55 protein-coding genes (1 of these 55 running past the window's edge) are annotated in these 57,671 nt (G+C 37.6%); 5 read left to right on the top strand and 50 right to left on the bottom strand.

Features of this window, described 5'->3' with window-relative positions:
• Positions 1-6 precede the first annotated feature (6 nt).
• On the top strand, positions 7-165 hold the full coding sequence (locus tag TEPIDINF_RS10715) for an IS3 family transposase (RefSeq protein WP_421692166.1): 159 nt from the start codon (positions 7-9) through the stop codon (positions 163-165).
• A gap of 449 nt (positions 166-614) precedes the next feature.
• Here the strand turns inward: TEPIDINF_RS10715 and TEPIDINF_RS10720 are convergent, their stop codons facing one another.
• The 30 genes from TEPIDINF_RS10720 to TEPIDINF_RS10865 form a co-directional block, all read right to left on the bottom strand.
• Positions 615-1,256: an L-fuculose-phosphate aldolase gene (locus tag TEPIDINF_RS10720; protein ID WP_068726502.1), complete on the bottom strand. Its 642-nt coding sequence runs from the start codon at positions 1,254-1,256 to the stop codon at positions 615-617.
• A gap of 15 nt (positions 1,257-1,271) precedes the next feature.
• The gene (locus TEPIDINF_RS10725) at positions 1,272-2,060 is read right to left on the bottom strand and encodes a DeoR/GlpR family DNA-binding transcription regulator (protein ID WP_068726504.1); all 789 of its coding nucleotides are present in this window, start codon (positions 2,058-2,060) and stop codon (positions 1,272-1,274) included.
• Between the two features lie 39 nt (positions 2,061-2,099).
• Positions 2,100-3,146 carry an S-methyl-5-thioribose-1-phosphate isomerase gene (gene mtnA / locus TEPIDINF_RS10730; protein ID WP_068726506.1) on the bottom strand — a complete coding sequence of 349 codons (1,047 nt, stop codon included), beginning with the start codon at positions 3,144-3,146 and terminating at the stop codon, positions 2,100-2,102.
• A gap of 17 nt (positions 3,147-3,163) precedes the next feature.
• Positions 3,164-3,952 carry an extracellular solute-binding protein gene (locus TEPIDINF_RS10735; protein WP_082732520.1) on the bottom strand — a complete coding sequence of 263 codons (789 nt, stop codon included), beginning with the start codon at positions 3,950-3,952 and terminating at the stop codon, positions 3,164-3,166.
• The gene (locus tag TEPIDINF_RS10740) at positions 3,880-4,290 is read right to left on the bottom strand and encodes an extracellular solute-binding protein (protein ID WP_068726510.1); all 411 of its coding nucleotides are present in this window, start codon (positions 4,288-4,290) and stop codon (positions 3,880-3,882) included. Before TEPIDINF_RS10740 ends, TEPIDINF_RS10735 begins: the two co-directional genes overlap by 73 nt.
• Before the next feature lie 67 nt (positions 4,291-4,357).
• Complete coding sequence (mtnK, locus tag TEPIDINF_RS10745) at positions 4,358-5,587, bottom strand: S-methyl-5-thioribose kinase (RefSeq protein ID WP_068726512.1); 1,230 nt, start codon at positions 5,585-5,587, stop codon at positions 4,358-4,360.
• A 28-nt stretch (positions 5,588-5,615) separates the two neighbouring features.
• Positions 5,616-6,620, bottom strand: coding sequence for an ABC transporter permease (locus tag TEPIDINF_RS10750; RefSeq protein ID WP_068726515.1), 1,005 nt, complete (start codon positions 6,618-6,620; stop codon positions 5,616-5,618).
• Between the two features lie 3 nt (positions 6,621-6,623).
• Positions 6,624-8,144 carry a sugar ABC transporter ATP-binding protein gene (locus tag TEPIDINF_RS10755; RefSeq protein WP_421691977.1) on the bottom strand — a complete coding sequence of 507 codons (1,521 nt, stop codon included), beginning with the start codon at positions 8,142-8,144 and terminating at the stop codon, positions 6,624-6,626.
• Positions 8,145-8,234: 90 nt separating this feature from the next.
• On the bottom strand, positions 8,235-9,329 hold the full coding sequence (locus TEPIDINF_RS10760) for a sugar ABC transporter substrate-binding protein (RefSeq protein WP_068726519.1): 1,095 nt from the start codon (positions 9,327-9,329) through the stop codon (positions 8,235-8,237).
• A 704-nt stretch (positions 9,330-10,033) separates the two neighbouring features.
• On the bottom strand, positions 10,034-11,404 hold the full coding sequence (locus TEPIDINF_RS10765; protein WP_068726521.1) for an APC family permease: 1,371 nt from the start codon (positions 11,402-11,404) through the stop codon (positions 10,034-10,036).
• Between the two features lie 16 nt (positions 11,405-11,420).
• Positions 11,421-12,326: an acetamidase/formamidase family protein gene (locus TEPIDINF_RS10770; RefSeq protein WP_068726523.1), complete on the bottom strand. Its 906-nt coding sequence runs from the start codon at positions 12,324-12,326 to the stop codon at positions 11,421-11,423.
• Positions 12,327-12,368: 42 nt separating this feature from the next.
• On the bottom strand, positions 12,369-13,622 hold the full coding sequence (locus tag TEPIDINF_RS10775; protein ID WP_068726525.1) for an SLC5/6 family protein: 1,254 nt from the start codon (positions 13,620-13,622) through the stop codon (positions 12,369-12,371).
• Between the two features lie 20 nt (positions 13,623-13,642).
• Positions 13,643-13,957 (bottom strand): helix-turn-helix domain-containing protein, encoded by a 315-nt coding sequence (locus TEPIDINF_RS10780; protein WP_476471655.1) that lies wholly within the window; start codon positions 13,955-13,957, stop codon positions 13,643-13,645.
• On the bottom strand, positions 13,951-14,343 hold the full coding sequence (locus TEPIDINF_RS10785; protein ID WP_235589115.1) for a response regulator: 393 nt from the start codon (positions 14,341-14,343) through the stop codon (positions 13,951-13,953). The genes TEPIDINF_RS10780 and TEPIDINF_RS10785 overlap by 7 nt, the downstream gene beginning before the upstream one ends.
• Position 14,344: 1 nt before the next feature.
• Positions 14,345-15,097: a sensor histidine kinase gene (locus TEPIDINF_RS10790; RefSeq protein ID WP_068726527.1), complete on the bottom strand. Its 753-nt coding sequence runs from the start codon at positions 15,095-15,097 to the stop codon at positions 14,345-14,347.
• Positions 15,098-15,261: 164 nt separating this feature from the next.
• Positions 15,262-15,879, bottom strand: a complete 618-nt coding sequence (gene pcp, locus TEPIDINF_RS10795; protein ID WP_421691978.1) for a pyroglutamyl-peptidase I — start codon at positions 15,877-15,879, stop codon at positions 15,262-15,264.
• 14 nt (positions 15,880-15,893) lie between these two features.
• The gene (locus TEPIDINF_RS10800) at positions 15,894-19,160 is read right to left on the bottom strand and encodes a M14 family metallopeptidase (RefSeq protein ID WP_082732522.1); all 3,267 of its coding nucleotides are present in this window, start codon (positions 19,158-19,160) and stop codon (positions 15,894-15,896) included.
• Positions 19,161-19,257: 97 nt separating this feature from the next.
• Positions 19,258-20,184, bottom strand: a complete 927-nt coding sequence (locus TEPIDINF_RS10805) for an ABC transporter permease (RefSeq protein WP_082732523.1) — start codon at positions 20,182-20,184, stop codon at positions 19,258-19,260.
• Positions 20,181-21,116, bottom strand: coding sequence for a nickel ABC transporter permease (gene nikB / locus TEPIDINF_RS10810; protein ID WP_068726532.1), 936 nt, complete (start codon positions 21,114-21,116; stop codon positions 20,181-20,183). The genes TEPIDINF_RS10805 and nikB overlap by 4 nt, the downstream gene beginning before the upstream one ends.
• A gap of 118 nt (positions 21,117-21,234) precedes the next feature.
• On the bottom strand, positions 21,235-22,809 hold the full coding sequence (locus TEPIDINF_RS10815) for an ABC transporter substrate-binding protein (RefSeq protein WP_068726534.1): 1,575 nt from the start codon (positions 22,807-22,809) through the stop codon (positions 21,235-21,237).
• A gap of 22 nt (positions 22,810-22,831) precedes the next feature.
• Positions 22,832-23,824, bottom strand: coding sequence for an ABC transporter ATP-binding protein (locus tag TEPIDINF_RS10820; protein ID WP_068726536.1), 993 nt, complete (start codon positions 23,822-23,824; stop codon positions 22,832-22,834).
• Entirely contained in the window at positions 23,824-24,804 is a 981-nt protein-coding gene (locus TEPIDINF_RS10825; RefSeq protein ID WP_421691979.1) for an ABC transporter ATP-binding protein, read from the bottom strand. The genes TEPIDINF_RS10820 and TEPIDINF_RS10825 overlap by 1 nt, the downstream gene beginning before the upstream one ends.
• 9 nt (positions 24,805-24,813) lie before the next feature.
• Positions 24,814-25,575, bottom strand: a complete 762-nt coding sequence (locus tag TEPIDINF_RS10830) for an IclR family transcriptional regulator (protein ID WP_421691980.1) — start codon at positions 25,573-25,575, stop codon at positions 24,814-24,816.
• A 412-nt stretch (positions 25,576-25,987) separates the two neighbouring features.
• Positions 25,988-27,457 (bottom strand): sucrose phosphorylase, encoded by a 1,470-nt coding sequence (gene gtfA / locus TEPIDINF_RS10835; RefSeq protein WP_421691981.1) that lies wholly within the window; start codon positions 27,455-27,457, stop codon positions 25,988-25,990.
• An 11-nt stretch (positions 27,458-27,468) separates the two neighbouring features.
• Positions 27,469-28,425, bottom strand: a complete 957-nt coding sequence (locus TEPIDINF_RS10840) for a carbohydrate kinase family protein (protein ID WP_421691982.1) — start codon at positions 28,423-28,425, stop codon at positions 27,469-27,471.
• 31 nt (positions 28,426-28,456) lie between these two features.
• Complete coding sequence (locus TEPIDINF_RS10845) at positions 28,457-30,127, bottom strand: glycoside hydrolase family 13 protein (protein WP_421691983.1); 1,671 nt, start codon at positions 30,125-30,127, stop codon at positions 28,457-28,459.
• A 33-nt stretch (positions 30,128-30,160) separates the two neighbouring features.
• Positions 30,161-30,997 carry a carbohydrate ABC transporter permease gene (locus tag TEPIDINF_RS10850; protein WP_421691984.1) on the bottom strand — a complete coding sequence of 279 codons (837 nt, stop codon included), beginning with the start codon at positions 30,995-30,997 and terminating at the stop codon, positions 30,161-30,163.
• Positions 30,997-31,881 carry a carbohydrate ABC transporter permease gene (locus TEPIDINF_RS10855; RefSeq protein ID WP_421691985.1) on the bottom strand — a complete coding sequence of 295 codons (885 nt, stop codon included), beginning with the start codon at positions 31,879-31,881 and terminating at the stop codon, positions 30,997-30,999. The genes TEPIDINF_RS10850 and TEPIDINF_RS10855 overlap by 1 nt, the downstream gene beginning before the upstream one ends.
• Positions 31,882-31,974: 93 nt before the next feature.
• On the bottom strand, positions 31,975-33,291 hold the full coding sequence (locus tag TEPIDINF_RS10860) for an ABC transporter substrate-binding protein (RefSeq protein ID WP_421691986.1): 1,317 nt from the start codon (positions 33,289-33,291) through the stop codon (positions 31,975-31,977).
• A 193-nt stretch (positions 33,292-33,484) separates the two neighbouring features.
• Positions 33,485-34,498 carry a LacI family DNA-binding transcriptional regulator gene (locus TEPIDINF_RS10865; RefSeq protein WP_421691987.1) on the bottom strand — a complete coding sequence of 338 codons (1,014 nt, stop codon included), beginning with the start codon at positions 34,496-34,498 and terminating at the stop codon, positions 33,485-33,487.
• 462 nt (positions 34,499-34,960) lie between these two features.
• Here TEPIDINF_RS10865 and TEPIDINF_RS10870 point away from each other — a divergent pair, with 462 nt between their 5' ends.
• Positions 34,961-35,524 (top strand): chromate transporter, encoded by a 564-nt coding sequence (locus TEPIDINF_RS10870; RefSeq protein WP_069798393.1) that lies wholly within the window; start codon positions 34,961-34,963, stop codon positions 35,522-35,524.
• Positions 35,521-36,051: a chromate transporter gene (locus TEPIDINF_RS10875; RefSeq protein ID WP_069798391.1), complete on the top strand. Its 531-nt coding sequence runs from the start codon at positions 35,521-35,523 to the stop codon at positions 36,049-36,051. Before TEPIDINF_RS10870 ends, TEPIDINF_RS10875 begins: the two co-directional genes overlap by 4 nt.
• A 98-nt stretch (positions 36,052-36,149) precedes the next feature.
• Here TEPIDINF_RS10875 and fabZ read toward each other — a convergent pair whose 3' ends face one another.
• The 7 genes from fabZ to spoIIID all read right to left on the bottom strand — a co-directional run bounded on the left by fabZ (position 36,150) and on the right by spoIIID (position 40,869).
• A complete protein-coding gene (gene fabZ / locus TEPIDINF_RS10880) occupies positions 36,150-36,572 on the bottom strand; it encodes a 3-hydroxyacyl-ACP dehydratase FabZ (RefSeq protein ID WP_069798389.1) in 423 nt (140 codons plus the stop codon).
• A 141-nt stretch (positions 36,573-36,713) separates the two neighbouring features.
• A complete protein-coding gene (locus tag TEPIDINF_RS10885; RefSeq protein WP_068726554.1) occupies positions 36,714-37,217 on the bottom strand; it encodes a CDP-alcohol phosphatidyltransferase family protein in 504 nt (167 codons plus the stop codon).
• A 220-nt stretch (positions 37,218-37,437) separates the two neighbouring features.
• Positions 37,438-37,680, bottom strand: coding sequence for a DNA-directed RNA polymerase subunit beta (locus TEPIDINF_RS10890; protein ID WP_421691988.1), 243 nt, complete (start codon positions 37,678-37,680; stop codon positions 37,438-37,440).
• A 14-nt stretch (positions 37,681-37,694) separates the two neighbouring features.
• Complete coding sequence (locus TEPIDINF_RS10895) at positions 37,695-38,537, bottom strand: flagellar hook-basal body protein (protein WP_421691989.1); 843 nt, start codon at positions 38,535-38,537, stop codon at positions 37,695-37,697.
• Positions 38,538-38,566: 29 nt separating this feature from the next.
• Complete coding sequence (locus TEPIDINF_RS10900; protein ID WP_068726561.1) at positions 38,567-39,370, bottom strand: flagellar hook-basal body protein; 804 nt, start codon at positions 39,368-39,370, stop codon at positions 38,567-38,569.
• 41 nt (positions 39,371-39,411) lie between these two features.
• A complete protein-coding gene (gene mreB / locus TEPIDINF_RS10905) occupies positions 39,412-40,410 on the bottom strand; it encodes a rod shape-determining protein (RefSeq protein WP_069798385.1) in 999 nt (332 codons plus the stop codon).
• A 207-nt stretch (positions 40,411-40,617) separates the two neighbouring features.
• Positions 40,618-40,869: a sporulation transcriptional regulator SpoIIID gene (gene spoIIID / locus TEPIDINF_RS10910; RefSeq protein ID WP_069798383.1), complete on the bottom strand. Its 252-nt coding sequence runs from the start codon at positions 40,867-40,869 to the stop codon at positions 40,618-40,620.
• A gap of 322 nt (positions 40,870-41,191) precedes the next feature.
• Between spoIIID and TEPIDINF_RS10915 the strand changes: the two genes are divergently transcribed.
• Together TEPIDINF_RS10915 and TEPIDINF_RS10920 are read left to right on the top strand one after the other, a co-directional pair.
• Positions 41,192-41,791 (top strand): restriction endonuclease subunit S, encoded by a 600-nt coding sequence (locus TEPIDINF_RS10915; protein ID WP_421691990.1) that lies wholly within the window; start codon positions 41,192-41,194, stop codon positions 41,789-41,791.
• A 448-nt stretch (positions 41,792-42,239) separates the two neighbouring features.
• Positions 42,240-42,782 carry a hypothetical protein gene (locus TEPIDINF_RS10920; RefSeq protein WP_421691991.1) on the top strand — a complete coding sequence of 181 codons (543 nt, stop codon included), beginning with the start codon at positions 42,240-42,242 and terminating at the stop codon, positions 42,780-42,782.
• A gap of 126 nt (positions 42,783-42,908) precedes the next feature.
• On the opposite strand, the gene TEPIDINF_RS10925 is transcribed toward TEPIDINF_RS10920, so the two are convergent.
• From TEPIDINF_RS10925 to TEPIDINF_RS10985, 13 genes are all read right to left on the bottom strand, one after another.
• Positions 42,909-43,400, bottom strand: a complete 492-nt coding sequence (locus tag TEPIDINF_RS10925; RefSeq protein WP_421691992.1) for a rolling circle replication-associated protein — start codon at positions 43,398-43,400, stop codon at positions 42,909-42,911.
• A 192-nt stretch (positions 43,401-43,592) separates the two neighbouring features.
• Complete coding sequence (locus tag TEPIDINF_RS10930) at positions 43,593-44,240, bottom strand: RloB domain-containing protein (RefSeq protein ID WP_069798375.1); 648 nt, start codon at positions 44,238-44,240, stop codon at positions 43,593-43,595.
• A 3-nt stretch (positions 44,241-44,243) separates the two neighbouring features.
• Positions 44,244-45,545, bottom strand: coding sequence for an AAA family ATPase (locus TEPIDINF_RS10935; RefSeq protein ID WP_421691993.1), 1,302 nt, complete (start codon positions 45,543-45,545; stop codon positions 44,244-44,246).
• 169 nt (positions 45,546-45,714) lie between these two features.
• Entirely contained in the window at positions 45,715-47,055 is a 1,341-nt protein-coding gene (locus TEPIDINF_RS10940; protein WP_421691994.1) for an ATP-binding protein, read from the bottom strand.
• A gap of 319 nt (positions 47,056-47,374) precedes the next feature.
• Positions 47,375-48,226 (bottom strand): peptidoglycan DD-metalloendopeptidase family protein, encoded by an 852-nt coding sequence (locus TEPIDINF_RS10945; RefSeq protein ID WP_421691995.1) that lies wholly within the window; start codon positions 48,224-48,226, stop codon positions 47,375-47,377.
• A gap of 78 nt (positions 48,227-48,304) precedes the next feature.
• Positions 48,305-49,309: a stage II sporulation protein D gene (gene spoIID / locus TEPIDINF_RS10950; RefSeq protein ID WP_069798365.1), complete on the bottom strand. Its 1,005-nt coding sequence runs from the start codon at positions 49,307-49,309 to the stop codon at positions 48,305-48,307.
• 104 nt (positions 49,310-49,413) lie between these two features.
• Positions 49,414-49,986 (bottom strand): TetR/AcrR family transcriptional regulator, encoded by a 573-nt coding sequence (locus TEPIDINF_RS10955; protein ID WP_421691996.1) that lies wholly within the window; start codon positions 49,984-49,986, stop codon positions 49,414-49,416.
• Entirely contained in the window at positions 49,970-53,098 is a 3,129-nt protein-coding gene (locus TEPIDINF_RS10960) for an efflux RND transporter permease subunit (RefSeq protein WP_421691997.1), read from the bottom strand. The genes TEPIDINF_RS10955 and TEPIDINF_RS10960 overlap by 17 nt, the downstream gene beginning before the upstream one ends.
• The gene (locus TEPIDINF_RS10965) at positions 53,095-54,333 is read right to left on the bottom strand and encodes an efflux RND transporter periplasmic adaptor subunit (RefSeq protein WP_421691998.1); all 1,239 of its coding nucleotides are present in this window, start codon (positions 54,331-54,333) and stop codon (positions 53,095-53,097) included. Before TEPIDINF_RS10965 ends, TEPIDINF_RS10960 begins: the two co-directional genes overlap by 4 nt.
• 153 nt (positions 54,334-54,486) lie before the next feature.
• Entirely contained in the window at positions 54,487-55,788 is a 1,302-nt protein-coding gene (murA, locus tag TEPIDINF_RS10970) for a UDP-N-acetylglucosamine 1-carboxyvinyltransferase (RefSeq protein ID WP_068726585.1), read from the bottom strand.
• A gap of 47 nt (positions 55,789-55,835) precedes the next feature.
• On the bottom strand, positions 55,836-56,570 hold the full coding sequence (locus tag TEPIDINF_RS10975) for a YwmB family TATA-box binding protein (protein ID WP_069798357.1): 735 nt from the start codon (positions 56,568-56,570) through the stop codon (positions 55,836-55,838).
• Positions 56,571-56,765: 195 nt separating this feature from the next.
• The gene (locus TEPIDINF_RS10980; protein ID WP_421691999.1) at positions 56,766-56,999 is read right to left on the bottom strand and encodes a DUF1146 family protein; all 234 of its coding nucleotides are present in this window, start codon (positions 56,997-56,999) and stop codon (positions 56,766-56,768) included.
• A gap of 5 nt (positions 57,000-57,004) precedes the next feature.
• A protein-coding gene (locus TEPIDINF_RS10985; RefSeq protein WP_421692000.1) for a S8 family peptidase crosses the window boundary here: on the bottom strand, positions 57,005-57,671 show its 3' end. 1,403 nt of this gene lie beyond the right edge of the window; 667 of the gene's 2,070 nt are visible here — the last part of the coding sequence; the start codon falls outside the window, past its right edge; the stop codon is at positions 57,005-57,007.

Consider the following 57,671-nt stretch of genomic DNA (forward strand, 5'->3'; position numbering starts at 1 on the left):
GCTTTAATAAAACGTGAATGGTTGAATCGTTATGTCATCAAAGATACTAGGCATGCACATGAACTAATATTTGAGTACATAGAGAGCTTTTATAATACAGTCAGAATTCATGAATATTGTGGTATGCTGTCACCTTATGATTTCGAAAATGCTTTAGTGTGTTAATTTACTAAACTGGAATTATATCTACTTTTAACTTGTCCGAAATCTTGACATAAGACCACCTCACGATAAGTCTTGTTTCAACCGAGTTTCTTACTCTGTTTCCACCCGTCCGTGAGGCCTCCCACGGTAAGACGATTCACTTTCGTTCCATGTACCCGCAGCATCTACGTTGACGTGTCCGTGTAGCTTTCGGGCTTTGACTTGTTTAGCAGTCTTACCCCACGTTTTGCGCCTAATACTGTTCGTGTTCCTCGGGCCGGAACTTTGCCGCCGGCTTCCTTCAGATTCCACCTCACGATGGACACCCTTGCCTTAGGCTAATGGTTGGTTGCTACATACCCCCATAACGGACTTTCACCGTCTAGTTAATCGCCATGCGTGGCATACTAAAAGAGCACCTTCTTTTATTATGAAAGATAGGTGCTCTTTTCTCATTATTTATTTAGATTTTATCTTTGTCCGTAGGTCTTGAACTTTTCTAACATAACTTTCATTTCTTCATCAGATAAGATGACTGGATTACCAATACTTTTGGCGCGATAATAGATTTCTGCACTGAATTCAATTTCTTCAGCGATATTAAAAGCATTGATTAAATCATGCGCTCCTGCAAGTAAACCATGATTAGCAAGTAAGACAGCTTTTCGATCTTTCATTGCTTCAAATGCATTTTCGGCCAATTCTTTTGTACCAAAAGTAGCATATTTGGCACATCTTACATTTGGACCTGCATAGGCTACTAAATAGGAAACAGCAGGTAAATTCCAATTTAAAGCTGAGATAGTTGTTGCAAATGGAGAGTGGGTGTGAACAATTGCGTTGATATCTTCTCTTTTTCTATAAAAAATACTATGCATTTCCAGTTCACTCGATGGTTTTCTTATTCCATCCACTACTTCTCCATTTAAATTTAAAACAACAATATCCTCTGGCAAAATTTCAAAATAATCTAATCCACTTGGACTAATGGCCATTAAATTAAAATCTCGGTTATAGATACTTATATTGCCACCCGTGCCTTTTGTGAGACCACTCGTTATCAACTTTTTCCCATATTCTACAATGAGTTCTCTTTCTTGTTTTAATAACAAGATATCTAATCCCCCTTAATTGTCAGCTACAATTACTTCTATTCCGTATTCGCGAAACGCTTCTATCGTTAGATCTTGTTCTTTTGTTAATGGTTCAAATCTATCAGTAATAATGGTATTAAATCTTTCTTTCCCACAAACTTGGAAAAAGGATAATTTATCTAGTTTTGTATGGTCTGCAATGACAATCACTTTATTAGCCTTTTCAATTAAGGCTTGTTTAGCTTCTCCCTCTTCAATGGTGATATCGGTTAATCCTTCTTGAAAATTCAATGCTCTACTTGAAATAAAGGCTTTATCGATATAGATTCCTTCTAAACACTTTCTTATCGTGGCGCCTACTAATGATAGAGATGTCCCTCTTAGCGAACCTCCAAGTAACATCGTTGTGATATGAGTAGCGGTAGATAGTTCAATAGCTATACTGATGTTATTGGTGATCACTGTGAGTCTTTGCCGATCTTTGATTAATTTACTTACCTCGAGGGCAGTTGTACTTGCATCAAATGCAATCACATCACCATCTTCAATCAGTTCTGCTGCTTTTCTAGCGATTGCCATTTTTTCTTTCTTATTAGTATTTAATCTTTCTTCGACGGTTGCTTCATAAGGGCTGTTTATTTTAATTTTTGCTCCACCGTATACACGAACAATGTCTCCATCTCTCTCTAGTTTTTCTAGATCTCTTCTGATGGTCATTTCAGAGACATTAAATAAACTACTTAAAGAAGTTACATCAGCGTAGTCATGTTCCCATAGGAATTCTATGATTTTTTTTCTTCTGATATCAGGTAATTCAGTCATTTTAATGATCCTTATCCTTCTTATTGAAATGTTTTTGTGTTATTTTTGGTCGAATAGTTTTTTCAAATTATCTGCGTAAGGTGGGTAGACAATTCCTTTTTCTGTGACAATTGCAGTGATGTTTTCATGTGGAGTTACATCAAATGCTGGATTGTATGTTTTTACATCTTTTGGTGCTGTAGGTACACCGAATCTGTTGGTAATTTCCAATGAATCCCTTTCTTCAATTGGAATATCATTTCCTGTTTCGGTTTTCATATCGATCGTAGGAGTTGGTGCTGCAACATAAAATGGGATGTTATAATGTTTGGCTAAAATAGACACTCCTAATGTTCCAATTTTATTGGCTGTATCCCCGTTAGCAGCAATTCGATCACAGCCTACGATAACTGCATCAATCTTCCCTTGAGACATCACCATGGCAGCCATATTATCAGTAATGACAGTGACATCAATTCCTGCTTGTTGCAATTCAAAAGCTGTCAAAGTAGACCCTTGTAGCCTTGGCCTTGTTTCATCTGAAAAGACTTTTAAGTTCCAACCTTTTTCCTTAGCTAAGTACATAGGTGCTGTTGCTGTCCCGTATTTGGTTGTAGCTAAGGCTCCTGCATTACAGTGGGTTAAAATTCCCATTTCATCCTTTAATAATGTTAACAAATTCTCTCCTATTTTTCTATTGATTTCCTCATCTTCCTTATGAATTTCAACTGCTTCTTGATGCAACAATTCTTTGATTTGTGCCACTTGCAACTCTTTATTTTCAAGAGCTTTATTTTCCATTCGTTCTAGTGCCCAGAATAAGTTTACTGCTGTCGGCCTTGATGTGGCTAGATAATCTGCCTTTTCTTTTAGAACTTTATAAAAGTCCTCAAAACTGTCTTCTGGAGCGTTTTTAATTCCTAAATATAAACCATAGGCTGCTGCAACACCAATCGCCGGTGCTCCTCTTACTTTCATCACTTTAATTGCATCCCATACACTTTCTGCTGTTTCAAATTCTTCATAAGCGATTTCATTAGGTAAAAGGGTTTGATCTAATAAAATTAATTTCTCATTTTCCCATTGAATCGATTTAATTTGCTCCATGGTTTCTCCTCCTATTATTAAGCTTTTAACAGTTCCATCATTTCGTTAGGAGTGATTTCCTGTTTAAATAAACGATGTAATAAAGTATATAGACTTGATGAAGCCTTCGCAAAATGAACTGATTTCGGAACATGTTTCGCATTGATTAGCATGTGATATTGAACCTCATACCAATGGCAAAATTGTATTTCATTCTTATCTTGGTAAGTTGTTTTTCTTACAGGTCCTCCACTCACTCTACCTACTAATTTATCATTTTCTTGGTTTGATATATATTTGAGATATGAAATAGCTATATCTTTATTCGCACTATTTGCTGCAACTACAAATCCCCATGTGGTATTACAAGGATATTGATAAGTCATAAATCCGATTTGGTCAAAATATGGATTTTCATTAGGATTTAAGATAGCTGCCGCTTGCCCTCCCCAAGAAACTCCTATGACAACTTCACCCCTCTGAATAGCTTCCTTCACTTGCAGGTTTCCGTAGTTTTCAACTTGTTGTGGACAATACGGTTTAAAAGATAAATAGTCTTCCAACGCTAAGATTGTTTTCTTTTCATCAGAGAAAAATGGTGGTTGATCTAACAATTCCACTCCTCTTTCCCATAAAAAGGGTAAGAAATCTAGTAATATTTCAGTTACATCCGATTTTAAGGCAATTACCGGTTTATTATTTGAATACTTTTCTACTAAATCTTTTATTTCAGGAATGGACACCGTTTTTTTGTTTATCTTGATCCCTTTCTCTTCAAATCGATCTTTTCGATAGAATAATAGGTGTCCATCTGAAAAAGAAGGGATATATAGATATGGTCGTTATATTTCATTTCGTCTTGAACACTTTCTATAATTCCGTTTAGATCATAATCATCCAAATATTCATCCAAGGGAATAATAAGCTGCTTCTCTACCAATTCAGGAAGCCAAAAATTCCCTGGATTCATCATAATATCATAATTTCCTTCTCTATTTTTCAATGCAACATCCAAAGTATTTTTATATTGATCCCAATCAATAATATCAATGATTACTTTTACTTGGTTTGCCTCTTCCCATGTTTTCGTGATTGCATTTTCTGTTTCACGTACATAGGCATAAACTGCGGGATCATTTACGGCTAGGATTTTGATTTGTTTCATGACTTCACCTTCATCCTTACACTTGAATTGGACAGTTATTATTGATATATAAACAAGATCATTTCTTTTAACGAGGGAACCTGTTTACAGCTTCTCTTAAAGTTGCTAAAAAGTCTTCACCTGTTTTAAAGCTCTCTCGTTTTTTAATATAATCCTTAGCAGCAGTGAGACATATTCGCTCTGCTCTTAACCTAGCATTTTTATCTGAAATTGAAGTAATATCTTTAACATGGGCAAGACCTACAATTCGACGAGATAACTCAAGACCTGTTACAGCAGCAGTATCACGAAGTACAGTTCCAAGGTACCATTTATCGAAACCCTCTTCTTTGGCAAGAACTTCTGAGACGTTTTCTTCCCAAGCTTTAAGAAATTTCTCATTAAACATGTTCACAATATCAACAATGGTCTTCTCTAGCCAAACTGTATAATCTTCTCGTTCAGCTACATCATTTATGGTGGCATCTGCATTCACCCATGCGAAGATTAGATTAGCTATTACGTTACCGACATCGTAGCCAATTGGACCATAGAAAGCGAATTCAGGATCGATCACCTTGGTAGAGTCAGGTTTGATAAAAATAGATCCTGTATGTAGATCCCCATGTAAAAGTGCTTGGGCATTGGTCATAAATTCAAATTTGAGTTTGGCTACTTCCAAACGAAGTTCCTGATCTTCATAGAGTTCTCTTCTCACCCATTCAAGATTAGGTGGAAATACATCATTACGTCCCTTATAATCATTAAAAGGTTCTGTATAAACCAGATCCTCTGTAATTTCACAAAGATCCGGATTTATATAGTTTTTTACCAACGCTTTCTTTTCCTTATGCTCTAGAACAACGTCAGTGGTTAATAGTAGTGTATTGACCATAAATGTGGTGACATGATCTGCAAAAAGAGGAAATTTTTTATGTTCAATAAGAGCTTGGCGCATGATCACATGATCTGATAGATCTTCCATAGCACTGCAATTCATGATCTCATCGTATTTGTAAACCACAGGGACAAGTCCAGGGGCTAATTTCCCTTCTAATTGAAGCACATCTGATTCAATTTTATTACGGTCTGTGGAAAGTTTAAAATCATCGGAAATACGAGCAGTCTCTCCAGCCTGTTTTACGATAACTGATTGATTTGTATTCTTATCCCATACACGGAAGACGTAGTTCAAATTCCCATCACCGATTTCCTTACAGTCTAAATCAGCTTCTGGTTCAAATAAATCTAGTTTCTCCTTCACATATTCAATAACATCTGTTGGCTTCATTAAGAAGTAAGTATTGAACTTAGACATAAAACATTTCTCCTCTCCATCAGAATTTTTAGTTTCTTTTGCGGAAATAGGTTGATGCAAGGGCAAGGGCAAGTACTATACCTTTTACGATGTTTAATGAGTAATACGGAACTGACATCATTACAAGACCATTCTCTAGAACACCAACTAATACTGCCCCAACAAAAGTTCCAATAGCGTTCGGCTTACCTGAACCACCAAAGGAAGATCCAATAAACGCTGCAGCAACAGCTGGCATTAGATAACCAGCACCAGCATTGATCTGTGCAGAACCAATTCTGGATGCGATCATAATCCCACCAAGCGCAGCAAAGAAGGTGGATAACAAGTAGGCGATGGTTCGATAACGATCTACTGGAATCCCAGACAAACGAGCGGCCTCCATATTCCCTCCTACTACATAAAGATAGCGGCCATGCTTAGTATGGTTAAGAAAGATATGAACGATAACTACAACAACCAACATGATGATGATAATATATGGTGCTTGCCCGATCTTCTCAAAAATTGGTGGTAGAGTACCAACTGTTGGTGTTCCATCTAGTCTTGGCATGCCCTCACTAATCGACCCCCCACCAGTATAGGTCATAGCAACCCCTTCAAAAATAAACATAGTAGATAAAGTTGCTAACATATCTGGAATTTTAACTTTTACAATTAAAATTGCATTAAGTGCAGCTACTGTCAGAGTTATCACTATTGCGATGAACATAGAGGTAAACGTGGACATGCTATACCATACAAAGAAAGATACAATCAATGAATTAGAAAAGGTCGCTGCGGAACCAATTGATAAGTCCAATCCATTTACTGTCAAAGCAATCGTTAATCCAATTGCAATGACCGTTACAATTGAAATACTACGTAGAATTGTTAAAAGATTAGAAGTTGCTATAAATTGGGGCATGGTTATTGTGAAGAATAGTATAAGGATAAAGACTGCTATTACCGTACCCCATTTATTAATAAAATTTAAGAAGTTAGTAAGTCCCTTCATCTCACGTTCTTTTGTTTTTTCTATTTTTACTTGCATCGATCAATTACCCCCTGTTGAGTAAAAGAGTATTTCCTCTTCGTTTGTTTCAGAAGTAAGAAGCTCCTTCACAATCATTCCATCATACATAACATAAATTCTATCCGTGATCGCTAGTATTTCTGATAACTCGCTGGAAGCATAAATAACTCCTTTATTGGTACTTACCATACGACCAATCAATTCAAAGATATCATGCTTGGCACCAACATCAACACCTTTTGTCGGTTCATCAAATATGTATACATCGGCATTAGCCATTAGCCATTTACCGACGGCAACTTTTTGTTGGTTTCCCCCTGAAAGATAGGCCACTTTCTGATTTTCGTGTGGCGTTTTTATCCCTAGATCAACAATCATTTTTTTTGCAGCTTCGTGTTCGACTCTTGGTTTTAGGAACCCAAGGGGGCTACTAAAATCTGAAAGGCTTGCTGCCGTAAGGTTACTGTATACTGGTTCCTCAACCAATACTCCTTCTTTACGCCTTTCTTCTGGCACTAAGGCTAAACCTTGCTTTACTGCTGAATAGGGAGTATGAATATTTAATTTCTTACCCCTTAACCATATTTCTCCTTCATGAATAGGTAATGCTCCAAAGATCGTTTTGCAAAATTCAGTCTTACCTGCCCCTACCAATCCAGCAATACCCACAATTTCCCCTGATCGGACGTACATGTTTATATTCTTAACTGCATTATCTTTTTCGCTAAGATTCTTCACTTCAAAAAACTTCTCACCTATATTCACTTTATTTTTTTGGTAATTCTCATCAAATTTTCTGCCTAGCATTAGTTCGACAACCTGTTTAGCCGTTAAACCCTCCATTTTTCGCCGAGTAACGAGCTGTCCATCTCTCATTACAGTGATTTCTTCACATATTTCAAATAGCTCAGGCAGCCGATGAGAAATAAAGATGACACCAACGTTGTGATTGTATGCAAGGTCTCGAATAATGCGGAAAAGTTCTTCAGTCTCCCGAGAACTTAACGGTGCCGTTGGTTCATCGAGAATGAGAAATCTACGTTCCTCAGCAATCGCACGGGCAATTAATACTATTTGTTTTTGGGCAAGATTTAAATCTTGAACCAATGTGTGTGTATCAATCTGAATATGTAGACGTTCCAATACTTTACGAGCTTTTTTGTGTATTTCTTTCCAATTAACAAACTGCTTTCCTTTCATCTGATTAACAAGGATATCAAGCATAATGTTTTCTGCTACATTAAGATATGGAATCAGCGCCGTGTCCACTTCTTGATAAACAATATCGATCCCTAATTCCTTTGCATCGCGTGGAGAACGTATGTTGACCTCATTGTCGTCAATATAGATACTTCCTGTGTAATGATCGTAAGCTCCTGAAAGCACTTTCATTAGAGTTGATTTACCAGCGCCGTTCGCACCTACTAATGCATGTATCCGTCCAGTTTCCACATCAAAATGAACGTTTGAAAGAGCCTTTACACCAGGGAATTCGATAGAAATATCTTTCATTACTATTTTGGATCGTTTCGGTTGTTCCATGTTTTCCACCCCGTCTAGATAAAGTAAAACTAAAAATGCTAAGAAAAGAGAGGAAATTGGATTATTACTCCCTCCTCTCTCGTTATTTATCTATTTTTTTGCAAAATTAGCGCGAAGAGTATCCATCCATGGTTCATTAAAGGCATCAGATTTTCCCCAACCATCAACCACTAGATTGAGATTTGTCATATTGGTATCTGACTTTAATTGATCCTTCTTAATTAGTTTTGCTTCAAGGTCATAAGTATCTGGAGTCTCTTCACCAGCAAACTTCTTAGCTAAAAGTCTCATATCAACAATACCAATAAGGCGTGGATCAACAGCTGCAGTAGCAATCCATGTACTTCCTTCTTCTCTCATTAGGTTAATATCCTGATTAGAAATATCAATAGAGATTAGTTTTATATCCATTCGATTATTGTCCTTCATGGCTTTGAATCCACCTTTAGCCATTTCGTCCCAAGAACCCCAAATCACATCAACTGTACCTGGAGGATATTTAGCGAGTACTGCACTCACCTTAGCAGCGATATCTCCTTGAACATCCTGAAAATTGGTAGGTCCAATAATCTCAAGTGTCTTAATTTTATTTTCCTGCTCAAATTTTTGGTAAATGGTTTCCCGTCTATCAAGTGGGGGAACTCCTGGGCCAAACCAAAGTTTTATCACTTTAACTGGTTGACCATCTTTTGAGAGTGCTGCAATTTCATTTAGGGAAAGCTCAGCAAGTTTAAAGTCGTCTTGGAAAGTCGTGGTGATCTCTGGAATACCCTGTCCATTTTTATCAATGACAGTATCAAATGTTACAACTTTAATTCCTTTGTCAATCGCTGGTTTTAACATATCGTAAGAATAATCTTTTTTTCCATGGGAAATGACAAGCCCATCATAACCCTTTTGAATAGCTTGGGCTACTAATTCTTGAAACTTTGCATCATCATTGTCCGCAATAAAAGTATCAACCTTAAAACCAAACGATTCTCCTTCACTTCTAGCCCCATCTAAAAATTGTTTCGTGTGGTCGTCAGATGGAAGGTTACGAATAACAGCAACCTTTTTGCCCCCTTGAACTCCATCAGGTACCCCTTCAATTTTTTCTGCCGGTGCATTTGATGTTTGTGAGTTTGTACCACAAGCTGTTAGAACTAACATAAGTGAAAACAACAAGACAAGTACTTTTTTCATTTTGTTACCCCCTTCTGATTTTTGATTTGTTCTAGACTTAGCTTGATATTTTTATTGTTATGTACTTTTCACTCCTTTCTTTCTAAAAAATTGTTTTACAGATTATGTTTGTTTTTAACATATTTTGCATTCATTTAATGTAAAGTTGTGTTTAATTATGTTTATTTCTAACATATTTAAATCAATTATAAACATTCATAATATTATATACAATTTTAAATTTCCGATGTTTTTACTACATTTGAGCTAGTTTTTAGTTGTTTTGATTATGTTTTCATTGTTTTTCTAAAATTTTAAAGCGCTTACATATTGATTTTACATAAAAAAACCACCAACTGATTTTTTCAGTCAATGGTCTTATTGTAAATTCAAATTAAACTTAATAGTTAATTATCTCTGATCACCTTGATAAAGCTCCAATAATTAAATTCATACTTTTCTCTGGTATTCCAAACTTCATCTTTTTGCTCCTAAGTCACGATATACCTGTGTTATAGCTGCGTAAAAACTATCCTTAATCTTCATTACTGCAAATTGAAAACACTCTTTTCCTTTAAGTTCATTATTATCATGCTCCCACATTTAATTTATTTATCAAATTTTATCACATTATCAATAAAGGTTAATGGTTAGTAATAATCGCCTTATAGCGGCAGCTTGAGCCCGTTTAAATAATGCAGTTGGATCAAAGCTTTAGTAAAGTCTTAAGCATCTAGATCTTTAGTAATAGAGGTATCTTTTCGCAATAATCGTAATACTACCATATAAAGAATACCTACCCCCATCCAAACAAAACCTAATTTTTTGGACATAGGATCAAGATTTACCCAAACATATCCAATCACTAGAAATCCGATAGCTGGGAATATTAAATGATTCCAATATTGTTTTGTTTTTTTCCTGATAAAAAAGTAATTGACTACTGAAACATGCAAGAATAAGAAAGCTGTCAAAGCACCAAAATTGACTAATGAAGCTAAGCTATCAATTTTTGAAGCAAAGATTAGACTAACCACTAATGAGATAATCGCTACGACAAGTGTGCTCGCATATGGTGTCTTGAATTTGTGATGAACTTTAGATAAGAATTTAGGCAATTTCTCATCACGCGCCATACTAAATAGAACTCGAGAAATAGCAGCTTGGGCCACTAATGCATCTGCAATTCCCCATGCAAGAGCTGTTGCGATGATCGTTGTCCATTTTAACGGAGTTCCGCCTGCAACTTCTGCGATTTGATAAAATGCCACATCTAGATTGTCAAAAGTCGTATAATCTGGCCATATCAGAGCAGCTACCCATGTTTGAATAATAAACATAGCACCTATCACAAATAAAGATACAATTGTAGCGTTTCCTACTGTTTTTCTTCCACCTTTGGTTTCTTCTGATAATGTTGAAATGGCGTCAAAACCAAGGAAACTTAATACAGCAATAGAAACTGCACTCATGACAAGACCCAGGCTGAAATTGCTAGGATCATAGATTGGTTTTATGGAAAACTCCGCACCATTCACTCCTTTAGCAATAGCCACTAAACCAACAACAACAAAAACGGCTAAAATGATCAATTCTAACACCACAATGACCTTGTTTGCCTTTGCAGTGATTTCAATTCCTAAAATATTGATAATCGTATTAGTACCGATGAAAATGATTAACCATACAGCGATAGGAATACCTGGGATCATGTCCTGTAGAGCAGCTGCACTAACGAGATAAAGAAGCGCCGGTACTAAAATATAGTCTAAAAGAATCACCCATCCAGCAAAGAAACCAACATGCTCATTGATCCCTCTTTGTGCATAGGAATAGACGGAACCTGCGATTGGAAAGGCTTCTGACATTCTTGCGTAACTTAAGGCAGTAAAAACCATACCTACCATTCCTATAAGATAGGCTAATGCTACCATTCCCTTTGAAGTATCTGCAACATAGCCATAAATACCAAATGGAGCGATTGGCACCATAAAGACCATACCATAGATTAATAAGTCCCAGAATGTAAGAGATCGTTTTAGCTCTTGTTTATAACCAAATGATTCAATCGATTGTTTTTTCTCTTCCCCTGCCATAGACTTTCCCCCTTATTTAAAATAACGTTACTTTTTTCGCTTGCAGTACCCATTTAGGAACAACAAAGCGAGCTGTCATCAATGGATCTACGACTTGACAGATTTGTGTCTGTCCTACTGCACTTAAGAGCATCGTTAAATCTTCAACAGAAAGTCCAAACTTAGGTTGTAATCGATTTGCCATTTCTTTGACTGAACCCTTGACAGCCTCATCTAATGTTTCTTTGGAAACGATAGAAGTGACGACGTCATCATTTTCTAAAAACGGATAGGCAATACTTTGACCTTTAATGACATCTAATGTAACAGTCACTTTCCCTGGTATCTCTACACCAGAAACCCCGATCTCCCCATCGCCCATCGCAGCATGTAAATCACCTAAAGCAAATAATGCGCCTTCGACAAAAACAGGAAAATAGAGAGTAGCTCCTTTGGTGATCATCTTGTTATCCATATTCCCACCGTGAGGTCCAGGTGCTCCACATGGAATATCCCCTTCTTCAGGGGCAACCCCTATCACACCGATCATTGGGTTTAAAGGAATCTGTAGATCTTCATCGAAAACTGCTTTTCCGTTTTGAATAGAAATCATTTTTGTGGTAAAAGTGTTGATTTCGTCTCCCATTACACCTAAACCAGGGCCTGTTGCCATCACTCCTTGGTCGGCAAGCTCAATTTCATCGATGGTGACTTTTAGAATATCTCCCGGTTGTGCTTCCTTTACAAAAACTGGACCTGTAGCTGGGTTGATCTGTTGCCAATCAATTGAGTTGAATGGAGTGTCGGATGAAGTGATCTGGTTTGTAAAACAATCATAAGTCTCTAATACAACCTGAGTTCCTGCCTCTACTTCTAGCATCGGTTGATGTTTGGCACTAAATGAGTAAATGGAAGCAGTTGAACAACTTAACGATTTCTTCATTTTATCCCTCCTCGTTTTTTTCTAAGTATACTTAGATAAGCCCTACTCTTTTTGTGATTTTTTTGCTAAACTTTGTTCATTTTTTACTATTTTTATAATTTTCAAAAAATATAGAGTAAATAAAACGACGAAAAGGGATATACCGATCACCATATTCCAAACAATCATAAAATGTATGGTATCTATTTCTTCTTGTTTAAATAATAGGGAAAAAAGAAACATGAAAAAGCCTATTCCTAAAGAAAAGAAATAACCCTCTTGAATAATATCCCTAGAATGTTTAGAATATCTACCTCGAATAACCAAGAATAGACTAGTAAATGCTTGTAACCTTGTCATCCAAGTCATCATTAATACGGAAAAAACTGAAAGCATGAATAACAATAAGATCAAATGGTGTTTTTTCGCAACTAAATAAGCAGGTAATGAAAAGATATTAATTGCAAAACCTTCAGTTGCAGTAAATAAGTTTAAAGTAACAAATGCCATAGATAATGAAAACCATGAAAATGCTGCTAAATTAAAACTTGAAGAGATTTTAGCAGGTTTGATGGAAAAAAACCTTTGCCACAAAGAAATATCTGTGATCCAACTAAAAAAAGTGATGATTAGAATGATTGAAAAAACAGTGCTATCCTCCCACTTTAACGGAGCCAATAAATGAGGTATATGTTGTAACTCTTGAAAAGTTGTATCGATCCCTTTTCTTAAAAAGATGGAAATAGGTAAAAACATGGCGACAAACAAAACAAACGTCATTTGTAAAATGGACATTTTTCTTATAGCGTCAAATCCCCCTAAACCTGCTAATACGCTTGCGGCTAAGAAAAAAATGGCCACTGTGAGCCCATAAGGAACGGAAAATAGCTTCTCCATGATTGATCCTATCCATATTCCTTGAAGCAAGAAAAATTGAATACTTCCAATCAACAGGAATCCCAGAATGAACAAGGTTCCTTTGGAAGATAATCTTTTCGTTAATAGATCTATCAATGTTTCACTATGATCCATGTCAGTTCTTATTTTGCGAGCCAATCTTCCTATCCATCCGATCCCAAGCGCACTTAAGATCGCATATAAAAAACTTGCCCATATCCCATATTGCTTCATTAACCAAAGGCTTATGATCATCATTTGTCCATTTAAGAGATGGGAAAGGAGGATTAACGCCCCAATACTCATTCCAAACGTACTGGTTCCAAATATATAGTTTCGAATAGTTAAATGGGTTCCAATATGTTGGAACACCCAAAAAATCAAATAGATTAAGATTAGATTTAAAAAAGACCAATCCAAAATCGTCCCTTCACCCCTTCTTATTTATATGATTTACGATATTGACTAGGTGTTCGATTTGTCCATTTTCGAAACATATGATTGAAATGATGTTGGGAAGAAAAGCCAACTTCATCAGCGATCCAAGCTATCGGTTTATCCGGATATTGAATGAGGATTTGTTTAGCTTTTTCAATACGATAATGGTTTAGATAATCTATATAATTCATTTCTAATTCTTCAGTAAACTTTCTACTTAAGTAAGTGGGATTCACATGAATTTGATTGGCTAATGATTCAAGTGTAAGCTTTTCTTTATAAGAATGATGAATAATCCAAATTGCTTTCTCTATAATAGGTGAATAGTTTTTTTTTCAGGATGGTTATGTAGATATTGATCTACTGTTTGGTATAGTTCTTCCTCAATAATCGGTTTTACAATATAATCAAATACGCCTAATCTAAGGGATTCTTTGGCATAATCAAACTTTTGATATGCGGATACAATAATCATCCCTATTTCTTTATTTTGGGATCTAAACTCTTTCATTAGTTCAAACCCAGAGTGACCAGGCAAATGAATATCAATAAAGCTTAATTGAATATCTGTTTCATTACTTATTTTTAATGCTTGTATAGCATCAATGGCTGTATAGTATTTCCACTGAGGATAACGATGATGAAGTAGCCATTTTAATTGTTCTAATTCTAAGGGCTCATCATCAACAAGTAAAATGTTCATGTTACTTGTCCCCCTTTTTCTTTTCCATAGGCCAAACGCATTCTATCCAAGTGTACTCATCCTTACGCATGAGTTCTAATTTCCATTGATCCTGATATAGTAGATTTAAACGATTTTCAATATTTTGTAATCCTATTCCCAACTTCCTTTTTGTTTGATCCGTTTCTTCCCAATTTGGTCCATTATCCTGTACAATCAAATGATGTTGATTGTTCTTAGTTTGTAAGATCATTTTCAATATCATATCCCCATATTTTTTTTCTAACCCATGTTTAAATGCATTTTCTACTAAGGTTTGAATCAGATATGGTGGAATAGAATTGTCTAATAAATCATCATCTATATCATAATGTATCGAGAGCCTTTTCCCATAACGTAATTGTTGAATCGCTAGATAATGTTTTGTATACTCTAACTCTTTTCTAATCTGTGAAAGGTACTGTTTGTTTTGGTATTTATATCGTAAAAATAGAGAAAGATGTTCGATAGCTTTGATAAGTTCTTGTTTTCGATCCAATCTTGCCAAAGATAATAGGGCATTAATAGAATTAGACAGAAAATGAGGTTGAATTTGTTGACTTAATTGAATTAACTCACTATATTCTAATTCTTTTTCCAATTGTTCTTGATGATATTTAATTTCAGAGTATTCGACTTCCCGTTCAAAGTAAGCGCTAGAAAAAAATAAAATAAAAGTCAAAACGGGTGATAATACACCAATCATTATAATAAAAGTAAATACACTTAAACTCATCCCTTTTATCTCCCTTTTAAAAAAGCACATCACCATTGATGTGCAATAACATAACAAATCATAACAATCTTGTTAAAAAACGTGCAATTTCGTGATTATATCAATAACGTATCATACGCTTCTCATAGATCCGTACGTGAATCCGTCTAACAATATGTGTTTTATCATGCTTCATCATCAGCATCAAGTGCTTCAATCACTAAGGTTATCGCTTTAATCATAGCTTCCATCGGCCAACTTGGCAGATTTGACTTTTTAATCGCCAACTCATAGGATGCAGGTATATGGATAAAACCAGATTTTACATTAAGTTTCTTAGACTCAATTTCATGTAACATTTGGAACATGACATTATTACAGAGATACGTTCCAGCACTATTAGAAATTTCAGCAGGAAAATTATGTTTGGTTAATCGGTCTACCATTTTGCGGATCGGAAGCGTGCTAAAATATGCGGCTGGTGCCTCCTCTATAATCGCTTGATCAATCAGCACTACTCCTGTATTATCTCTCGGACCATCATTACAGTTGATGGCAACCCGCTCTGGCGTGATTCGATCCCTCCCCCCCGCTAAGCCCAGCGAAATAACCACATCAGGTTTTTCTTGATAAAAATAATCTAAAAGCACCTTTGCCGAACGAGAGAATTCCACAGGCAAGATCTTTCCTACTACTTGGTATTGACCAATCGTTTTGCCATTTAATTGATTGGCAATCACCTGACTGGGGTTAAAAGGAAAGTCTAAAAAAGGCTCAAATCCTGTCAATAGTAATTTTTTCACGAATTATCCTCCTATCATTGAAGTGGTCTTTTTCTAAACCAGCGAATCCAACCATTATTCGATATTTTAGTCACAGACTGAGGTCTGTTTGCAATCCAGCCAATAATTGAACGATCAAAAACTTGATGAGCATCCATGCATTCTCTTAATGCTTGATCATACACGGTTTCATCAGCCGCCTCGGAGATGATATCTAATGTAACCCATTCTGGATGCCTTGCAATCAGACTGGTCGACTTTTGATCTACTTGGGTTGGCCATTCGTAGAAAATTAATTCACTCTCTTTTTCTAAAGGAAAAGTCTCTGGACACCATTGATGACCATATCGTTGATAAAACAATTGATATTGACGATTTTTCTGTTGTAATGAAGATTGTTCAAATCCTCGGTTAATCTCCTTGATTACTTGTTGTAAGATTTGGTAATGTTTCGGGTATTTGTCCTGATCTAGCTTTTTGGTAATACCATAGATTAAGGAAATCGGGATCCAATATGAGACTGGAAACCTTGGTGGACTATTGTAACCGGCAAATGGCTGAGTCCATTCATGGGAAGGAATACCATGATCATCAATTATTACATCTGGTAACCAACGATAAAAGAGGGTTGGGACAACCTCAGCTTCTCCAAATAAGGTCTCCTTAAAACGATGGTACGCATATTCTAAGCCTACTGCATTAAAGCGTGCAGCATGATGCTTCCATTCTGGGTGTTCTGCCGTCAACCGTTGATGAAGTGCTACTCCATCTGGATTCGCTTGAGGGATGACGACTAAATTTACGCGTTTAAGCCAATCTGGATGCTGATTTATGATTTCGGTAACCAATTCCTTAATCGCTGGCATACTTGAAACTTCATTTGCATGATGCCCTGTTTCGATTAATATCGTTGGTTTAAACAGAGACAGTTTATGAGTAGAACGAAATTGCGAAACCCTATGACTTGTCACTTCAAGCGCTTGGATGGGTCTTCCCTCAAAAGAGTGCTTTACGGTCCACTCAAATACATGGACTTGAGACTTATGATGATTGGTATCATTATTGATTTTTATTGGCACTTGATGTTGAATCGGTGTTTGTCTAGGATCCGTTTCTTCTTCAACTACTGCAATCAGCTGCTCTGGGTTTTGGTGATCTATCCATAACTTGGTCGTTTTCATCTTTCGTTTTGGCCTTGGTTGGTAACGACGTAGAATAATCTCTGCTTTTGGCGCTTGATTTTGGTTTAAATGAAGGAACGGTTTTATCGCGCCGGGACTATTCCACTCCTGACCCGTTATCCGTTTCCCTAAGTCTGCGAAGTAATCTAGCGTAAAAAAGTAAAGATCCTCATGTAATGCTTCAAGAGCAGAAATTCTCTCTTCCTGGATATTTAAACGTTCTTCTTCCTCACTAAGCCAAACATGAACTTCTAAGGAATGGAACAAAGGACTCAAACCTGACTCAATATAGGTATCTTTACTAAGTTGTTCTTGAATTAGTTTTTCAATCTGAGGTAAAACGTTAAATCGGTATTCTCGCCAAAAGCGTTCCCGGTCAGTCGAGATCTGTTTTGCATTAATCTCTTTTTCATTCAAAATTATTCTAGCATTTCCAGTTGTTGGATAGCTATATTGATCATTTAAATAGAGCATTGGTGCAACTGGTACATTTAAACTCCATGTCCCTATACATTGGTAATCATGATAAGCTTCCAGAAAATAGGTACTTTCTAAATCTTCTTTCATGACCCATTCAATGTGATCAAGTTGGATTCCTAAATGTTTCTCTAACCATTGATCAATGGGATACATTTCTTGAAGCCAACGAATCTCTAATTCTAATCCATTTTCACGAGTTTCCTTTTGAAAATAAATTTTGAGCCGATCAATTGAATGGTTTACTTGTAATTTTTTTAATTCTTCACTGAGTTGTTCTTTGATCCAATGGAATCCCGGTTTATAGGCAGAATAAATATGAACAGTGATTGTATTATTGTTAGTAGTAGAAAACAACTGAGCTAGTTCTTCAGCTAATTGAGTTTCAAGAGCTTTGCGAATCTGATAAGGTTCTGAAAGAAAAACTTCTAGGTTGATCCTTTCTACAAATTCTTTCTCTTCAACTTCTCCTATTTGATTAACTGTTGAATGATGAAAGTAGTTCTTTCGCAATTCTACTTTTATCTGCTCCCACCACTGTTTAAAATCATTGAGTTCACCTTGATTATGCCACTCCCACTTTTTCCATAATGGAAAATCTATTGGTTTGTGATCTTGATTTAGGAGTTCTTGTTCCCAGCGTCCAAAACTTCCCCCTTCTGCCACTGGATAAGTTTGATTCAAATATTGAATCATGGCTGTGATACCGTCAGCAGTCCCTTTGAGTTCAATGATCTGAGGCAGTAGCGCTTGATGATCCAATTCAGAAGTGGTTTGCCTTGGTTGGCTAAGCAATAGCTCTGCACCATTCGGAGTATCTCCCTTTGGCTGGTCTTGTTGAGAACATTCTATGAATTTAAAGATTAGTTCTTTTTTATTGGTTTTATCTTGAGTTAGATCAAACCCAGTGATTGGAAATTTGATCCCAGTGGCATATAAGCCTAATTTGGCTGCAAGATGAGCACTTTCTTTAATCATAAAATGATGTGGTTGATTAAGACTAAATTCGAAGCCTATGTTTAGTTGACTATTTAGATCAACACGTCCACCTTGATAAAAACCTATTTCTGTCCATAATTGGCTTAAACTATCGAGTGGCTTCCATTCTAATTCTTCTCGTTCTTTTTCTTTTGGTAATTGATCAGCGGTTTGGCGATCATTGGTGATCTGAATTGGACTTTGGTCTCCATGATCGTTGATGGCAAACACTTGATTTAATCGCCATTCCAGTTTAGTAATCCTTTGTTCTTCGTTACAACTGACGCCTTCTGGCCAGTAAGCAGCTAACCAGCGTAACATTTTATCAATGCTTGTTTCATTGTTTCCTTCTAAGATTACTGTTCTCTTATCTTCATCCAAAAATAAACTGGCCTCACTATTGACTAAGTCTTGATCTTCTCTACTCCAATCAAAATAGTCTCTTTGACGGATCAAGAAGAGCCAATCCCCTTCCTCTAATTGTTTATCGATAATAGGGAAGGTTAGTTCACTGGTCTCTAAACCAAGTCGTGCAAGAAAATCAATGATGCCATAAACAACCAGTTGCTGCTCGATCTGAACCGAGACCGTAAGAGCATCTGTAACTCCATCTTGATTGCGATCAGCCAAAAATCCTTCTGTGGTAAAGATTTTTCGTATATCCACGATTCACTCCCTCCTCCCTACCTTTTCGACTATTCTTTCTTCTATTATCTTTCATTAGCAAACTATCTCTTTCATTCTTATACACCATTTATTACACTTAGGCTTTTAAATTAGGATCAAATTCATCACGCAACCAATCACCGACCAAATTAAAGCCAAGTACGGTCATCATGATAGCAATTCCTGGGAAGGTAGCTACCCACCAAGCAGAATCGATATAGTTACGTCCATCTGCTAACATACTTCCCCAAGCTGGAATGGAAGGATCAACTCCTAATCCAATAAACGTTAAAGAGGCTTCTAAAAGAATGTTAACAGCAACATTAAGTGTGGCTAATACGATAATTGAAGAAGCCACATTAGGTAACAAATGTTTTCTCATAATTCTAATATGGCTAGCACCAATTGAACGTGCAGCCTGAACATATTCCATTTCTTTAACGGACATTACTTGACCTCTAACTAAACGAGCAAAGCCAACCCAGTTACTAATTCCTAAGACGATAATCAACTTCCATAAACCATTTCCGATAATCGCCATCATCAAAATGGCAATCAAGATAAAGGGTAAGGCTAATTGAATATCTCCAAGTCGCATTATGAGATCGTCAGCCCATTTGCCAAAATAACCGGCGATCAAGCCCAATATTACTCCAATGACCATGGAGATTAAAACTGATATAATTCCTACCATTAGGGAGATTCGTGCACCATATATAATTCTTGTTAATAGGTCTCTACCTACCTGATCCGAACCTAAGAGATAGGGGGATTCACCTGATTCATCCGCCCATGATGGAGGTGCTAAACGGGCTCTAAGATCAGCTTGATCTGGTTCAAAAGGTGCAATCACTGGAGCAAAGGTAGCCGATAATATACTGATTAAAACGAGTAGAATTCCGATTAAGGCCCATACATTTTTCGTTGCTTTTTTGAATATTCCTGCCTTTTTCTTTTTGCTTGTTTTGGTAGACGTGTCATTTACTATTGTTACCTCTAGCACTTTTGTTTGCTCAGTATTCATTCATTCTTCCCTCCTCCCACTTTGATTCGTGGATCAATAAAACTATAACTAATATCTACCAACAGATTAACTAAAACCATGACTAAAGCTAAATAGATAACTGCTCCTTGAATCACAGGGAAATCCCTTTGATTCACGGCATCGATTAAAAGTCGGCCAACACCCGGCCAGGAAAAAACTTGTTCAACAATGACCGTTCCGCCTAATAACGTCCCAAATTGCAAGCCGATAAAAGTAACAGTAGGAACTAAAGCATTCCTTAAGGCATGTTTAATAATCACTAACCATTCACTCAACCCTTTTGAACGTGCGGTACTGATATATTGCTGATTAAGAACCTCCAACATTGATGACCGAATTAACCTCGCTAAAATCCCCGATAAAATTAAGCCAAGGGTAAATGCAGGTAAAAATAAATATTTGACTCCTTCATATCCTGATGCCGGAAACCACTGTAAACGAACAGCAAAAATTAAAATAAACATGATTCCTAACCAAAAGTTAGGAAAAGAAATCCCTAATAATGCAAAGATCCGTCCAAAAAAGTCAACACTTGTTCCTTTTTTCACGGCAGATAGGACCCCAACCGGTAAAGCGATCAATAAAGCGATGGCTAGCCCAGCAATAGCTAGTAATAAGGTTGCAGTCATTCGATCAAAGATCATCGTGATGACCTTTTCACCAGTCCTAAATGACTCTCCTAAATCTCCAACAATTAGCTTCTTAAGAAATATTGAATATTGGATATAAAGCGGTTGATCCAATCCTAACTGGGTTCGTAATTGATCAATGGCCTCTTTTGTCGGTTCACCTGCTTGAAACATCACTGCAACAGGGTCTCCTGTAAGGCGAATGGCAAAGAAAATAAGTAATGATAATGCTAAGACCACTAATATACTATGTCCAATTCTTCTGACAATAAATGCTGCCAACTGATTCTCCCCCCTTTAGACTATATGGGGAGGACAAGATTAACTCCCATCCTCCCTCTCTTTTCTAGCTAATTAAAATATTACAAAACCTATATTATCTTTTATTTTACAAATTCACTTATTCTACGGTAACCTCTTCTAAACGAATTCTCTCATCTGCTGGAGGGGTAAATCCCTTCACTTTCTTACTGACAGCCCAGAGATTAACGGATTGATATAGTGGAACATCTGGTACTAATTCATACAACCTTGCATCTAATTTCTTAAAGGCTTCCAAACGTTTAGCCTCATCAAAAGTAGAACGCTCCTCAGCGAGATATTGCTCTACTTTCTCATCATAAAAATCTGGGTTCCAGAATTCCCCTTTATGGTAGAGTAGATAGGCTGTATTATCAAAGTCTAAAGTCCAGCCACCCCAACCTTGGCGATACATATGTCCTGCTTTACCATTTGGAATTAGGTCAGATATAAATGTAGAGCTATCGACTGGGTTTATATTCACCTGAATGCCTACATCTTTAAGATAGATTTGAACCGCTTGAGCGACTTCTTTAAAGATTGCATCATTACCAGGGAAGTAAAAATCTAAGGCAGTACCTTCCTTAACACCTGCTTCTTTTAATAATTGTTTAGCCTTTTCAGGATTAAATTCTCTAAAGGGAAGAGATGGATCGTTACCAAAGGACATTTCACTTTGGAAAGTGGAGATCCGTTTCCCGTATCCATTTAAGACAGTTTCTATAATCGTATCAGCATCAATAGCTAAAGCAATTGCTTCTCTAACTTTTGGATTATCAACAGGTGGCTTAGATGTATCAAATCGAATCGAATAAACTGTTGGTGCGCCAACTGGTACTAAGTCTACTTTTTCCTCCTTTTCAACTGTCGCAGCTTGACTAATCGCTACTGCCTTCATCACATCGATGGCTCCTGTTTGTAGTTCAGCTAATCTTGTTGTTGCCTCTGGAATAATTCGGAATGTCACTTTATCTAACTTAGGTAATCCCTCTTTCCAGTAATTTTCGTTTTTCTCTAAGACTACCTTGTTATCTTTCTCATAAGTCGTCATTTTAAATGGGCCAGTGCCTACTGGATGCTCATTAAAATACTCGTCACCTTTTTCTTGAATATATTTCGGTGGTACGATTACCCCACCATAACCGGCTAATTTAGTAAGCAATACCGGGTCTTTAGTTTTAAGAATAAAGTTAACGGTATATTCGTCAACGATTTCTACATGGTCAATCGATGTATAGTTTGCCTGCTGGGGTCCTTTTTTACCTTCTTCACCAAGTAATCGGTCAAAGGTAAATTTGACAGCTTCAGCATTAAATGGTTCACCGTTGTGGAATTGAACCCCTTGACGAAGTTTAAATTGAAGTGTTTGATCATCCAAAAACTGCCAAGATTCTGCTAAGCCTGGTTGAATTTTTAGATCAACTGTACGATCGACTAAGCCTTCAAAAACGGATGTTGCAATCGTACTCCAATCCAGTAAGAAAGTATCAATAGGATCCCAATTGTGAGGATCCCCAACCACACCAATGGTAATTTCATTTTTACTTGCAGTTGCGGGTTGTTCACTTTGTTTTTCGTCTTTTGCAGGTTCAGTAGCCGTATTTGAAGAACAGCCAGCTAATACCATACTTAAAACCAAGACTAATGCTAAAATACCCATCGTTATTCTTTTCATCTGCTTTTCCCCCTTATTTATTTTATTCATATAAATGACAGGCGACATAATGCCCGTTATTTACTTGTCGAAATTCAGGTCTTTGTACTTTACAGATCTCCATCACCTCAGGGCAACGGGTATGGAATGGACAACCACTAGGTGGGTTAGCCGGACTTGGTACATCCCCTGATAAGATGATTCGTTCTTTTTTTGCTCTTCGATTGGTCGTAGGAACCGCAGATAATAATGATCTGGTATAAGGATGTAAAGGTTCATAGTAGAGATCCTTCTTTGGAGCAAGCTCCACCATCCTTCCCAAATACATTACCCCAATGCGATCACACAAATGTTTGATAACACTTAAGTCATGAGAAATGAAAAGATATGTTAAAGCAAACCTTTTTTGTAAATCTTTGAGTAAATTAAGAACCTGTGATTGAATGGAAACATCTAGGGCAGAAACGGGTTCATCTGCCACAATCAATTTAGGATTCAAGGCTAGGGCCCGAGCAATTCCGATCCTTTGTCTCTGTCCACCACTAAATTCATGGGGAAAGCGGTCCATATGTTCTTCTTTCAAGCCAACCACTTGAAGGAGCTCTTTCACTCTTTCTTTTCTTTGCTTTGCTTCTAGCTGATTGAAGATCACTAATGGCTCCTCAATGATTTCACCAATGGTCATCCGTGGATTTAAAGATGCAAATGGATCTTGAAAAACAATTTGAAAATCTTTACGTTTTTTCCGTAATTCTTGCTGATTTAATTCTAAGATATTATTACCTTCAAAAAGCACTTCTCCTTCAGTCGGTTCTAGTAAGCGAACTATCATTCTCCCAGTAGTCGTTTTACCACATCCAGACTCTCCTACTAAACCAAATACTTCGCCTTTAAAAATGGAAAAATTCAAGTTATCTACCGCTTTGACATGATTAACAGTTTTCCTTAATAAACCTTTTTTAATCGGAAAATATTTCTTTAATCCTTTGACTTCTAAAAGTATCTCTTTAGAATCATCCGTTAATTTCTCATTCATTACTTCACCCCCTGTTCCTCATATAGCCAACATCTAACCCGACTATATTCCTTAAGTTGGATCATCGGTGGGGCTTGCTGAAAACAACGTTGTTCTGCTTTGCTACATCGAGGAGCAAAACGGCAACCTGATGGCATTTGATCAGGGCTTGGAACCGTACCAGGGATGGAGTAAAGATATTCTTTTTCTTCTTCTAAAGTAGGGATTGACTCAATTAAACCAATTGTATAAGGATGTTTAGGATGATCAAATAAGTCATCGATTTCTGCCTCTTCTACCACTTGTCCTGCATACATTACCACTACTCGATCACAGATTTCAGACACAACGCCAAGATCGTGTGTAATCAAAATAATGGACATTTCCATTTCTCTTTGTAGCTTTTTCATTAAATCTAAGATTTGAGCTTGAATGGTGACATCTAATGCGGTTGTAGGCTCGTCCGCAATTAATAACTCAGGATGCAATGACATCGCCATGGCGATCATCACTCTTTGTCTCATCCCACCAGATAGTTGATGTGGATACTCATCAACCACTTGTTCAGCCCTTGGTATTCCTACAAGCTTAAGCATTTTAATCGCATGCTCTTTTGCTTCCTTTTTGGAAACTTTTTTATGTGTCCTAATTACCTCAATGATTTGCGACCCTACGGTATAGACTGGATTTAGGGAAGTCATCGGTTCCTGGAAAATCATAGCTATTTCTTTGCCTCTAATATTTCTTAAATCTTTTTTACTAAGATTAACGATATTTTTATCTTTAAATTGAATACTTCCATGCTTAACTTTACCGTTAAGAGGAAGTAAACCCATTACAGATAAAGAGGTAACGCTTTTTCCACTCCCTGATTCGCCAACGATCCCTAGCGATTCTCCTTTTTTTACGTAAAAATTTACACCATCTATCACATTCAAGTCTTGTTCATTGGAATTAAAATTTACATGGAGCTCCTTAACCTCTAGTAAATGCTGTCCCATCTTCTCACCTCATTCTCTAAATCCCATGTTTCTAGAAATTTCATTGACGGCGATTTTTAGTTCTTGGATTAAACTAGGAAGTCTATTTGAATCAAAACGATCTATTGGACCTGCGATACTTAAACCCGCAATGACCTTTCCAGTATAGTCTCTGATTGGCATCGCTACTGCTGCTGATCCATTTTCCAGTTCATTATAACTAACTGTATACCCCGATTCCCTCGTTTGAGCAATCATCTTTAATTGCAAATCCTTATCAACAATCGTTCCATTGGCAATTTTTTGCCATTGAAACTTATTAAATAGCTGTTCAATTTCTTGATCATCCATGTACGATAATAAAATTCTTGGGCACGCTCCTGCATATAATGGAGCCCTTCTTCCTACACGGGTATACACTCTCACTGGATGAGAGGTATCTACTTTTTCAATATAAACGGCTTCATTCCCATCAACTACAATGAGATTGACAGCCTCATTCACTTGATCCCTTAGTTTAGTCATCGCCGAAAAGGCAGCTTTTCTAATTTCTAATCGTTGCTCAACAAGGTATCCTAATTCCAATAAAGACAAACCTAAACTATAGCTGTGTTGACTATTATCAACTCTTCTTAAAAAGCCTTCACTTTCAAGAGTTACAACCATTCTGTGTAATGTGCTTTTAGGTAATTCAGTCATTCTGGCCATCTCGGCTATTGATAATTGTTCATACTGTCTAAAATAGTTAAGTATTTCTAGTCCCTTTAATACGGTTTTATTCCTGTAATCCATCACTAAACCACCATTACCATCGTCTCAATCCCATGATCAATATTTTACAAATTTTACATTTCATTTGTCTCGATATTTGAGACGTTATCTTATTTTTTAAAATTTTATTAAAATCAATTTTATGTGCATAATTATTTCTTGTCAATATTTTCAGAAACTTAAGATTATATTGTAAGCGGTTACTTTTTTGCTTTAAGAGTAACTGTATAATTTGGCCATTTCATATACCACTTGTGCCACAAGTATAACAATAACTGGACGAACGGCGATCATCATTCCTTTTAACCATGCCGCATCTCTAAATTTTAAATAAATATTTATTCAATAGAACTTTCCCCTATAAAATCCTAAATTATCCATGTAAAAAGACCATTAGCTGATAACAGTTAATGGTCTTTTTGTCAAAAAATTATTATATGAAGTATGGAATCTCCCCATCCTTTTCATCTACATATTCAATCACAGACTTATTCGTTTTAAGATCTATGTGTAACGTGCAACGTTTCTCTTCTTTTTGCCAGGAAAGCCGAATCTCATCTTGCGCGGAATCTAATACCTTAAACTCACCATTAAACGCATCATATTCATTTCTAAATCTGATAAGCTGCAGAAGTCTTTGAACAACTTTCTTGTTAAGAGAATGCTCAATTTCATCCAAACTGAAGTTGTGGCGATTGATTTCACGGCCTTCACCAGATTTTTTAACACCTTCCATATCATTCTCTCCAGCAAGCAATCCAACATAATATACCTGGGGAATTCCCGGAGTGAAAAATTGGATCGCTCTGGCAGCTAAGTAGGCATCATCATCCCTATTTAGAACGGAATAATAAGAACATCTTATTTGGTGAACGTCAAAGCCATCCTTATCCTTGTGCTCATGGGATAAGATAAGGCTTAGATTCGATCCTCTTTCTAAGCAGACATTCACTAGTTTCCTTGCTTCCTTTGTATCGATCAGATCATCCAAATCTGGCTTAACTGGTATTCCATCATGACAATCAAGCATCGTAACTTGTTTATGAGGTCGATTTTTAAGATAATCTAATAGATCTTTACTCGATTTATTGACCAATGCATCAAGGATTCTATATGGCAAGATAAAGTCATAAATCCAGAAACCATGTTCTGCTAGTTTATATTGAATAGAGTAGTGGGCATGAACTTCGGGAAGTAATTCAATCTCCATCGAATCGGCAATTTCTCTCATCCAATCCAGAAAATCATAAATATCTGGCTCAACAAAAAAGCAACTTGTACCTAGCTTTTTAATCACATAACCAACGGCATCAAGTCTAACCATTTTTACATTCTGTTGTTTGAAATTTTGAAAAAAAGAGGTAAGCAACTGTTTTACTTTCTGTGATTTTATATCTAAATCAATTTGCTCAGAAGGATCAGTTTTCCCAAAAGTTGTCCAAACCCGCTCCTGTTCACCAGTCTCTTTTATTGAAAAAGTCGAATATGGAAGCGGTCGCCGTAGGAACATTTTGTCAATATCTTCTTGTACAGGTTCTCCATCATCCCATATCTTATCTAGGGTGATGAACATATCTGCATACTCTGATTGGCGTCCTTTTTTTAGGAAATCTTGGAAATAAAGAGACTGCCTAGAAATATGATTGACCATCAAATCTAGCATAACATCAAAATTTTCACCAATAGCCTTTATATCTGCCCAAGTCCCAAACCTAGGTTCGATTTCTAAATAGTTAATGGGAGCAAATCCTCTATCCCCTGAAGAAGGGTAGGGTGGCAAGATATGAACTCCACCTTTAAAAATATCGACAAAATACTTTAAAAGAACGTGATGAAGGTTCTTTAAATTCCCACCAAGAGAATCTGGATACGTAATCAACTGTACTTGGTTTTTTACGTTCATAACGAAACCTCCTATAAGCCATACATTTCTTTAATGATTTCAAGCTTAGGCAAATCAACAACTGCCCCCATAAATTTTAACTTGTAGGCACTAACTGCAAATCCTAATTTTGCTGCTTCACGAATCGTGTATCCTTTCACTAACGCCGTATAAAATCCCGACCAGAATGCATCACCAGCACCCGTTGTATCGACAACATCGGTTGCGAAGGTGTTATATTGAACCGTTTCTTTTCCATTTGAAACAATGGCCCCGTCCTTCCCTAAGGTCATAATCACTAGTTTTGCTCCAAGATTTAAAAACTTTTCGATCTGATTCTCATGAGTGTCTTTCCCGAATAATCGCTCCGCATCGTCCTCAGAGGGTTTTACGATATCCACCTTTCCTATTATCGATTTCACATACTCAACTCCATTCTCTCCCTTTTGCCATATCATTGGATGATAGTTTGGGTCAAAACCAAGCAATATTTGATTCTTGGTCACCTCTTCGATCATTTTTTCAATCGTTTTTCGTGCAGGTAATCTAGATAATGGCCAACAAGAAAAGTGAATGATCTTAGAATGAAGCAAAGATTCCTTCAACTTTGGAGTATATTCCAACTGATAATCTGCCCCTCTATAAAAAATAGGGATAGGGGTTGATTGACTTTTTGTGACGACGACCATGCTTGTGGAGTCATCTACACACTCAATACAACTCGTATCAATGCCCTCTTTATTTAACTGATTGATTAAAAAAGATCCTAATCTGTCTTTGCCGACAGCAGAAGCAACCATAGAACGAATGCCTAATTTTTTTACGTTCATTGCAATATTCGAAGGTGATCCACCAAAAAACCTGTGATACGTATCACATTCATCGTTTTCACCGTAATTTTCAGAAATCATATCAACTAGAAGTTCTCCGACTGTTAATATATCGTTTTTCTTGTCTTGAAATTCTATTCTTCTGTTCAATTCATACATGTGGAACCTCCAGAAATAGATAATTATTGGTTTAATTTAATAGATATATGCGAGTTTCATATGGTTTTAGCGTAAGTTCTTTCTTTAATTGCAATTCAGCTCCCTTATAATTATTGAGAATAAGTTCTGAACTCGAATAGGAAACACTATCCGGCATGGTGAACTTTATTGTCTTTTCGCCAAAATGATTGATGACGATTGCTTTTTGTTTACCGAACTGGCGAAGATAGATAAATAGAGTTGGATGATCTGCCAATAACAATTTATAACTACCATAAATAAATAAAGGGTTCTCTTTTCTTAAGCGAATCATTTTTTGATAGAAATGTAAAATTGAATCAGGATCCTCTATTTGTTGTGCCACATTAATCTTCTTATAATTAGGATTGATTTTTAGCCAAGTTTGATTGGCTGTTGTAAATCCCGCCATATGCTCAGCATTCCATTGCATCGGCGTGCGAGAATTATCTCGTCCCTGCTGCCAAATGACTTTCATGATCTCATCATGAGAATGACCTTTTACTGATTGTACTTTGTAATAATTGATCATTCCGACATCATTATAATCTTCAATGGAGGGGAATTGGACATTGGTCATTCCAATTTCTTGCCCTTGGTAGATAAAGGGGGTCCCTTTCATAAAGAAGTATAAGGCCCCTAACATTTTGGCGCTCTCTTTCCAATACTTCTTATCATTTCCCCAACTTGATACCCTTCGTGGTTGATCGTGATTTTCGATAAATAATGCATTCCAACCTCTGCCCTCTAAACCTGTCTGCCATTTTGATAGGTTTTTCTTTATTGCCTGTACATCAATCGACCCATCTATATCCCTTTTCCAAAGATTTAAGAATTCAAATTGAAAAATCATATTAAAATACCCGTTTTCTTCACCAACCCATTTATCTGCATCCTCAAGCCCAACGCCATTTGCTTCTCCAACTGTCATGATGTCATGGTTTTTTATTGTTTTTTGGGAAAATTCCGTAAGAAACTGGTCAATTCCGTCGACATTCATCATTTTCGGAAAGCATGGAACGTAATCTAGTTTCTGTGGGTTTGGCATATCGGGAAATCCTGGTTCTTTTTTGATGTGGGAGATTGCGTCAATTCGGAAACCATCAATCCCTTTTTCTAACCACCAATTCACCATTTCATATAAAGCATTTCTTACTTCAGGATTTTCCCAATTTAGGTCAGGTTGACGTTCTGAAAAAATATGCATAAAATACTGGTCTGTTTTTTCATCGTATTTCCATGCTGAACCACTAAAAATGGATTCCCAGTTATTTGGTTCCTTGCCGTCTTTGCCATCTCTCCAGATATACCAATCACGTTTTGGATGATCCTTTGAAGACCGCGACTCAATAAACCATTGATGTTCATCACTCGTGTGATTGATGACAAGATCTAAAATCAGTTTCATGCCGCGTTGATGGACTTCTTCTAACAGCTTGTCAAAATCCTCCATCGTTCCAAACTCGTTCATAATATCTTGATAATCCGAAATATCATATCCATTATCATCGTTAGGGGATTTATAGATCGGGCAAAGCCAAATCACGTCTATCCCGAGTTGTTGCAAGTAATCTAATTTAGATAGAACCCCATTTAAATCACCAATCCCATCTCCATTGCTATCCATAAAGCTACGAGGATAGATTTGATAGACAACGGCTTCTTTCCACCATGCTTTTGTCATCTCATGATCTCCTTCTCCATTTTATTATTTAGTTTATTTAATAGATCCTTGTGTCACTCCACTAATTATGTGTTTCTGCCCTATCATATAGATGATTAAGATTGGTAGAATCGTTAAAAGTATCGCTGGAATCAATAATTCCCAGTTATTCATATATGTTCCGTTGAACACCTTCATTTTCACTGGCATCGTATACACGCTTTCGTTGCTTAACACTAAGGAAGGAAGCAAGTAATCATTCCAAATCCACATGATATTAAGAATCGAAACCGTGACGGTGATAGGTTTAAGGATTGGAAATACAATTAGGAAAAAGGTCTGTGTCGTATTGCATCCATCAATTATTGCCGCTTCTTCAATCTCAACCGGAATGGATTTAATAAATCCATGATAGATAAAGATAGAAAGGGCACTTCCAAACCCAATATAAAACATTATTAATAAAAGGATAGGCATCACGTCAATTAGATGAAGTTTGGCTCCATATATATAAATTAGTGGTATCATCAATGATTGAAATGGTATTACCATGGAAGCGACTAATCCCATGAAAAATATTTTGTTATATTTTGTTGGTTTCCTGACCAAATGATAAGCGGCCATAGAGGAAAAGATCACAATAAAAAGTGTACTTATACTCGTGATAAGGAAAGTATTTTTAAATGTAACCAAAAAATTCATCTTATCTAAAACATCGATAAAGTGTGCCCAGTTCCAATCTTTTGGTAAAGAAAAAGGATTAACTAAAATTTCGCCATTCGATTTGAAGGAGTTTATAATCAGTAGAATAAAAGGGAATATAAAGCTAACCAACGCAATAATGGCAATTAAATAGGCGAACATGGATACCGCCACTTTTTTTCCCTTCATTATGCCTCAACCTCCATTTTCTTGCTAAAATATACCTGTATGCCTGTGACAATTGCGACAATTAAAAATAACACCATTGCCTCGGCCTGTCCTGTGCCATAGTTTGCTTGAACAAACGCCTTATTTACAACATACATAGAAACCATTTCGGTACTGTTATATGGACCTCCTTGCGTTAATGAGAAGTTCAAGTCATATACCATGAATGCATTTTTCAAAGCCAAGAAAGTGGTTACAACAAATGATGGTATCATTAGTGGAAGCGTTACATGAAACATTTTACGGAAAAAACCAGCTCCATCAATTTTTGCAGCTTCCATTAGATCATTTGGTATACTAACTAATCCAGCGATAAAAATAATCATCATATATCCTGACGATTGCCAGATCGTTACCAAGACAAGTGCCCAAAAGGCAAGATGAGGATCACCCAACCAACCTAATTTTAACCATTGAATATCCAATTTTTCGCCAATGGCAGGCAATGATTGCACAAATATAAATTGCCAAATGTAACCGAGCACTAAGCCACCAATGAGGTTTGGCATAAAATAAGCTGTTCTTAAAGAGTTTTGTATCCTTAAGCCCGATGTAACCAGATAGGCCAGTCCAAACCCAACTATATTTACAAAAAAGACCGTTGCCAACATGAACTTTAGCGTCAATCCAAGCGATGCCCAGAATTTCGAATCTTCCATTGCACTAAGATAGTTATAGAAACCTGAAAATACCATAGGGTCTGATGGGGTATCCATTTTATTCAGAGTAAGAAAAATTCCATATATAAAAGGGATCATTACGGTCATTGCAAAAAAGAATGTCGTAGGTCCAAGGAATAAAATCGAATTACCCCAATTTGAAAACTTCCCTTTTTGCTTTTTCATTTCATCACATCCTATCCTTCTAGTTAAAACAAGTGGGCGAGATCTATATACTCGCCCACGCCGTGGTATTTTAATGTTCATTCCATCCATCATTTATTCCTTATAACTTTTGTAATAGCTTTCAAAAGCTTTAGCTAAATCCGCTCTTGATTGTTGACCAGCAATATACTTTTGAACCTCTGGTCCAATAATTGTCGTCCAATCTCCCGTATTGACATAATTGGTAGTAAACGGCATTGTTTTATTATTTGCAATTGCGTTGCTGATTGCTACCCCTAAAGGATTGGTAACCTTTAATGGGTTATTTGTAAAAGCAGAGATAATTTGAGCTTTATTTACGATAAAATCTTGACCTGCTTCATCATAGACAAGCCAATTGAGAAACTTCTTAGCTGCCTCTTGTTGTTCTTGTGTTGCTTTTTTATTGATCACAAAAATCTGTGTTGGTCCAGCTGCAATTTTATTGTTAAGTGGATTATCTGGGTTATTATCAACAGGTATCGGCATAAATCCAAAGTTATCACCAGCTAGCGCTTGTAAAGAATCAAATGCCCAGTTACCATTAAACAAGATGGCAGCTTCACCTTTCCCAACTGCCACATGTGCCGCATCATAATATTTGCCAATTGGGAGTTCTCCGAACTTGTTATATTCTTTGGATGTTAGAAGATCTAATGTATTGTAATAATTATTCCATACTTCGTTTTTGGTTAGATCCAGTTTTCCCGCTTTTAAGTCATCTAAAAGACCAGTGGGGTCACTTGACTGATTCAAGAAAAGGGAGCTGTAGTGATTAGCAACAGACCAGGCTTCTGTTTGATAAGCTATAGGATATTCAACTCCGGAAGCCTTGATCTTTTCAAGAAGATCCTTTAATTTATCCTGTGTGTTTATTGAGAAAGGATCAAACTTCCCGCCAATCGCTTTTTCAATTACTTTTTCATTGTATACCAAACCCATTCCCTCAACTGCAAATGGGAAACCAATCACTTGACCTTCCGAATTTTTTAGTGCATCATTCGTGTCCTTTACCCATTTCTCATTTGAAAGATCAATGCCAACATCCTTGTATTTGTGTAAGGTATCATAAGGAGAAAACATGGCTAAGGTCACTGTTTTCCCAGATGAAGTCAATTTGTCAAAAACATTCAATGGATCTCCTACTGCAACAGATTGAACTTCAACGTTAATATCTGGGTTTGTTTTCATGAATTCTTGAGCTGCTTGTTTAAACTGTGCATCAATTTCACCTTTACCATTTGTAACAATGATATTGACTTTAGAGGATGAATCGGAAGCCCCTTCTTTTTGATTCCCCCCACACGCTGTAAATGTAAGGATTAAGGCGATTGCCATCGCAACTAAAGCTGACTTTCTAAACAAGACTACTTTTTTCTTAACACGATTCATTTGCTCATCTCCCTTTTATTAGGTGCTTGAAACCTGATCCTTTTAACTCTATAACATTTAGGAAAAGGTTTTCCTAGCTTTTGATACTAATTATAAAGTAACGTTTTATATGATTCAATAGTTTTTTTGAAAACGGTTTCCCAATACTTAAAAAAAAAAGACGCTTCCCGCTTCTATGGTCTGCATCATGATTTTATCTTTTTCTTATAAGTTTAACGCTATCGCGAATGATAAGCCTATAATTGACATAATGCTCTAATTTGTCTAACTCCTCTTCATTGATTACTTTAATTAACGTCTCCATCGATAGGGAACCCATTTTAAAGGAATCTACACGAACAGTTGTCAATTGTGGGCGAATCAGGGTCGCTATCTCAATATCATCAAAACCCACAATAGATAAGTCATCTGGAACAAAATATCCTCTATCCTCTGCACAGTTCTTAGCCCCAATAGCGATTGTATCAGAAGCACATAAGATAGCTGTTGGAATGGTTGAACGTCTAAGTAACGTTTCCATTGCCTTATAACCACCTTTTGTTGAGAAATCACTCTCAACCAGGTAATCTGGATTTATCGGTAGTTGATAGCGTTTCATCTCATCCAAAAATGCTTTATAACGTGAATAACCGGCTGATTTGTCTTTTAATGGCCCATGAATCATCCCAATCTCTTCATGTCCACTGCGTATTAAATAGCGCACGACCTCGGTAATTGACGTATAATTATCGACATCCACCCACGGTATATAGCTATCTGTTGTTTTTTGGCCGACGACGACTAATGGAATATTATAATGATGAATGAGATGAACATGTCGCTCTGTAATGTCTACTGAGGACAAAATAATCCCATCCACCTGTTTTTCCTTAAATATATCAATGGCTTTTAATTCTTGCTCTGTATCTAAACGGGAATTACTTAAAATAATATTGTAGCCATTTTGATTAGCAACCTCTTCAATCCCATTGATAAGATCAGCAGAAATAGAATTGATCTGTGGTATAATCACCCCAATTAAGTTGGTTGATTTATTGATTAATCCTCTAGCTAATGCATTCGGGCGAAAATTTGTCTCTTCGATCACTTTTTCTACTTTTTCCCTTATTTCATCATTGACAGGTTTACTATTATTAATGACTCGCGAAACAGATGAAATGGAGACCCCCGCCATCCTTGCAATATCTTTTATGGTCAATTTTTTCAATTCATACTCCCCTCACCTTCCGGGAAAACCTTTTCCTATTAAAAGTATATTTTAAAATCTCTTTTGTCAAGAAAAAAACTTGCTATCCCATTACCTTTTTGATTGATGGCATTTTGCTTTTCAACTTCACAAAAAGGTGTATATTTTTGCCAAGCAGTCTTCTACGACTTCTTTAGGAACTTGACCTTTTATATGTAAATGACGAGCTCGCCAATCTATATTTTTTACCTAGTCTGTTAAAATAACCCTATTCCTCCACTTTATCTTCGGTTTCCACAAGACTCCCTCTTCAAAACCGTAAGAAGGAGTTGTATCAATCCTCGAAATAAGTCTCGCTTTCATACGTATATATACAGTTTTAACGGCCAATGTCGTCTATTAAAATGATTTGTCGCCCTCTATACAATAAGATATACTAAAAAAGGAATGAGAAGATTAGAGATTAGAAAGAAGAGGAGAAATATGCTACATTCAGATATATTTATCGCATTTTTTCGTGTAGGAATGTTAGGATTTGGCGGGGGACCTTCTTCAATCCCTCTCGTCCATAAAGAAGTGGTGGAGAGATTTAAATGGATGGATGATGATGAATTTGCTGACGTCTTGGCGTTAGGAAATACCTTACCAGGGCCAATTGCCACCAAAATGGCCGGCTATATCGGTTATCGAATGGCGGGGATTCCTGGGATGTTTAATGCTCTATTGGCCTCTATTTTACCAACGATTCTTCTCATGATTGTATTTCTTACATCACTAAATACTTTTAAAGATCAAGCGTGGGTAAAAGGAATGACAAGAGGGGTTGTCCCCGTTGTTGCCATGATGATGATTACCTTAACATGGGACTTTGTAAAAAAGTCAAAGCAACATCTTGGGTGGTTTGCTTCTATCCTTATGATTATCGCAAGTTATCTTTTACTTGAAATACTTAACGTTCATCCCGCAATCCTTATCGTTATTTTATTATTGGCAGCTGTACTGAAACGGGATCCTAAATCTGTGAAAGAGGGAGGATCGGCTAAATGATATATTTGCAAATTTTCTTAGCTTTATTTATCCCCGGAATTCTTGGCTATGGTGGTGGTCCATCCTCGATTCCATTGATTGAAAATGAGGTCGTTGGTCGATATGGCTGGTTTACCGTAAGTGAATTTAGTGAAATCTTAGCCTTAGGCAATGCTTTACCAGGGCCTATCGCCACCAAAATGGCTGGTTACATTGGCTATTCACAAGGTGGCATTTTAGGTGCGATCATAGCTGAATTAGCTGTCGTTGCCCCTTCATTAGTTCTAATGATTCTTTTGCTGAAATTGCTTTTAAAGTATAAAGACTCACCAAGAGTGAAGCGGATGAGCCAGTATGTTCGCCCAACAATTGCTGTGTTATTAGGAGTGATTGCCTATAAATTCATTGATACCTCTATAGGTCATGTAGGTGCTATCCAAACCATGGTTCTCATTGGTATCAGTTATTTATTGATGGAGCGTTGGAAGATTCATCCTTCTTTTGTGATTTTAGGCGCATTGGTGTATGGCTCGATCTTCTTAGCATAGAAATAAAAAAGCAGTGAATCATTCATTAGTTGATTCACTGCTTTTTTCTAGTTTTAAGTTTAACAAATCAATCTTAAAATGATCGAAAAGATTTATATTCACTTAATCGCAAACATGATTTCGCCTTCGGCCACTAGCTTGTCTCCTACATGGGCTGTTGCTTTTCCTTTTCCCATTGGTCCTTTTACTTTAATGACTTCTACGGTTAAAGTTAATGTATCTCCAGGGACCACTTGATCACGAAAACGGAAGTTGTCAATTCCAGTAAAAAAAGCTAACTTTCCCTTATTTTCTTCCTTCACAAGCATGGCCACTGCGCCAACTTGGGCTAAAGCTTCTACAATCAAAACCCCTGGCATCACTGGATACTCCGGAAAATGGCCTTGGAAAAATGGTTCGTTTATCGTTACATTCTTAATCCCAACTGCCTTTTTGCCTTCCTCTAATTCAATCACCTTGTCCACTAAAAGAAATGGATAGCGGTGGGGTATAATTTTTTGTATATCTTTGATATCTAACATCGCTTAGTTCCCTCCAACCAAAATTTCACAGCATAATTTTCAGCTTTGCCGCTTAGAATAAATAGTGTCCCCTCTTCCGGCCCTGGTTGGATGAGGGTTCACATAAAGGAGCATGGCGCACTTGGTGCGTTGTGCTCTCTTTTAGTCATTGATTTTTTTAAACTGAAACATGTAAACAATTGAAGTTAAGAATGAAAATGCAACTACAAAGGTAAAGAATTCAACATTATAGGGTAAATCAAAAGTGATGAGCAATACAGCAAGGTAATACATAAAAGTAGTCATCTTGCCTAGGGCATTGGCTGGCACCGTTTTCTTCCCTCTAAAATGAAAAAAAGCGGAACCGATAATCATACTTGCATCTCTAAAAAAGAAGATGGCTGCTACTAACCAAGGGATTTCACCAGCAACTAACAAAGAAATAATGACTGTAATCATCATCAGCTTATCTGCCAATGGGTCTAACATGCTTCCCAATTCTGTGACTAAATGATGCTTTCTTGCCAAATACCCATCTATCACATCCGTAATCCCTGCTAGTAATAGAATTCCATAGGCGTGAATTTCGTATCCATTAAAAAATACAAGAAGGAAAACAGGAATTAAGAGAAATCGACTTACAGTAAGAATGTTTGGCACATTCACGAATTTTCCCCCTCTTCATCTGAGGTTGTAAGATTCCTTAGAATTGTTATTTACAAGTGGCTCCGTTGTTCGCCTCTTTTTCTGATTGATCAGAAAGGTGAGAAAGAGACTCTCAAAAGTCGCACCTTTTTATATAATGATCTGTTGCAACGTCGAAATTAGCACATCCTGTGCGTCAAAAAAGCCACCTTCATAGTAACGAAGATGACTGAAAGGAAGTCTAGCCGAAAATAAGTTGGTACATATGAACCCATGTAGTCGGGTTTAATATTTCAAGAGGATTGCCTTTACCAAGCACCCCGTACCCAATGATTGAACCTACAAAAAATGAAATGATTGCAAATGCTATCAATAAAAAAGCTAAACGATTAAGACTTTGTTTTGAACCCACTGTTTTTTTCTTTTTCTTCTCCGTGGTATGTCTTTCTGATCTTGATCTTACTTTTGCTTGTTGTGATTCCATTCTGTCTCATCCTTTTATCCTCTAAGGTTATTTACCATTCCTGCCATTTGATCAGCGATGGAAATCCCCCTTGATTGAAATTGATAAGCTCTTTGCGCTTCTGTTAATTGAACAATTTCTTTGGCTAACTCTACATTAGAGGCTTCTAAACTCCCTTGAATCACAGCGTAGAGGTTGGCATATCTAGGCTCTGCTAAATCAAAGTTCTGGTCTCTTACCTCGATTCCCTGATCAATCAGTTCAGCAGGAATCCGATATTGGTTTGCCCCATCTTGTGCTAATGCTTGAGGGGATATGATTCTTGTAAGTTTTAACGTTGCTATTTCTTCTTTCGTTCCATCCGCATATTCAATTATCACATTTCCTTGTTTATCTACCTGAAAGGTTGCTTGCTCAGGAATTTCGATTGGAAAATCATAAGTATCTAAAACATAATCGCCTTGATCTGTAACTAAATAGCCTTCTGCATCGATTTGAAAATGGCCATCTCTGGTATATCTAAGTTCTTTAGGATCTAGTGAATTCCCATCTGCAGGGATCACTGTAAAGAAAATGTCATTACCCATCAACATCAAGTCTGTTGAAACCCCTGTTTCAATAGGTTGCCCTTGATTAAAATTGCCTAAGGTTAATGAAACTCTTGAACCGGTTGCTTGGTCCAATCCCATTGGGGTCATTCTTCCTTGTAATCGAAAGGAATCGGGTTGTTCAATTCTTGATGACAAGATGTCCTGAAAAAATATTTCCCTTCCTTTATATCCAGTTGTCTCAATATTGGCTATATTATTGGATATGGTATCTATTTTTTGTTGGGTGGCTTGCATTCCTACCAAACCATTGATCATGGAAACATTCATCTCATAACCTCTTCCTTTCCATTATACATCTATACCCTACCAATTTCATTCGCAGCTTTTTCCAAGGTGCGATCTAAAGATTGAATCACTTTTTGATTGGCTTCATATAATCTTAAAGCTGTCAGCATATCGACCATGGTTTGACTCGGGTCTACGTTTGCTCGCTCTATTTTCCCTTGTTGTATCTGATAATTGCCATTGGGATCGACCATAGGGGGATTGTTATTATCATTTAAACGATACATATTATTCCCTTGTTTCAATAGCTGTTTTGGGTCATTGATGACAGATAAACCAATTCTGATTTGTTCTCCGTCAGAGAAGGTCATCAATCCTTTTTCATCCACTTTAAAGGTACGGCCATTTACTTGGATAGGAAATCCAAGATCATCTAAAATCAGGTAGCCTTCAGGAGTGACTAATTGCCCGGCAGCATCTTCTGTAAAAACGCCACTTCTAGTATAAAATCGATTTCCTTTTCCATCAACTGCAGTAAAAAAAAGAGAGGGTTTCAGGCCTGTTGTTGGATCGATCGGTAAATCTTGATCAATAATAGCAAGATGATAGGGGTCATTTGTTTCGATTAAATCCCCTTGCGTAAAAATAGGTACACTTTCCTCAATAAAGACACCTTGATGAATCGAACCGATTTGTTTATTTGCAGCAAATGGTTCTTGAATCGCTTGAAGAAATACCTCAGGAAAAGAACGCATCATCGCTTGATCCTGTTTATATCCAGGTGTATTGATATTGGCTAAATTATTCGTTAAGATATCTTGACGTTTTTGTTGAGTTAACATTCCTGCAGCTGCAGTATACAATCCGCGGATCATTTTCCTTCACCTTCATTTATGGAATTGGATAGATACACTTATCACTTTTTTCTTTTTTTGACCTTATCTAAGTTGTCCAACATAATTCCTGTTCCCCGTACAACACAAGACATTGGATCATCTGCAATAAGAACAGGTACTTTTAATTGTTCTGTTAATAATGCATCAATTCCGTGCAGATAAGCTCCACCACCAGTTAAAATAATCCCTTTGTCAATAATATCTGCAGAAAGTTCAGGTGGAGTCTTTTCTAAAACAGATTTTGCAGCGGCAATGATCGCTGAAATCGGTTCTTGTAATGCTTTTCTAATCTCATCAGAATGGATCGTCACAGAAATCGGTAATCCAGTGACTAAATCTCTTCCTCGGATATCCATTTCTTCATTTCGACTTCCGGCAAATACTGTACCAATTTGTTTTTTTAAGTCTTCAGCTGTCCGTTCACCTATGAGTAAGTTATACTTTCTTTTTATGTACGCCATAATGGCATGATCAAACTTGTCCCCTGCAATCTTAATAGAAGAGGCGGTGACGACATCTCCCATCGATAAAACAGCTACATCTGTCGTTCCTCCGCCAATATCTACAACCATATTCCCACTAGGTTGAAAAATATCCAATCCAGCGCCTATGGCAGCAGCCTTGGGTTCATATTCTAGAAAGACTTCTCCTCCACCGCTTTTCTCTGCAGCTTCCCTTATCGCTTTTTCTTCTACTGATGTAATGTTTGTTGGTGCACAGATTAAGATTCGAGGTTTTTTAAAAAAACTTTTAACTCCAGCTTTGCTGATAAAATGTTTAAGCATTGCTTCTGTAATATCAAAATCTGCAATAACCCCATCTTTTAACGGCCTTGTTGCAATGATATTCCCTGGGGTCCTTCCAACCATTTGCCTTGCTTCTTCTCCTACTTTTAATACTTTTTTCGTTCTAGTATCGATCGCAACGACGGATGGCTCATCGATGACTACTCCGCGACCCTTTACATGAATCAATACATTGGCTGTACCAAGGTCTATTCCGATATCCTTACTCAACATGATCCATATTTCCTCCCTGCCGCATACTCTACTTTAAAAAACTTAAATTCGTGCATAATTTTCCCTTAAAAAATATTTCGATACAGATTCGGAAATCCCTTTTTATTTTTATAAAATTTTATCCTTTTTTGTCGATTTTCTTAGAATTTTTTTCCGCCACTTTTCGTTTTAGATTTGTATAGTGCGTTGGAATATACAAACTTACTTTTATTCTGCTTTTTTATATTTAATTTTTGTTGCCTCCCCTCCTCTAATGTGCCGAATAGATTTGTGATATTCTAGGATACTTTTCACTTCATTAGCTAAGTCTGGGTTTATTTCGGGTAACCGTTCTGTTAGATCTTTGTGCACCGTACTTTTTGATACACCGAATTCTTTAGCAATAGTACGAACCGTATTTCTAGTCTCTACTATGTATCGACCAATTTTCAAGGTTCGCTCTTTGATGTAATCGTGCACTACCCTCGCCTCCCCGCATTCAAATCGTCTGTACATTATATGAGGAGGTTTGGCATATATTCTTTTGTTACAAGCCTTGACAAGCTATTTTACACAAATTTTTTTCAATTTCCATTTATAAAGGTTTGTATATTCCAACACGCTCCGTTGCTCGCGGTTTTCCATGATTAAAGAAGAATGAGGGAAAAGTCGCTCACAAAAGTCGCTGCTTATGGAATATACAAACCAATAAAAAGCTACTAGGCAATCTGATATGCTTAATTTATGCAAGCAAATCTTGAATTCTCTTGAATCGTTCCAAATGCTCTCAAAGCAAGTCAAATTGTTTTTTGAAGTTTATAGTTCTTATACTTATTTTAAAGAAAATGATGTTTTGCTTGCACGGGTAACTCCCTGTTTTGAAAATGGAAAGTCCGGTATAGCAAGAGGTTTAACAAACAATATTGGATTTGGCTCAAGTGAATTTTTTGTATTAAGAGCTATAGAGAGTAAAATTTTACCCGAGTGGTTATATTATAATATTTCAAGTTTTAGCTTTATAAATAATGGAAGAAATCATATGATAGGTACTGGAGGACTACAAAGACTAACTAAGGATTATGTAATAAATTACAGAATTCCTCTCCCGCCCCTTGAAGTGCAGCAGCAAATTGTTGAACAAATAAACGAAGAACAGGCTATAGTAAACCAAAACAAGCGCCTGATTGAAATATTTGAGCAAAAAATCAAGGACAAAATCGCAGAGGTATGGGGGGAAGAAAAAAGCTCAAAAGAAAATGATGACATTGCAAAACCGTCTCAAAGCAGCAATAAGCTTACCATGAAATATGCAGCCCGCAACTGTACCGATAAGTTTATGGATGCGGTCAAAAGGCATAAAAAAGGTGATAATGGTGAACCGGAACTGGAAGAGTATCGTTAAGCTTACTGCAAGGCGAAGGTATTACACTAATCGAGCTTGATATAAACGATGATTCCTGTGGATTATATTGTGAAGAAGCTGGCGAGAAAAAGATATATATAAGAGGTTGAAGCAAACTATTTTGCAGCTTGCCTGTTGATGCCGTCAGATTTGGTTTTGAAGGTATTCAATTCATTTGCAGCGATTGTTAACCGCCGTTTGGATACTGCAATATATATAGAAGATAACCCTGTTGATATTTTGGACTTGAGATTGCTTATTCATAGCTGCCAGGAAAACTTTAAGGTATCCAGACGAGCGGCTTTTTACCGGCTTATAAACCTTAAGTTATTAAAAGTCGGTGTTAATTTTAAAATTGATTTTTTATATTAGAGTTGAGGTGATTAATCTGCCAAGGAGAATTTGTCCACGCTGTGGCTCAAAAAATACGGCAACAATACTATGGGGTATGCCTGCAATGACGCAGGAATTGCAGGATAAACTTGATAAAAAGGAAATTGTGCTTGGAGGCTGTTGCATTGAAATCCCTACCCCCTCCCACCACTGCAACACCTGCAGAAAAGACTTTGGCGGGAGTTATTTTGCCGAACCCACTTTTATTAAAGAACTATATTTCTATGTGGGCGGTTTTTTCGGTAAATCCCACTGGATATATTTAAATACTGAAAAGCATGGCAAAGCACTAAAATATGCATTTTCAGGTGGATGTGGTATTGATATTAAATCCGAATCTGTCGATTGCAAAAATATTACCCTTATTCCTATAGAAGAAAAGTGGATTGAATTCAATAATGACCTGCTTCGATGCTATTTCATTGACTGGAAAAGCCGTTACATTGACAGAAATATACTGGATGGAACCCAATGGGAGCTTAATGTCACATTTGACAATGGTACTACAATTAAGCGTTATGGCAGCAACGCTTATCCGCCTCATTGGAAAAAGTTGATTACGATGTTTCATAAATATGACTTACCTATAATTAGATAGATCCGAGGTGTGAGGATAATGGAGTCAAATATTCAATCGAAAAATCAATTTGCCTGGACTTCATTTTACATAGATATAAATATTTAAGGTAAACAATCAGGGAACAGTAGTTATCCACCCTTGTGTTCAAGCCGAAAAACTCGTCTTGCCTGTCTGGACAGCTGCCAATGCATTTATTGCGTTTGAAGTTATAACAGTTAAGACAGCTGGATACCAGGCTGATGGCTTTGGCTGCACCCGCCATAAACCTGCTTTATCTTCGACCAGGTTAAACAGCTCATTATAAATAAACGGCGATATGTGTTTGATAATGTCTTGACTCAGATTTTGGCCTTTTAAATATAACCTGGCATTATTCGTGTTTTTGCTGGCATAACTTGTTGCTCTGCTTAATTGAGTTTTATTTCTGATCTTTCCGATGAATACACCGCCTAAACCCCAAATTTGCTTTAGCTCATTAAAGGCAATATATCCGAGGTTACATACCATATGATAATGCCAGTTGCCGTTATCCTGCCTGCTCATAACCGCAACATACTTGAAGTTTTCGTATCTATTCTTCATTCTCTGTATGAACTTTTTAAATTCTCTGTTGCAGGTTTTTAAAGATGTTATCACCCTGGGTATTATCCTCATTATTTTGTTTATTCTCTTAGTGCTTTTTGGTTATATGGAGACTTACATGCAAGGATTGAATTCATTTCGAGTGCTTTTGACGGGCATGTATGGGCATATAAACATGACGCCTGCATCGCAAATAAAAAAAAGCACTACAGCTTTTTACCCATGTAGTGCCCTAAAAATTGGTTATTATCTTTTCAAATCAATCAAATATTCAATAGCCTCATGCACTGTAGTGAATGTGTGCGTTCCCTGATACAGCCAGCAGTTGCGCTCATCGCTGTCTTCAAGAGTCGGTAGGCCGTCCTCCACCAATGAAATAAGTGTCCATTTCCCGTTATCTATGGCTTTCTCATAGTGTTTGGCAATCTCGTATGTGGCCTCGTAGTCGCCCTTTTCATAATATGGCACATACCTCTTCACACGGTCTTTTATCCGCTCTTTATCAGCAGGCGATGCAATTGCAGGTGCTGTGCGCTCATAATGTAACAGCATCCAATACTCCAGGCACGCTGTAGTCATGAGAAGGCGAATCTTAATCCGGCCAGGCTTACGGAGCTTCCTCAAGTTCTTGATAATTTTATAATTTCTCTCCCAGTGGGATGCCTTCTCAAGCTCGGTGTCAAAGAAAAACCAAATCTCATCCGTCACCTCAGCTGTATTTCGATACTTCGGGTTATTTTTGAACATATTGGCTGCCTCTGCAAACAGCCCTGAATTAGACGGAAACCGTATGACAGCCACATCCTCAAAAACCAACTTAAGATATTTAGTATAAGCTTGTTCGCTTTCCCCTTCCCAAAATACATAGATCAAGGGTTTAACTTTTCGAGCCAACAGCTACACCTCCTCTGTCTCAAGTTTAGGCGTAGCGCCGTACTTGCCGACCAGGTATCCCTTGCGGATATTTTCATCAGGATGAGGTGAGAACTCGGTGATATTGTAAAGCTCGGATACGCCGGTTTTATTATCTTTATCCACAAAATAAACCTGATCCCGCCGCAGCACCTCCATGTTCAAAAGTTCTGTATTATGGGTGGTAAAAACAATTTGGGCGCCGGTCTTGTTGCTCTTTTTGCTTTGATAGCGCGCTACAATGTACTCCACAAGCAACGGGTGCATTTCTTTTTCTATCTCGTCCACGATTAAAATACCACCGGTGGACAGCGTTTTTTCTATAGCCGGAGCCAGCGCCATTAAATGCTTTGTTCCGTCCGATTCATCCGCAAGCTCTAGAGGATAGTATTTTATTTCCCCCGATTTGGAAATACCATAATGCAGCGAAGTAGCTTTTAGCTCACTGACCCTAAGCTTGGTTTCAGCCTCATTAGGAGCACTGGCTAAGGCCTTCATAAGATTTTGCAAAGCGACTTTGATATCCTCCGGCATATTATCGGGTAACTCCTCATACTTGGAGAGCTCTTTATTGCTGATCTCAAAGGTCATATCCTGAATACCAAGGTCTGCCTTTTGAGCAGCCGTAACAATAGCCTTCAGCATACCGGGGTCTTCTGCATGCTCAATGATTTGATTGGGAATATCTGTATAGTCCCTGGAAAAGATGACGCTCTCACGAAACCATTTCATCGCAGCAATACATGGCTGATAATTCATTGTGCAGGATACTGCAAAGTAAAGCTGGTTTGGAGCAACAGCCTCGCTAATCAGCTCTTTTTTCTTCTTCTCAGTATCCACAGGGAATGAAAACTTCTGTTCCTTGCGCTCAAAAATGGTTGCTTTCTGTCCCTTAGGACTGTGATAAAGATATTCTGTCACAATCTTTGTTCTAGTAGCAGAAAAACCGTAGATATACTTTATACCGTCCTGCATGTAGGTATATTCAAATGCTGTGGGCTCATTTTGTGAGTAATCATTGAGAGAAAACGGCTGCACAGGTATAGACGCCTTTTCATGCTGTGTCCGCTGGGCATTGCGCACAAACTGTACACCTAGCCAAAAGGCACGCAGCAGGTTGCTCTTGCCGCCGCCATTCTTTCCATAAATGGCAGCCGCAGGCAGCACCTTTTTTGACCCATATGGAATCAAACTTTCTTTGTGTTCCTTGAGGCCTTTTGCCATCATGGATAAAACAGCTTCATCCCGAAACGAGCGATAGTTCGATACTTTAAATGTTATAAGCATAAAATCACCTCTTTATAATTCTAGTATACCCGTTTTTTAAATAAATACAATCAATATTTTAGAAAAATAAAAAAATTTTTTACTGATTTATTTTATTTTTCGACAAACTAAAACCTGCACCTCTTTTTTTAAGGCAGGGCAGGTTTGCTATGAACAAGAATTAATTCTCCTACTGCTTCAATGCCATCCCAATCAGTTTATCTGCATAATCGGCCATGAACATCGGGATATTCAACAGATCATCGTCCAACCGCAGATTGTTCAATGAAAAGCGGACACGAAGTTTGACCTTGTCGCCGTATTTTTCTTTAAACTTCTTCAGGCTTCTGCTTTCCACATTGGTTTCCGATTTAACCTCTACGGGCAAAATGTCGTTTTCCCTCTGGATCAGAAAATCCACTTCATACCGGGGATTGTCCATCGTCCAATACCGGGGCATGGCTTCAAACTGGTTTCTCAGCGCCTGGAGCACATAATTCTCACTAAGAGCCCCCTTAAACTCAACGAACAGGCGGTTGCCTTCGCTAAAAGCGGAAGGCGCCAAAAGCGATAAACGGCGTAATAGTCCTACATCCACCAGATAAAGCTTGAAGGCAGACAAGTCATCATAGGCAGAAATGGGCAGTCCCGGCGCGCTGCTGCGGTATATCTTATAAGTCAGGTTGGCATCGCAAAGCCACTGCAAAGCATCCTCATATTCTCTGGCCCGAGCCCCTTCCTTAACAACCTTATAAATAAATTTTTTGTTCTCCCTAGCAAGCTGGGACGGAATGGATTTCCAAATTAATGATATCTTAGGGAAGTCCTTGGGATCAGGATGCTTGGCAAAATCCCTCTCGTATGCCCCCAGGATATTGGAAAGTACCTGCTGCATCAGCTCGACGTCCCGATCTTCCGTCCAGGATCTGACAGACTCAGGCATCCCGCCGGTCACAAAATACATTTTGAGCTTTTCATAAAGTGGATTGAAGAATGCATCCGGAACAGTCTCAATCCTGTCCAAGCTGTCCATATAGGCAGCAAGATTGCCGTCGCCGTTGGCCATTAAAAATTCGGTAAAGGTCATAGGCCCTATTTCCAAAAAGTCCACCTTGCCGACAGGAAAAGAGGCCGGCTTTGACAAAGCAATGCCCAAAAGTGAACCGGCGCAGGCCACATGATAGTGCGGCGTGTTTTCACAGAAGTATTTGAGCGTATTCAAAGCATTGGGACATTCCTGAATCTCATCGAAAACAATGAGCGTATCCTCAGGCTTATCCGGCTTGATGGTTTGGCCGCTTGCCATCATCAGGTTTTGCAGGATGCGTTCTACATCCTTTGTGTTTTCAAAAAACTGCTTGTATTCCGGGTGTTCGTCAAAGTTAAAATACGCAATATTTTTATAATAACGCCTGGCAAACTCCTTGAGCGCCCATGTCTTGCCCACTTGGCGCACGCCTTTCAAAATCAGTGGCTTGCGGTGCCTGGAGTTTTTCCACTTCAGCAAATCCTGCATGATCAGCCTTTCCACAGTATCACCTCCAAAATATCACATTTTTATACATATTTTGTGTCAATTAATCACACTTTTATAATTTATTATAACCACATGCTCAGTTTTAAGTCAATAGATCACATAATTTTATGATGTTTTGTTTGTTCAATCACATTTTTATGTATAATAGTGAGCCTAATTTAAAACAAAGGAAAGAAAGGCATTCCTGAAAGCACACAAAGTGTACAAGTCACACTACACAGCTAAAGCTGCTAGTCGTGCTATGTCGCTTCTTTTGTTATATACAAACCAATAAAAAGCTACTAGGCTTATCATCCTAGTAGCTTTCATTTCTTTACTCCCTTTGTTCTTTTGTTTTATTTAGTTCTTCGTTTTGTTTTACATCAGGTTGTTTTGAATCTTGTGATTGAACATCCTTCGCTTCATTTGGCTTCGACTCTGGACCCTTTTCATCTTCAGTTTGGGTTGGTCGATTTTCCCCTTGAGAAAGTTGTTCTAATACTTGATTTACATCTTGTCCAAAAAAGGCATTGGGATTTAAAGGAATATCGTCTTTACGTACTTCAAAATGTAGATGTATACCATGATCTTTTTCAAAGACATTGCGATCTGCTGTACCTAAAGGAGTTCCTTGAGAGATTTTATCTCCTTTTTTCACAGTGACATCTTTTAAGCTAGAATAAGTTGTAATCAGCCCATTCTCATGTTTGAGTTCGACGACATACCCCATTACTGGATCCTTATCTGCCCGAACTACTTCCCCACTTAATGCTGCAACAGCAGTAAAGGCTTTTTTATCCTTTGCAACGATATCAATTCCATTATGTGGCCAATATTCACCTTGGAATGTAATCAGAGATTCAGCCATTGCATCTTCAGTAGATGTATCATCGAAAAATTCCATTTTAACTTGAACATTGATTGGATCCTCTGCAGGCCAAACCATTTGCTCTACTGTTTGTGTTGCAACTGCAACGGCCTCTTCCCCCATCTCATCTTGTGCTGACCCATCAACTACTTCTGGGGTAATTTCTTGAAGTCCTAATTCTTCTTGAGTTAATGGATACTCATTTGGATCTTGATACCACCACATTAATGTAAGAATAAGTGCTGCGGCAATCATATAAATGGCGGGGAAGGTCCACTTTTTACCTAAAAATTTTTTCCACTTTGAGTTTTTACTCATTTTTTGCATCACCTCAGCAACCATTTTGTCCATTATTTACCTGTTTATACCTGAGGGATACAAAATTTTATACTTGCTCTATTGTTTTTTGATCCAGATTTTATCGTCTTTCACTTCGACTCCTGTGTAATAGTATTTGACAATCTCCTCTGCTTTTTTTCCTTCTTTGGCCATTCCATTTGCTCCGTACTGGCTCATACCTACACCGTGTCCATATCCTGTTGTATTGAACACTACCTGATCGCCAATAATTTCAAAGGTGAAGCTGGAGGAGTCAAGCCCTAAGAGTTCTCTCACTTCTCTACCTGTTAATAATTTATCTCCAATCTTCAACTTCTTTACTCTTTTACTTGGCGTCCATTCTAAAACCTTGATCCATTCTTGCCCTGTTGAAGTGAATACGGCTGGGTCTACCTTCAACTTAGCTTGAATTGTTGAAAAGGGGATGGAGATTGTTCCCTGAAATCTTGGCGATTCTGTATCCCAAGGACTTGGAACACTTCTTAGGTAAGGGATCTTTTTTACATAGTAGTCTTCTGAATTGACAGTATAACCGTTACTAGTTGAAAAGAAAAGTGCTGTAATCGGTTGACCTTCATAGGTGATGACTTGTCCCATCGTTTCATTCACTGCACGGTTCAGCTTGGCGATCTTTTCAGCATATTGAAGCCCAAACTTTTTTCTTAATTCTGATTCAGAACGAAAGACTTGATGTTGGATTGTATCCGTCACCATCGCCCCACCAGGTACATCAGAAAAATCATTGGTTAAGATTCTTTTAACGATATAAGTTCTTGCTGCCATGGCTTGTGCTTTTAAGGCCTCTAATTCAAAATCGACTGGCATCTCAGCAGCAACGACTCCGCGTACATATTCTTCGATCGGATAGGTTTCTACCGTTTTGCTTGCTGTTCGATAGACGGTGATCGGAATCGAATGATCAGGATCGATTCTTAAATCTACTTTTTCTGGTATTGTCATTTCTGTAGAATGAGAGTTTCCAAAAAATGCTACAAATAGTGTAGGAATTAGGATCATGGATACTCCTAGGATAAATAAGAAGATGAAAATCATTGGTCTCATAAAAATAGCTCCTCCATTCTTGTTTGTCAGTTTGACCCTGTCCATACAAGATATGAAGGAGCGATGGAAATAGAACTTTTTCCTATTAAAAATCATTAGAAATACTAGATTTTCATCATCCCGTTTGCCAATGTCTTAATCATCTCTTCAACTGATGCTTCATCTAAACAACCTGTTTCAAATTGAATGGAAACCATGCTCCCTAGAATAATTCTAGCCGCTACTTCTGTTCTCATTGGTTTCAATTCTCCTGAAGTGATTCCTTCTTGGATTAAATCTTTCAACATTTCGATAAAAACTTGGCGCTGGGATATTAAAAACTGATGAAACTCTTCAGTGACAATGCCAAAGTTATGAAAAATCAATTGGGAAATGTTTTGATTTTCTCTTAAGATTTCGGCATGTCTTCTAATCATCTTTTTGATCTTTTCCCAAGGAAGAATTGGATCCTTTATACTTTCCGTTAATTCCTTCATATAGTATTTGATCCCTTCTTCAATAACCCCTCTTAGTAGATCTTCCTTGCTTGAGAAATATTCATAAACGGTTCCTTTGCCTACTTTGGCTAATTCAGCGACATCACTCACTTTGGCGGCATGATAACCTTTTTCCGTAAAGATGATAAAAGCACTTCTTATGATTGCTTCCCGTTTGGTTAATTCAACTTGTTCTGACATGCTTTTTACTCCTTCCCCCAAACCATTTCTGTTTTACCCAGTTTTCAAAATCATCAATATATAGGTACATCACAGGTACAAGTAGTAATGTAACTAATGTGGAGAAGGATAAACCAAAGACCATTACTGTTGCTAAAGGAGCCTGGGTCTCTGCTCCTTCGCCAATCCCCAACATTAATGGAATCAAACCTAAAATGGTTGTTAAGGTTGTCATTAAAATGGGGCGGAGTCGGTTTGGACCAGCTTTAAGAATTGCTTCTTTTCTTTCCATTCCCCGCTTTCTGAGAATATTAATATAGTCAACAAGAACGATTGCGTTGTTAACCACGATACCCGCTAACATGATTACCCCGATAAAGGCTGGAATACTTAGTGGCCATCCTGTAATAACGAGTCCGACTACAATCCCTATAAAGGTTGCAGGCATGGAAAACATAATGATAAATGGATAGGTAATTGCTTCAAACTGGACTGCCATCACCATGTAGACTAAGAAGATCGCCAAAATCAAGGCGTATTGTAAATCACCAAAGGCGTCTGCCATATCCTTCACTTGACCACCCATTTCATACATATAACCATCTGGTAGATGAAGTTGGTCTAATTTGGCTTGAATATCTTTAGTTACACTACCTAGGTCTCGGCCTACCAAGTCGCTTGTAATCGTGACTTTTCGCTTCTGATCTTCACGCTCAATCTGAGTCGGACCTTTGACTTGAATGATGCTTGCTACTTCTTTTAAAGGAATCTGTGTACCAAATGGGGTTTGCAGCAACATTTCTCCTACCTGGTTCATGTCTTTTTTATATTCCTCCGGCAATGTAACCCTTACATCGATTTCTCGTCCTTCATTGCGGAAACGAGTAGCAACTTGCCCATTAAATCCGGTCTTGACTGAGGACATGATTTGCGCAAAATTTAAACCATATAAGGAAGCCTTATCTCGATCAACAAGAATTTGCATTTCGGGACGACCTTCGTCAACGGAGCTCTCCACGTTTCTTGTTCCTTCTACTTGCATCACTTCATTCTTTACTTGTTCAGCAAGTTGTTCTAAAACGGTTAAATCATCTCCAGATATCATAATGGAGATTGGAGACCCACTACCAAACCCACCACTTTGGATTTGTGAGACTTTCACTTCGGCTCCAGGAATCTTTTTGGTTAACTGGCGAATTTCTTCCATCACTTCATCTGTACTTCGATCCCGATCAGATAGTGGGATCAATTTGACATAAAGATTACCAATATTTGAATTGCCAATTCCCATGGCGAATGCGCCACCATTTCCTGCACTGGTAAATACGGTCTTCACTTCAGGAATTCCTGACAATTTTGCTTCAATATTTGCTAGTGTTTGGTCTGTTTCTTCTAGTAATGTCCCTTGAGGTAAGGTCACATCAATATTAATTTCCCCTTGGTCCATCGTCGGAATAAACTCTGTACCTACCAATGGAACAAGTGCAAAAGTGGCCACAACGAGAGCTAAAGTTCCAAAAACAACCGTCTTTCGGTGCCCAAGTGACCATTTTAGTATAGACCGATATTTGTCATAGACTTTATTCATCAAACGTTCAAAAGTAAATAAGACTTTGTATAGCACTCCTTTAAAACCTTGAGCTATATTTGGTTCTTTTTCTCCCTTTTTTAACAAACGAGCAGAGAGCATCGGTACGATCGTTAATGAGGCGATTAAAGAAGCCAATAAGGAAAAGCTAACGGTTAAGGCTAATGGTCTAAAGAGTTCTGCTGCTAATCCTTTTACAAAGACAATCGGAATAAATACAGCAACCGTTGTTAAAGCAGAAGCGATTACTGCTGGAGCGACTTCTTTTGATCCCTCTTGGGCTGCTTCCATCATTTCATAACCTTGTTCGCGATAACGAAAGATATTTTCTAAGATAACAATCGCACTATCTACCATCATTCCAATACCAAGTGCCAAGCCACCAAGGGTTAATAGGTTTAAGCTTTCACCTGTAAAATAGATGAGGTTGAAGGTTGAGATGACTGCGATTGGCATCGCTAAACCTATTACTAAGGTAGAACGTAGATTTCTTAAGAAAAGATATAAAATGATGATGGCTAATAGTCCACCCACAATTAGATTTTGTAAAACATTATCCACTGACTGGCGGATAAAGACAGATAAATCATAAACGGTATCAAGATGAATCCCTTGAGGAAGAACCTTTTCTATTCCTTCCATCGATTTATATAGTTCGTCACTTACTTTAATCGTGTTACCATCTGATTTTTTGGAAATATCAAAGGTTAAACTCGGTTTTCCAGAGACCTTGGTAATCTCTGTGATTTTTTTATCTACCTCTGTGATTTTTGCAATTTCCTGTAGTTTAACTGTTCCTCCTTTTGGTAAAGGAATCAGCACATTTTTGATCTGATCTATATTTTCAAATTCTCCGCTAATCCGAAGCTGTAGCTCTTGATCCCCTTTTTGCAGGGTTCCCGCTGTTGCGGAAAGGTTTTCCGATCCGAGAACCTGAATGATTTGGTTGATAGAGATCCCATAGCCATTTAAATAGACAGGTGAAACTTCAACTTTCACTTCTTTCTGTTTACTACCAAGAAGGGAAACATTGGCCACACCTGGAGTACGTTCTAATCTTGGCTTGATTACATCTTCTGCAATTTGCGTTAAACGGTTTTGATCTAAATCCCCGGATACAGATAGCCTCATAATTGGAATCGCTGTTGGGTCTAATTTTAATACAAGCGGTTTTCCTGCCTCTTCTGGTAAGAAGTTTGTTACAAGGTCTAACTTATCTCTCATGCTATTTATCTTTTCGTCCATGTTCGAACCCCAGTCAAACTGGAGGATAATCAGGGATTGGCCTGGTGCTGAAGTAGATTGTAGTTTCTTAATCCCTTCAATCGTACCTAAGCTTCCTTCAAGGGGTTTGGTTACTAACTTTTCCACCTCTTGGGGAGCAGCTCCTTCATATTCAGTCACAACAACTGAAATAGGGAGATTCAGTTTTGGATATAAGTCAATCGCTAGGTTACGAAGAGAAATCGTCCCCATCAAGATAATGGCTAGGACGATCATGATGACGCCGATTGGACGTTTGACAGAAACATCAACTAGTTTCACGATGACTTCCCTTCTTCCTTCACGATCTCAATCGGAGTACCCTCTGTTAACGCATATTGGCCTTTAATCACAACTGTATCCTTTTCAGAAACGCCTTCTGCAATTGTCGTTTCTTCTGTAGCCATTTCAATCACTTTTACTGGCCTTTTTACAGCTTTTCCATTCTGAATGATATAAACATAGGTTTGGTTCCCATTTCCTAAGATGGCTTGGGTAGGAACGATGATTTGCTGTTTTGTATCTTTAATCAATGTTACTTCTGCAAGCATTCCTGGTTTGATCTGTTGTTGTTCATTCTTGATGACAACTTCTATGGCAAATGTTAGGGTTTGGGCATTCGCCGATGGTGCAATAAAGGTTACTTCCCCAGCGAAGTCCTGATTGAGAGCTGAGACATATACTTTGACCTGTTGTCCTAGCTTAAAGCTTTGAAGTGATGTTTCAGAAACGTTTAACTGTACAGTGACTTGATTGGCATTGACGATCTGCGCTACTGGAGATTGGGGTCCTGCCATCTCTCCCTTTTCAGTATTGATGGCAACCACCTGTCCTGCGATTGGCGCCGTAATTTTTGAATCAGCGATCGCATGTTGAGCCTGTTCTACCCCTACTTTTGCTTGCTGTACGGCAGATTCTGAAGATGCAATCCCGACATTGGAATTGGCTTTTTCAGCTGCATCCTGAGCCACTTTTAGGTTTGTTTCAGCTTGAAGATAGGTAGCCTCCGCTTGTTCTAATTGGCTTTTAGAAACTGCTTGGGTTTCATAAAGTGTCTTTATCCGTTCTAGATTTTTTTTTGCTTGTTGAAAAGCGTCTTCTGCTTGTTTTAACCTTGATTCTGCTTGAACAAGGTTAGATCCTTTTCCTTCTTTTGCTTGAGTAAGTCCATTTAGTGCTTGTTGGTAGGCCGCTTCTGCTTGGTGCAAGCGATCCTGTAAATCACGGTCATCTAATTTAATAAGAACCTGCCCTTCTTTTACTGTATCTCCTTGCTTGACGTAAACTTCTTGAACTTTTCCTGATACCTTTGGTAAAACAAGAACATCTTGGTTCGCTTTGATGGTACCTACATATCGTTCGGTATGTTCAACCGTTTTTCGCTCTACTTGTTGTACCATGACAGGTACAGGTTGGTTTTCTTTGGATTGTTCCTCTTGTTGCGATGAACATCCGATACTAACTAGCATGATAGCAAGTATGACAAACCATACTCCTATGCGACGTCTTTGCCTCATGACATGTTCCTCCTTATCCTCAGAACCGACTAGTCAGTTCTCAATCCAAATTCTATCATATTGGTTTTTACGAAAAAAATAAAGAGGAAAAATAAAAAACAGAAGGAAAAAATCCTCCTGTTTTCATCTTAGTATATCTAATTTTTTAATTCATTAAGATATCCAAAGGGGTTGCAAGCTTTGGGCTGACTTTACTTCATCGGCTACTCGCTCAATATCTGCACCTAGTGCTTGAAGCTTGCCAACAAAGTTTACATACCCACGGTCAATATGGTGTAGTTCGGTTACTTCTGTTTCACCAGTTGCAACGAGCCCCGCAATGACAAGGGCTGCTCCAGCACGTAAATCTGTGGCTTGAACCCTTGTACCAATTAGTTTAGCATTACCCTCGACCACTGCTGTTCGACCTTGGATTTTGATATTGGCATTCATTCTTTTGAATTCTTCAACATGCATAAAACGATTTTCAAAAACAGTTTCCGTGATCACACTTGTTCCGTTTGCAATTAATAATAATGCCATCATTTGCGATTGCATATCAGTAGGGAATCCAGGATGAGGTAACGTTTTTAAGTCAACTGCCTTCAATGGATGTGTTGCTTTTACACGAACACCTTGTTCCTCTTCTAGTATCTGAACGCCCATTTCTTCCAGTTTAGCAATCACGGGTTTTAGATGGTCAATGATTGCATTTTCAATGAGTACATTGCCACCAGTAATCGCAGCAGCCACCAAGAAGGTTCCTGCTTCAATTCTGTCAGGAATAACAGAATGCTGTGTCGCGGTTAGTCGTTCTACTCCTTCAATACGAATGGTTCCTGTACCTGCACCGCGAATTTTCGCTCCCATTCCATTCAAATAATTGGCTAGATCGACGATTTCTGGTTCTTGCGCAGCATTTTCAATGGTTGTAACTCCATTCGCTAATGTAGCTGCCATCATAATATTTTCCGTTGCACCTACACTTGCATAATCTAGGTAGATTCGTGCACCTGTTAATTTGCCATCAATAGAGGCGTCAATATAGCCTTGACCAATACTTATTTTTGCACCCATTGCTTCAAAACCTTTTAAGTGCTGATCTACAGGGCGGCTGCCAATGGCACATCCTCCAGGCAAAGCTATACGAGCATGCCCTTTTCTCGCAAGTAATGGTCCCATGACTAAAAAGGATGCTCTCATTTTTCTGACTAGGTCGTATGGTGCTTCTGTTCGCACAATCTTTGTCGCATTGATTCTAACGACTTCATTTTTGTAATGAACATCTAAGCCAATAAAAGATAATACATCTATAATGGTGTAGACATCATCTAAGGACGGAACATCATTAATGATGCTTTCTCCTTCTTCCCCTAGAATTGATGCAGCAAGGATCGGCAGTACTGCGTTTTTCGCACCATGTATTTTGACGCTGCCGGATAATTGCCTTCCACCGCGGACGATGATTTTTTCCAAAGTTGTTCCCTCCGCGCTCATTTTTCATTTCACATTTTCTCATACTATTAATATTCAACAATGATGATCGGCGTTCCCACTGTAAGCACTGTTCTTTGTTTTAAAACATCTAAATGGGTCGCCACTTGAATATTCATTTTCTGATTCCCTGTCCAAATCGATTGTTTAATTAAAGTTGAAAAGGCTGAGACGCTTTTGACTAGATCTGTGTCTAATTGCTCTACTTTCTTTGCCTTTAGATTATGTAGGATTTGATCAATCAGGACAAGCTGAGTACCATTATTTAGTTTATCATCGATACTTCCTTGGATACAAGAGTTAATTTTAGGAGAAATTTGGTTTTCTTGTAATGTTTGATACAATTTTTGATAATACATTGACATCTCTTCTAGCGATTGGTTCCCTTTTAGCTGGAAGATGAGATACATCTCTTTTGTTTGCGCATTTTGACGTTTTAGTTGTAATTCAACTTCTGTTTCTTTTCCCCATGTTCCTTGGCTACGATAAAACTTTTGCAATCCAATCGTTTGTAGCTGATTTTGTTCGGCTAGTTCTAAAGCTTTACTTAATTGATTCCCAAGATCTAACCATTGGTGATCATCCTGATAGATGCCATATGGAATCCCAACATGTAGCCAATATTGGTCTAATGCTGCATTTGTCTTTTTAAATGAGTTAATCACAAATTCTATATCCTCTTGCGATTCTCCTTGAACCGTAAGACCTAAAATGAAGGTCATTGACAATATAAAGATAAGGACTATTTTCCCCTTTTGATTCATTTTTTCTCCTCCCACACCATTTTCGTCGTCAAGATTGGATATTCCATAATTGGAATATACAAACTTTTTTATTTGTTAACCATTGTTCACACTTATGGGAGAAGATATACTTTTGTGGGGTTCCAAAAGGTAAGAAATGCATTCCTGAAAGTCGCTTCTTTTGTAATATACATTCTCATTCATCTTAAATAAAATTTAAAACATACTCTTTACATTAAATGACCATTGTAAATAATTGATGAAAAATTGAGCCATTTGGTATCCGATGACGATGGACAAAATAATTTGCAGTGCTTTGGTTTGTGGGCTTTTGGGATTGTAGATAAAAAGGTCAAAACGGATACTCTGTAATGCCCACCAAGATATACCGATGCTTACAAGTGTTAAAATAATCCCCATTAAACTGATATAGCCAAAATAGGTTGTCATCTTACTCACCTCGCACTTCTATTTGGTAATTCTTTGATATGATCTCTTAAATAAAATTGATACGGGTTATGGGAAAACTCTCCTTTTATTCGAAGTCGATAAGTTCCTTTTTTTAATTCTAATTGCTCTTTCCAAGATATTTGTTTTTGATTCCAAATGATTTCGTAGTTATCATCATAAAGCGTTACATCTGCCTCTTGTTCTGCTAAAAAGTCGAAATCGAGTTGGTTAGACATTTGTTTGATTTCAAAAATGAACCAATCTACATCTTGATCATTGGATAGGATACCTTCCATTTTTCTGTTAGAGGGAGTGATCCTTGTCGCGTTACTTGATAGGTTATTCGGTTCATGAATATCTCCATCCATATCTTTAAATTGTAGCTGTAAGGTATATTCTCCATTCACACCATAGCCATTATAATCAGAGATTTGAATATAGTAAGTACCTGGTCTTGCAAAAATAGTTCCTTCTTCTGCTTTTCCTGAACCATGGCTGTCGATTTCAATCGCTTTTTTCCCTTCTGGTTGAATACGAATCACAGGATCCAATCTTAAGGTGTCAACAGATACTTTTGCCTTTAGCTCCCCATTACTTGGTATGTAAAGTTTATACCAATCTAAATCTTGATCCTTTTCCAATGTTCCTTTAATCGGCTCAGATAAGTGTTGA

It is taken from the genome of Tepidibacillus infernus, assembly GCF_048898065.1.
Classification (GTDB): domain Bacteria; phylum Bacillota; class Bacilli; order Tepidibacillales; family Tepidibacillaceae; genus Tepidibacillus_B; species Tepidibacillus_B infernus.

Excerpts from the sequence above, each read along its gene's own strand:
- TEPIDINF_RS10725 (WP_068726504.1), bottom strand. The coding sequence starts at position 2,060 with ATGACTGAATTACCTGATATCAGAAGAAAAAAAATCATAGAATTCCTA.
- mtnA (WP_068726506.1), bottom strand. The coding sequence starts at position 3,146 with ATGGAGCAAATTAAATCGATTCAATGGGAAAATGAGAAATTAATTTTA.
- TEPIDINF_RS10740 (WP_068726510.1), bottom strand. The coding sequence starts at position 4,290 with ATGAAACAAATCAAAATCCTAGCCGTAAATGATCCCGCAGTTTATGCC.
- mtnK (WP_068726512.1), bottom strand. The coding sequence starts at position 5,587 with ATGTCTAAGTTCAATACTTACTTCTTAATGAAGCCAACAGATGTTATT.
- TEPIDINF_RS10750 (WP_068726515.1), bottom strand. The coding sequence starts at position 6,620 with ATGCAAGTAAAAATAGAAAAAACAAAAGAACGTGAGATGAAGGGACTT.
- TEPIDINF_RS10755 (WP_421691977.1), bottom strand. The coding sequence starts at position 8,144 with ATGGAACAACCGAAACGATCCAAAATAGTAATGAAAGATATTTCTATC.
- TEPIDINF_RS10760 (WP_068726519.1), bottom strand. The coding sequence starts at position 9,329 with ATGAAAAAAGTACTTGTCTTGTTGTTTTCACTTATGTTAGTTCTAACA.
- TEPIDINF_RS10765 (WP_068726521.1), bottom strand. The coding sequence starts at position 11,404 with ATGGCAGGGGAAGAGAAAAAACAATCGATTGAATCATTTGGTTATAAA.
- TEPIDINF_RS10770 (WP_068726523.1), bottom strand. The coding sequence starts at position 12,326 with ATGAAGAAATCGTTAAGTTGTTCAACTGCTTCCATTTACTCATTTAGT.
- TEPIDINF_RS10785 (WP_235589115.1), bottom strand. The coding sequence starts at position 14,343 with ATGAACATTTTACTTGTTGATGATGAGCCCTTAGAATTAGAACAATTA.
- TEPIDINF_RS10790 (WP_068726527.1), bottom strand. The coding sequence starts at position 15,097 with ATGAGTTTAAGTGTATTTACTTTTATTATAATGATTGGTGTATTATCA.
- TEPIDINF_RS10805 (WP_082732523.1), bottom strand. The coding sequence starts at position 20,184 with ATGAATACTGAGCAAACAAAAGTGCTAGAGGTAACAATAGTAAATGAC.
- TEPIDINF_RS10815 (WP_068726534.1), bottom strand. The coding sequence starts at position 22,809 with ATGAAAAGAATAACGATGGGTATTTTAGCATTAGTCTTGGTTTTAAGT.
- TEPIDINF_RS10820 (WP_068726536.1), bottom strand. The coding sequence starts at position 23,824 with ATGAATGAGAAATTAACGGATGATTCTAAAGAGATACTTTTAGAAGTC.
- TEPIDINF_RS10825 (WP_421691979.1), bottom strand. The coding sequence starts at position 24,804 with ATGGGACAGCATTTACTAGAGGTTAAGGAGCTCCATGTAAATTTTAAT.
- TEPIDINF_RS10830 (WP_421691980.1), bottom strand. The coding sequence starts at position 25,575 with ATGGATTACAGGAATAAAACCGTATTAAAGGGACTAGAAATACTTAAC.
- gtfA (WP_421691981.1), bottom strand. The coding sequence starts at position 27,457 with ATGAACGTAAAAAACCAAGTACAGTTGATTACGTATCCAGATTCTCTT.
- TEPIDINF_RS10840 (WP_421691982.1), bottom strand. The coding sequence starts at position 28,425 with ATGTATGAATTGAACAGAAGAATAGAATTTCAAGACAAGAAAAACGAT.
- TEPIDINF_RS10845 (WP_421691983.1), bottom strand. The coding sequence starts at position 30,127 with ATGACAAAAGCATGGTGGAAAGAAGCCGTTGTCTATCAAATCTATCCT.
- TEPIDINF_RS10850 (WP_421691984.1), bottom strand. The coding sequence starts at position 30,997 with ATGAAGGGAAAAAAAGTGGCGGTATCCATGTTCGCCTATTTAATTGCC.
- TEPIDINF_RS10855 (WP_421691985.1), bottom strand. The coding sequence starts at position 31,881 with ATGAAAAAGCAAAAAGGGAAGTTTTCAAATTGGGGTAATTCGATTTTA.
- TEPIDINF_RS10860 (WP_421691986.1), bottom strand. The coding sequence starts at position 33,291 with ATGAATCGTGTTAAGAAAAAAGTAGTCTTGTTTAGAAAGTCAGCTTTA.
- TEPIDINF_RS10870 (WP_069798393.1), top strand. The coding sequence starts at position 34,961 with ATGCTACATTCAGATATATTTATCGCATTTTTTCGTGTAGGAATGTTA.
- TEPIDINF_RS10875 (WP_069798391.1), top strand. The coding sequence starts at position 35,521 with ATGATATATTTGCAAATTTTCTTAGCTTTATTTATCCCCGGAATTCTT.
- fabZ (WP_069798389.1), bottom strand. The coding sequence starts at position 36,572 with ATGTTAGATATCAAAGATATACAAAAAATTATACCCCACCGCTATCCA.
- TEPIDINF_RS10890 (WP_421691988.1), bottom strand. The coding sequence starts at position 37,680 with ATGGAATCACAACAAGCAAAAGTAAGATCAAGATCAGAAAGACATACC.
- TEPIDINF_RS10895 (WP_421691989.1), bottom strand. The coding sequence starts at position 38,537 with ATGAATGTTTCCATGATCAATGGTTTGGTAGGAATGCAAGCCACCCAA.
- TEPIDINF_RS10900 (WP_068726561.1), bottom strand. The coding sequence starts at position 39,370 with ATGATCCGCGGATTGTATACTGCAGCTGCAGGAATGTTAACTCAACAA.
- mreB (WP_069798385.1), bottom strand. The coding sequence starts at position 40,410 with ATGTTGAGTAAGGATATCGGAATAGACCTTGGTACAGCCAATGTATTG.
- TEPIDINF_RS10920 (WP_421691991.1), top strand. The coding sequence starts at position 42,240 with ATGCCTGCAATGACGCAGGAATTGCAGGATAAACTTGATAAAAAGGAA.
- TEPIDINF_RS10935 (WP_421691993.1), bottom strand. The coding sequence starts at position 45,545 with ATGCTTATAACATTTAAAGTATCGAACTATCGCTCGTTTCGGGATGAA.
- TEPIDINF_RS10945 (WP_421691995.1), bottom strand. The coding sequence starts at position 48,226 with ATGAGTAAAAACTCAAAGTGGAAAAAATTTTTAGGTAAAAAGTGGACC.
- spoIID (WP_069798365.1), bottom strand. The coding sequence starts at position 49,309 with ATGAGACCAATGATTTTCATCTTCTTATTTATCCTAGGAGTATCCATG.
- TEPIDINF_RS10955 (WP_421691996.1), bottom strand. The coding sequence starts at position 49,986 with ATGTCAGAACAAGTTGAATTAACCAAACGGGAAGCAATCATAAGAAGT.
- TEPIDINF_RS10965 (WP_421691998.1), bottom strand. The coding sequence starts at position 54,333 with ATGAGGCAAAGACGTCGCATAGGAGTATGGTTTGTCATACTTGCTATC.
- TEPIDINF_RS10975 (WP_069798357.1), bottom strand. The coding sequence starts at position 56,570 with ATGAATCAAAAGGGGAAAATAGTCCTTATCTTTATATTGTCAATGACC.
- TEPIDINF_RS10980 (WP_421691999.1), bottom strand. The coding sequence starts at position 56,999 with ATGACAACCTATTTTGGCTATATCAGTTTAATGGGGATTATTTTAACA.